At 41.3% G+C, this 41125-nt stretch carries 32 protein-coding genes (1 of these 32 cut by a window edge); 23 read left to right on the forward strand and 9 right to left on the reverse strand.

Annotated elements, in window-relative coordinates:
• A protein-coding gene (locus tag DBZ36_RS01105; RefSeq protein ID WP_120353077.1) for a type I restriction endonuclease subunit R crosses the window boundary here: on the forward strand, positions 1-2319 show its 3' portion. 936 nt of this gene lie to the left of the window's left edge; 2319 of the gene's 3255 nt are visible here — the last part of the coding sequence; its start codon lies off the left edge, out of view; its stop codon occupies positions 2317-2319.
• Positions 2320-2529: 210 nt separating this feature from the next.
• Here the strand turns inward: DBZ36_RS01105 and DBZ36_RS20450 are convergent, their stop codons facing one another.
• Entirely contained in the window at positions 2530-2811 is a 282-nt protein-coding gene (locus DBZ36_RS20450) for a hypothetical protein (protein ID WP_147394976.1), read from the reverse strand.
• Positions 2812-2833: 22 nt separating this feature from the next.
• Positions 2834-3601 carry a hypothetical protein gene (locus DBZ36_RS01110; protein ID WP_120353078.1) on the reverse strand — a complete coding sequence of 256 codons (768 nt, stop codon included), beginning with the start codon at positions 3599-3601 and terminating at the stop codon, positions 2834-2836.
• A gap of 619 nt (positions 3602-4220) precedes the next feature.
• Between DBZ36_RS01110 and DBZ36_RS01115 the strand changes: the two genes are divergently transcribed.
• Positions 4221-4652, forward strand: coding sequence for a hypothetical protein (locus tag DBZ36_RS01115; RefSeq protein WP_120353079.1), 432 nt, complete (start codon positions 4221-4223; stop codon positions 4650-4652).
• A 177-nt stretch (positions 4653-4829) separates the two neighbouring features.
• Here DBZ36_RS01115 and DBZ36_RS01120 read toward each other — a convergent pair whose 3' ends face one another.
• From DBZ36_RS01120 to DBZ36_RS01130, 4 genes are all read right to left on the reverse strand, one after another.
• Complete coding sequence (locus DBZ36_RS01120) at positions 4830-5012, reverse strand: MbcA/ParS/Xre antitoxin family protein (RefSeq protein ID WP_120353080.1); 183 nt, start codon at positions 5010-5012, stop codon at positions 4830-4832.
• A 207-nt stretch (positions 5013-5219) separates the two neighbouring features.
• Positions 5220-6269: a hypothetical protein gene (locus DBZ36_RS01125; protein ID WP_147394977.1), complete on the reverse strand. Its 1050-nt coding sequence runs from the start codon at positions 6267-6269 to the stop codon at positions 5220-5222.
• A gap of 141 nt (positions 6270-6410) precedes the next feature.
• Positions 6411-6575, reverse strand: coding sequence for a hypothetical protein (locus DBZ36_RS20565; protein ID WP_199711744.1), 165 nt, complete (start codon positions 6573-6575; stop codon positions 6411-6413).
• A gap of 156 nt (positions 6576-6731) precedes the next feature.
• The gene (locus tag DBZ36_RS01130) at positions 6732-7508 is read right to left on the reverse strand and encodes a sigma factor-like helix-turn-helix DNA-binding protein (RefSeq protein WP_120353082.1); all 777 of its coding nucleotides are present in this window, start codon (positions 7506-7508) and stop codon (positions 6732-6734) included.
• A gap of 243 nt (positions 7509-7751) precedes the next feature.
• Between DBZ36_RS01130 and DBZ36_RS01135 the strand changes: the two genes are divergently transcribed.
• The 9 genes from DBZ36_RS01135 (at position 7752) to DBZ36_RS01175 (ending at position 20771) form a co-directional block, all read left to right on the forward strand.
• On the forward strand, positions 7752-8405 hold the full coding sequence (locus tag DBZ36_RS01135; protein WP_147394978.1) for a TnsA endonuclease N-terminal domain-containing protein: 654 nt from the start codon (positions 7752-7754) through the stop codon (positions 8403-8405).
• Positions 8393-10330 (forward strand): DDE-type integrase/transposase/recombinase, encoded by a 1938-nt coding sequence (locus tag DBZ36_RS01140; RefSeq protein WP_120353084.1) that lies wholly within the window; start codon positions 8393-8395, stop codon positions 10328-10330. The genes DBZ36_RS01135 and DBZ36_RS01140 overlap by 13 nt, the downstream gene beginning before the upstream one ends.
• Positions 10317-11288, forward strand: coding sequence for a TniB family NTP-binding protein (locus DBZ36_RS01145; RefSeq protein ID WP_158589004.1), 972 nt, complete (start codon positions 10317-10319; stop codon positions 11286-11288). The genes DBZ36_RS01140 and DBZ36_RS01145 overlap by 14 nt, the downstream gene beginning before the upstream one ends.
• 19 nt (positions 11289-11307) lie before the next feature.
• Entirely contained in the window at positions 11308-12939 is a 1632-nt protein-coding gene (locus tag DBZ36_RS01150; RefSeq protein ID WP_158589005.1) for a TniQ family protein, read from the forward strand.
• 87 nt (positions 12940-13026) lie between these two features.
• Positions 13027-13608, forward strand: coding sequence for a hypothetical protein (locus DBZ36_RS20570; RefSeq protein ID WP_199711745.1), 582 nt, complete (start codon positions 13027-13029; stop codon positions 13606-13608).
• A 181-nt stretch (positions 13609-13789) separates the two neighbouring features.
• Positions 13790-15670 carry a hypothetical protein gene (locus DBZ36_RS01160; RefSeq protein ID WP_147394980.1) on the forward strand — a complete coding sequence of 627 codons (1881 nt, stop codon included), beginning with the start codon at positions 13790-13792 and terminating at the stop codon, positions 15668-15670.
• Positions 15671-15683: 13 nt separating this feature from the next.
• Positions 15684-16532: an OmpA/MotB family protein gene (locus tag DBZ36_RS01165; RefSeq protein ID WP_120353088.1), complete on the forward strand. Its 849-nt coding sequence runs from the start codon at positions 15684-15686 to the stop codon at positions 16530-16532.
• Positions 16532-17932: an EH signature domain-containing protein gene (locus DBZ36_RS01170; RefSeq protein WP_120353089.1), complete on the forward strand. Its 1401-nt coding sequence runs from the start codon at positions 16532-16534 to the stop codon at positions 17930-17932. The genes DBZ36_RS01165 and DBZ36_RS01170 overlap by 1 nt, the downstream gene beginning before the upstream one ends.
• Positions 17925-20771 (forward strand): DEAD/DEAH box helicase, encoded by a 2847-nt coding sequence (locus DBZ36_RS01175; protein ID WP_120353090.1) that lies wholly within the window; start codon positions 17925-17927, stop codon positions 20769-20771. Before DBZ36_RS01170 ends, DBZ36_RS01175 begins: the two co-directional genes overlap by 8 nt.
• Before the next feature lie 417 nt (positions 20772-21188).
• Here the strand turns inward: DBZ36_RS01175 and DBZ36_RS01180 are convergent, their stop codons facing one another.
• Positions 21189-21971: a hypothetical protein gene (locus DBZ36_RS01180; protein ID WP_120353091.1), complete on the reverse strand. Its 783-nt coding sequence runs from the start codon at positions 21969-21971 to the stop codon at positions 21189-21191.
• 178 nt (positions 21972-22149) lie between these two features.
• Here DBZ36_RS01180 and DBZ36_RS01185 point away from each other — a divergent pair, with 178 nt between their 5' ends.
• Entirely contained in the window at positions 22150-23352 is a 1203-nt protein-coding gene (locus DBZ36_RS01185) for a hypothetical protein (protein ID WP_120353092.1), read from the forward strand.
• A gap of 649 nt (positions 23353-24001) precedes the next feature.
• On the opposite strand, the gene DBZ36_RS01190 is transcribed toward DBZ36_RS01185, so the two are convergent.
• Positions 24002-24841, reverse strand: coding sequence for an LEM-3-like GIY-YIG domain-containing protein (locus tag DBZ36_RS01190; RefSeq protein ID WP_120353093.1), 840 nt, complete (start codon positions 24839-24841; stop codon positions 24002-24004).
• An 878-nt stretch (positions 24842-25719) separates the two neighbouring features.
• Here DBZ36_RS01190 and DBZ36_RS01195 point away from each other — a divergent pair.
• Both DBZ36_RS01195 and DBZ36_RS01200 read left to right on the forward strand, forming a co-directional pair.
• A complete protein-coding gene (locus tag DBZ36_RS01195; protein WP_120353094.1) occupies positions 25720-26028 on the forward strand; it encodes a hypothetical protein in 309 nt (102 codons plus the stop codon).
• A 40-nt stretch (positions 26029-26068) separates the two neighbouring features.
• Positions 26069-26761: an SIR2 family NAD-dependent protein deacylase gene (locus DBZ36_RS01200; RefSeq protein WP_120353095.1), complete on the forward strand. Its 693-nt coding sequence runs from the start codon at positions 26069-26071 to the stop codon at positions 26759-26761.
• Positions 26762-27443: 682 nt separating this feature from the next.
• Here DBZ36_RS01200 and DBZ36_RS01205 read toward each other — a convergent pair.
• Positions 27444-28904 carry a DUF3360 family protein gene (locus DBZ36_RS01205; RefSeq protein ID WP_120353096.1) on the reverse strand — a complete coding sequence of 487 codons (1461 nt, stop codon included), beginning with the start codon at positions 28902-28904 and terminating at the stop codon, positions 27444-27446.
• A gap of 375 nt (positions 28905-29279) precedes the next feature.
• Between DBZ36_RS01205 and DBZ36_RS01210 the strand changes: the two genes are divergently transcribed.
• The 9 genes from DBZ36_RS01210 (at position 29280) to hemG (ending at position 40922) form a co-directional block, all read left to right on the forward strand.
• Positions 29280-31832, forward strand: coding sequence for a DUF294 nucleotidyltransferase-like domain-containing protein (locus DBZ36_RS01210; RefSeq protein WP_120353097.1), 2553 nt, complete (start codon positions 29280-29282; stop codon positions 31830-31832).
• 267 nt (positions 31833-32099) lie between these two features.
• Positions 32100-33770: a methyl-accepting chemotaxis protein gene (locus DBZ36_RS01215; protein WP_120353098.1), complete on the forward strand. Its 1671-nt coding sequence runs from the start codon at positions 32100-32102 to the stop codon at positions 33768-33770.
• Between the two features lie 572 nt (positions 33771-34342).
• Positions 34343-34774 carry an ester cyclase gene (locus DBZ36_RS01220; protein ID WP_120353099.1) on the forward strand — a complete coding sequence of 144 codons (432 nt, stop codon included), beginning with the start codon at positions 34343-34345 and terminating at the stop codon, positions 34772-34774.
• A gap of 38 nt (positions 34775-34812) precedes the next feature.
• Positions 34813-35247, forward strand: coding sequence for a GNAT family N-acetyltransferase (locus DBZ36_RS01225; protein ID WP_120353115.1), 435 nt, complete (start codon positions 34813-34815; stop codon positions 35245-35247).
• 158 nt (positions 35248-35405) lie between these two features.
• Positions 35406-36611, forward strand: coding sequence for a M48 family metalloprotease (locus DBZ36_RS01230; RefSeq protein WP_120353100.1), 1206 nt, complete (start codon positions 35406-35408; stop codon positions 36609-36611).
• A gap of 289 nt (positions 36612-36900) precedes the next feature.
• Positions 36901-38229, forward strand: a complete 1329-nt coding sequence (gene pepQ, locus DBZ36_RS01235) for a Xaa-Pro dipeptidase (RefSeq protein ID WP_120353101.1) — start codon at positions 36901-36903, stop codon at positions 38227-38229.
• 50 nt (positions 38230-38279) lie between these two features.
• Entirely contained in the window at positions 38280-38840 is a 561-nt protein-coding gene (locus tag DBZ36_RS01240; protein WP_233558071.1) for a YigZ family protein, read from the forward strand.
• 73 nt (positions 38841-38913) lie between these two features.
• Entirely contained in the window at positions 38914-40371 is a 1458-nt protein-coding gene (locus DBZ36_RS01245) for a TrkH family potassium uptake protein (protein ID WP_120353103.1), read from the forward strand.
• Positions 40372-40379: 8 nt separating this feature from the next.
• Positions 40380-40922, forward strand: coding sequence for a menaquinone-dependent protoporphyrinogen IX dehydrogenase (hemG, locus tag DBZ36_RS01250; protein ID WP_233558067.1), 543 nt, complete (start codon positions 40380-40382; stop codon positions 40920-40922).
• Positions 40923-41125: the final 203 nt, after the last annotated feature.

Here is a 41125-nt window from a genome sequence, read left to right on the forward strand (position 1 = left end):
AAAATCCAAGCCGGCTCAGGTAAAGCGGGAGTTGTTTGGCATACCCAAGGCAGTGGTAAAAGCATTTCGATGGTTTGCTATGCCAGCAAGCTCTTGCAGCAGTCTGTCATGAATAATCCGACCATTGTTGTGGTAACAGATAGAAATGACTTGGATGGCCAGTTATACAACACTTTTGGCATGGCCCAAGAAACCCTAAAGCAGATCCCTCAACAAGCCGATGACCGGGATTCGTTGCGCGAATTACTTTTCAATCGTCAATCGGGTGGAATTATTTTTACCACCATCCAAAAGTTTACGTTATTCGATAGCGAAACGGTGCATCCGATCCTATCCGAACGCAGCAACATTGTTGTAGTTTCAGATGAAGCACATCGAAGCCAGTACGGTAACAAGTCTAAACTGGTAGAAACAAAAGATAAGAACGGCGTAGCGACTGGCCAAAAATATGTGTTTGGTTACTCAAAGTATTTGCGTGACGCACTGCCGAATGCATCATTTATCGGTTTCACCGGTACACCAATTGCCATGGATGATAAAGATACCCGTGGTGTATTTGGTGAGTATGTCTCAATCTACGATATTCAAGATGCTGTTGATGATGGGGCTACGGTGCCTATTTACTACGAATCGCGTCTTGCCAAGCTTGATATTAACCAAGAAGAGATTGAGCAACTCAATGACCAAGTAGAAGATGAGATCGGTGAAGACGATGAAACAGCTGATCGAGAGAAAGTAAAATCGCAATGGGCGACGTTAGAGAAGCTTGTGGGTGCCGAACCTAGAATTGAACAAGTTGCTAAAGACCTAGTGGAGCACTTTACGATTCGCGGCGAAACTTTCCCTGGCAAAGCGATGATTGTATCAATGAGTCGAGAAATCTGTGTCGACCTTTACAACGCAATTGTGGCGATTAAACCCGAGTGGCATCATTCAGATACAGATAAGGGTGCGATTAAAGTAGTGATGACGGGGAGTGCTTCTGACAAAGAAAAAATGCAAGCTCATATTCATGATAAGAAAACTAAAAAGCTTTTTGAGAAACGGTATAAAGATACGGATGACGAGCTTAAGTTGGTTATTGTTCGTGATATGTGGTTAACAGGTTTTGATGCGCCTTGCTGTCATACAATGTATATCGACAAACCGATGAAAGGGCATAACCTAATGCAGGCGATAGCACGTGTAAACCGTGTCTTTAAAGATAAGCCCGGAGGTTTAGTTGTTGATTACATAGGTATTGCAAGCGAGCTTAAGAATGCCTTAAAAACCTATACCAATAGTCAGGGCAAAGGCCAACCAACAGTTGATACTGCGGAAGCGTTTGCAGTATTGATGGAAAAAATAGACATTATTAGAGGCATGTTTGCCAGCCCCGTTGACGGTAAAGTTTTCCAGTATCGACCTGAGTTTGAAACACAAGGTCTGCAGCTGCTTGTTGGCGCCGTGAACCATATTTCTGGCTTAGTCACCCCCCAACACAGCGGAAAAGAACAGCGAGACGGAAAACGTCGTTTCCTAGATGTGATGGCTGCGCTCACTAAAGCGTATTCACTATGTAATACCATGGATGAAGTCCAGGGGTACAAAAACGAAATAGCGTTCTACTCTGCGATCAAAACCGCATTTCTAAAACATTCTACAGTCGATAAAAAACGTATTGATGAGGAACGCGATTCAGCACTAAAACAGATTTTAGATAACGCGATAGTCGCAGATGGTATAGATGATATTTTCAGCATGGTTGGGCTTGATAAACCCAATATAGGGTTGCTCTCTGAAGAGTTCTTGGAAGATGTGAAGAACATGAAAGAGAAAAACCTTGCGGTAGAGTTACTTGAAAAGCTGCTACGCGATGAAGTTAAAGCTCGAATGAAAAATGATGTAGTGCAGGAGAAAAAGTACTCAGATCGCATCATGGCTACGTTGCAAAAGTACCATAACCGAAGCGTTGAAACCGCGCAGGTCATTGAAGAGCTGATTCAATGGGCCAAAGAGATGCAAGAAGATGCAGAAATGCTAGAAAGGTTAAACCTCTCGGTTGAAGAAATAGCCTTTTATCGGGCCTTAGTTGAGAACGAGTCTTCGGTTCGTGAGCTAGGAGATGACAACTTACGAAGTTTAGCCATTGAGTTGACGCGTCAATTGCGTAAATCTGCGACAGTAGATTGGCAAAAGCGAGACAGCGTACGCGCACGAATGCGCAATTTGGTGCGTCGTTTACTTCGTCGGTGGAAGTACCCACCGGATGCCGCTGAAGAAGCGATTAAGCTTGTTCTTGAGCAAGCAGAGGTATTGGCGGAAGGGTGGTATAACTAAGCAGGAATAGAGTCATCAGTTGTTGTAGCTCTTACTCGACATTAAAGACCAGATAGTGAATCACAAGCAGATCGTACAACCTGCTTACTGAAATCGTGACAAACAACTGGACATAATCGTTTCAGTGGCTTTGCTAAACTCGCAATTTATGGATAACTAGGGGGATCGAAAGTCGCTCCGCTTGGTGTCTCGTATTGATGAGTTGTGACATTACCTATATCGATGCTTTGACTTACACTGACTCCCATCAGCAATCCGACAACAAACATATGACCAGTCAGAGCTTAAGGCATTATCTGATGCAGCATAGGAACGAGCCAATGTACCACAACGCTCCAGACCTTTTGCTCGTCCAAGAAAATACTCACTTCCAGAACTTGAGAAAACGTAAACATTAAACTCACTGCTATTTATGGAACGCTTAGTTTCGTCAAAAGGCCACCAAGAATAGTAGTAAGATAAAACTAGATAAATAACTATTAGTAGCGGCACAATTCATCTCCTTTAGTTCAATTTAGGACGAGGTTTTCTTGATGTAATCATAAAGACTAGTGAGCTTACTTCGTCCCTCACTAATAGCCTCACACAGAGAATCCAAAGTGTTTTCTTCAGGAACAAGCTTGAGCTTGAAAGAAATATGAGGTGAAACCTCTCTTTCTAACAACCTTCCTGATGGTATCAGAGTGACATTTTGCTTTGTTCGGCCTTTGTATTTCCTGTCTGCATCTAAGCAATTTAATCCTGCTACTAATGACTCTTTCCACTGAGCATCAGAAATACAACTGATTTTTTCCCTCAAAATTGTTTTTTCTTCTATCGGTAGGCGCGAGGATACTTGCCATGCATCTCTGTCAAATCTCACCGCGACATCTTTCAGCGGAAAACGCTTGATAAGATCTCCCGTTTGTAATTCATTTTCAATAAACCTTGAAATTGGCCAAGTATTTGAGTAAGACATACCCTCTAAGTTAATTCCAAGCTTGATATTATTGGTAGCTGCTACAAGACCAATATTCCATTGTACTCCTTTTGCATCGTCACTAAACCCGCTAATTGGATTCGATTTTTGGCCGAATTTACGAGGTTTGACTTCGAAAACTCGTTCAAATGCTTTTTCTAACAGCTCTAAATCCAAACATTCATATTGAACTTCGTCGCATGTTTCCATTGATTCGTAATAATTTATCATCTTTTCAATTACTTGAACTGGAGTTTCAAATCCTACCGAGTGACGCTCTAGTCGTTTATAGGTTTTCTCTGGAAGTCTAATTACTTTGCTCATAATGTTTATTTCATAGTAAATGTTACATATACTGTGAAGTCTGTTTTATACTGTAAGTTTTGTCAAACAACATGAATGAGAATTTTCCACTTCCGAGACATGAATCTCTTTGTGATATTGCTTAGGAGTATAAAAATCCTTTTTTAGTGGGCATGTAAGCTTCGATCCTCAATGCCTAGCGAAGCATGCTTCACCAATGATGATGCTTGTGATTACAACCTCTGAAATTGATTCCTATAGGGAAAAATGCTTACCACTGGTGTACCCAAGGTATGAAAAAGTAGGGCAAAGCCACTCTAAGTAGAATGAGAAGTTGGATGTTGCTGGCACAGAATGGGGCAGAAGTGTATTAACTGCACAAACCCACTTTTGGACATAAACGTGTTTGGGTGGTCACTTATTCAAAAGTGTTTCGGATTAGCGGAATTATGGAACTGTTGGTGTTAACGATTTAGCTAAAAGACAGCAACTTTTTGCAGTCCAGTGGAAGCTGCGCTTTTGCACCTGGAACGAATTTAAGCATTTTGTTAGAACTGCTTTTGGAGTAGAATAAGGGTTTAAATAGTGTATAAATTGATTTCTTGAGTGCAATTAGCTCCTCGTAAATGTAAGAAAAACAATGACATTAATAAAGCTAGTTATGACTTTAAAAATAACTTTGATACCTATATTTATATCCATTGCAATTTCTGGATGTAGCAGTGCTTTTGTAGATGCATACACAGATGAGATACTAGGGAAGGACCTCATTGAGAATCCGTCGGAGGCTTTAGCCCTTGGATTTTTTACAAAAAATTTAGAACATTGTAAGAAATCATTTCATCCTGAAACCTATGCTAGATATAAGTCTGATTATAATTGGCTAGAGTCATATGTTAATACTAATGCCGAACGAGAATCATACTTAAAAGGCTATAGGACCGAAACTCAGAAACTACAACCGTGCGATGACTTTATTTATTCAGCAGCTGAATTACATCAAGAATATCTACAGCTGAGGCGACAAGAGGCTCAACGCGAGCAAAGGCAACAGTCTAGGGTATCAAAATAAAATGAGTAGGAGACGAATTAGCTGAATACTGGACTTCCTAGACTTTGCTAGACATTCTTGAGTCACTTAACAGGGAAGGAACATTGAATTCCAAATGATGACAAAAGGTATCACTTAGGTTTCGCTTTCTTCACTCTACGGATAAACTTAACTGAAGTATTTTGGGGCAGAACTAATTCAGAAATATCCATTAGCTACTCTATCTAATAACTTTCTGACTTCATTCGTATTACCTTTTTCAAGTTGCGCCATCGGGGACTCACCACCGAATTCTTTTTTCGCTTTGGTTAACCACCTTTCGGCTTTTTGCGTGGAGCCAAAAACCTCTATTGCATATGCTAAAACCTTTTCTTTTGTCACTTCATCATCTCCGAAATGTCTACTGTATGTGTAGTTTAGCGTACGTTAAGAGTTAGCTATCTGACTAGTTAGTCAATTCAATGCGTTGCTGAATGCTATTACGTGTCACCTTGGCCATTGTATAGGGAAATCTCGTCCATTGAGTGGAGCTGATATTATTCTTAAAATCATACTTGGGCTTAAATTACTCAGTATGGCAAGCTTTTGTTAACTCATCAGTTCGTCAGTAAGTACAAATTCATCATACCGTTTGAAAACTAATTTGACATAGTCTTCATAGGTTTGAAAGTACTCCACAATTACAGAACCGGAGACGCCCTTGTTAATCCACTTACGTTGTAAATAATTGAACATGTTAAGAAAGGACCAGAAAATGGCGCTGTGGCCATCTTGAAGTTTTCCATTATCAGGATAAGCCTCAAAGTGAATACGCAGATATGCTAAGTAGTGTTCGGTTGTAATAAACCCAGACCGTTCATAGCGTTGAATTTTCTTTTTGATGGTACCGTAATCGGGGTCTATCAGCTCTAGGCTCTTAGGAGATAACGTTTCTAGACCATGGAAGTTGCAGTACTCAGAGCTCGTTCTTTGTTTGATGTATATTCGTTTATAAAATTCATTTTTTGACAAGGGTTTTGGACCATCGCTAAGCTTCTTTAGAATCTCTGTAATCATTACTTTAGATGAATACACAATAGAAGTATTTCCCTTCGCTAGCTTTGGTAGGAATGGACTGAAAATGCTATCTCGTTTATTGGTCGCTATGCATATATCTAATACGCCAAGAGCCGCCCAATAAAGACATCGCTTTATTTCCCTTTCACACATGCCTAAATCAGTTTGGCACTGTTTAGGCGTTTGTATTATGAGTAGCCACTCCTTAAATGATGGCAGCGTCGATTTACTCATCAGTAGTGAGCGTTCAAGTTGGCAGTGTGCCAAAACAAAGTTGAAATAGTGTTGATGAGATGCCGACATCCCCTCTGCATCTCTATATGTTTCAAAAAAATCACGCACCAATATCCAAGCACCAATTTCACTATCGGGTACGCCATCATAGCGGGTTATTTTGTCAGCAATTTCTTGGTCATCCCAACGTTGTTGTTTCATTAGTTCGTTGAACAGCGGTTGGATTTCACCTTGCCGAAACTTACGCATGATTTGACTATCGGAGCCAATCGATTCACCTGTGGTAACTCGCAATAGGCGTTGCCAAAACAGAGCATCATTCGCATCTTTATGTAGGTTGGATTTCACCCAAGTGCTTATCAGGTTATTGAATATAATTCCCCTATTTATCAATGTAAAAACTCCTTTCTATACGCATACTACTGCGGTGTTGTATGAAGTATGCGTACAGTTATTATTGTCTTGTAGTGGCACAATAAATTTGGTCACCTATTTTTTTATGACATTTGTCGGGTAAACAGGGCTGTTGGGGTTAAGTTGATTTGAGCGATTATTCATTTGAGCAGTATATGCCGCGTTATTTGGGTTCAAAGCATTTGAGCGATTGTTGTTTGGTGTATTGCTACTAGATTTTGAGCCTTTCGAGTTAGCCATGACTAGTTTCCTTTAAGTTTGTTGTTTGGATTAATTCCTCATTTGCACAACCAAGGTTACGACACCTGAGGTTGAGAAAAAGGGACAAATCGATGAAATATATCAACATGGGTTTCTAACCCGACTTTTCCTCTAGCAGGGTTATTTTGAGTGGAGCTACGGTGTATCTCTATTCATTAGCTCTTCTTTGGAAATTTTCTGATCAGCTAGAAAGCGACGAACCCTTTGCCCAACCGCTTTTTCAGTCACTCCTACAACAGATGCGATTTCTTTATAGGTGTAATCGCCTAAATACATCTCTATCGTTGTGAAATGCTTTTTTTTGACCTCGAGCTTAGATAGAAGCTGAGTAATATGAGACTTGGGGTCACGAATAGATTCAACTTGGTCGTCACTTAAGCAAACAGATTTACATTCATTGTCGTCTAGAGTAAAAAACCGAGATTCCCTAGGAATCTTTTTCTTTGAAGATTTTGTATCTTCCACTACATGTGCGGAGGGTGTTTTAATTGTGCGACGTTTATATCGTTCGTATAGGTAGTGCCCCATGAAATCGCGTAGCCATTTAGCAAATATTGCAGCTTCTTTTTCCGCGATTTTATTTGCAATATCCTCTTCCGTGATTTGCTTTAGGTTTACGTTACCTTTGACTAAAACACCATTGCTAGAAGCTTTTATTTTGACTCTGCTCTGTGATGCAATTGCCTTAATAGCATCATTTCGGCTTATTTCCTCTAAGATGAAATCTTCGCTATCAATTTTCTCGAGAAGAGTCGTAATTCCTTTGAGGAGCGCATCTTGACCATCTCGTTCGGGGTTACCAAAACCGCCCAATTTTGTTGATGCTATCTTCTTTGACTGCGTGATCAATGTCTCATATTGAGTAGGTCGTGAAATAAATTCATCAAATTTTTTTCTAGATGTTTTTTGCAATGCAACTCCTTGATATTAAGTGTCTTATTCATATTTGCGCTCAGCGCTATTTATTATAATTATTTTAATTTTAAAAAAATTGTTACTTTTTTCTTTCCTACATCAATCAATTATTTGAGAACAAAAGTTTGACAACTTTAGGTTTATAACAAATTCGTTAATAGCGTTATCTGAGCTGTATCAAATTTGTTCTTTTCTTCAAGGTGTCTTATAGCTGAAGTGTTATTCAAATGGTGATTATTGATGAGAAATAGAAATCAAACGAAACAGAGTCCCGTTAGGCAAACCACCACCATGTACTCACCTGTGTACGGTATTACAGGAGTGATGGAGAGCGATTTGGAAGTGGATTATTTCATTCTGCGTCAGTTTGGGCCCAAGCTAGATTTCTTTCAAATGCAAGCTGAATCCATTCGATATCAAAATGCCGAAAGAAAGCAATATCGCTATACCGCGGATGCGGCGGCTATTTTCAACGGTTGCTATTACATCGATGAGGTTAAATATTTTGAAGATGCAATTAAGCCTGAGAATCAGTTGAAATTTCGACTACTGAAAGAGCATTTCGCAAAAGAATCCAAAAAATTTCGAGTCATCACGGAAAAAGACATACGTGTCGGTGAGCGGGCGAATAACTTGAAGCAGCTCTTTAGAGCTTTATTTAACACTCTTGATGTTACATCACTGAAGCGATTTTTAAGACAGCTGCCTTATACGCAAGCTTCGCTAACAGAGCTATTTGATCAAGCCCGTTGCGCAAATCTACCCTTGGATATCTTGTATACATCGATAGCACACGGCTTTTTGCGTGGTGATTTAACCCGTCCTTGGGATTTGGTTGAACTGACATGGACGAAATGCTTACGTAACGAAGGGAGTGTCGCATGTCTACTGTAGAGAACGGGACTGAAGTTCAATTTCGAGGGATGCGTGGAAAAGTTATCGCTACAAGTAAGCGTTATGTGGTTATTGATTTTGAGACTAGTATGGATAAGCCCATATCTATAGAAATCGATGATTTCTATAAGCGATTGCATAAAGACATTTTGTTGGTTGAGTCCAAGAAACCGACTTTAAATTCTACGGGTAGACTTTCTGAAATTCAAAAATTAGAAATAAACCGTAAACGAAAATATGTGGCACAGCTATTGAGTCTAGGCGCAAGTACGGGCGGTCTAAAAAAACGCCAACAAGCCATCGACCAAGTGGTATTGCAACTCAAGGATTGCTGCCCACCGTCACCAGCGACGCTAGCGCGTTGGGCCAAAGCCGAAAAACAGTGTCTAGATGGTGTTGCCCGCACCTATCTTGAGCCAGCTGCGCCATATCGGCGTACAAAACATGAGGCAGTAAAGGGGATTGCTCTTGAAGTTATCACCGATATCTATTTGCAGCTTAACCGACCTACGATGAAATCGACTTATGCTGTCTTTTGTTCCAAAGTTGAAAAATCTCTAGGAGAGGCTTATCCCACCCCAAGTCTTTCTACATTCTCAAATTGGATAAAAGATATTTGCCCAATAGACATGGCTGATAAACGAGAAGGACGCTTGTCAAAGAACACATTATCTCGTAATGCTAGGAATCAATATTCTGTAACTAGGCCATTAGAGCGGGTTGAATGTGATGGTTTGAACTTAGCCGTTGGAATTGTCGATCATGAGAAAAACTACATAGGTAAGCCCACGTTGTTCATTGTCTTAGATACTTATACCAGGGCTGTTCTAGGTTATAGCTTGGACATCGCACATCGCACCAGTGAGTCTGCGTCTGCGGTTATTCAGTCTTATAGACATGCAGTTTCACCTAAGCTGTCGGCATCTAAAGCGCCTTACAAAAACGAGTGGCCTATGCAGGGGCGTTTTGAATCCCTCTTTGCAGATGGTGGATCTGGCTACAAATCATCTGAAGCATCGGTGTTTTTGTGTGCAATAGGAAGTGCTCATACAACGGTGCAGACCCGAGAAGGATGGCGAAAACCTTTTGTCGAACGATTCAATGGTACTGTTCGAGCGCAATTCGCAAAACTGCTACCTGGTTACTGTGGCCACAATGAAAGGTCAATCGATCTCGATCCAAAATTTCATGCTCGAATGACGAAAACGGAATTTATAGAACTGTTTGAAACGTGGGTTGTAGATGATTATCACCAAACTACGCTACGAGGGCTCAATGGAAAAACACCTCATGAGAAATGGAACGACGCTCTTGCCGCGAATCTGTTTGTACCACTGGCTTTGTGCGAGCAAACCCAATTCAAGTTGAAGCAATCTTATGGAGAAATTGAAGAACGTAAGATATTAGGAGAGAGCTGTCACTTAGGGGTAGCTATTGATAATGCGCGATATAACGACAACGGGCGTCTCAAAGGCATTGGGTTGCAGATGAAGCAAAAAAACGTCACATCCAAAGTGAAATGCTTTGTAGATGAACTTGACGTATCCAAAATCTCTGTTGAAGACCCGTTCTTAGGGGACCGATTCGATGTTCCAGTCGTTGAACCTGCTATTACACCTGGGATGACACGTCATGAGTGGCGACTTCTTCGCGATCGAAATAACCTTAATTGTAAAACAACAAAAATTTCTAAAGTTGGGACGTTTCTTAATAGCGAAACAATGAAGGCGATTAAACAGAGGCCCATTAAAACGAAGTCAAGAAAGCAGGTTATCACGAGTGCCAGCAAGTTGTCGCATGCAACACAGTCGTTATTGGCAGGAAGTGAGATTACCGAAGAAAATGCATGGGAGCAAACCAACTTTAATCAAAAATTACAATCGGCTAGTGATTTTGATGAGGAAGATACGTTTGAATACAACTAATAGTTTTGTACCCGTTTTTGGCTCGGCTCAGCCGATAGACCCACGAGTCGGAAAAATACAAGAAACCATCATTAAACATACGAGATTTACAGAGGGCTTAAACCAAATTAGTGAGGCTCATCGACTACGACTCGGCATGGTTCTCGATGGTGATCCGGGGCTTGGGAAGACAACGATTATAAATACCTATCGGAGCTCTGTGCTGGCCCTGGCTCAACAAGCTGAATCGGAAGAACTGTCGCCCATGCCAATTATGGTGGTTTCTATTCCAGCTCAAGCGACGCAGCGAAGATTGTTGGCTGCTATGTTCGATCAATTTGGAACCGATGCTCAGCTATCGTCTAAGACCTATGAAATGGAAAGGCAAGTGTACGCATTGATTGAAAACTACAACGTTGAGGTGATTATCTTTGATGAGTTTCACCACCTGCTACGCCGAGAAACATTTGCGACGGATACGTTTAACTTCATTAAACTATTGATGGACCGCTCTAATTTGGCGGTGGTTCTTGCTGGGTTGCCAATCGGTAAATCCGCATTGGAAAAACATCCAGAGCTGGAAGAGCGATTAGGATTCAATTCTATGACGCTTACGCCATTTGACATCAACACCGCTGCCAATAGGCGACTCTTTCAGAAATTTATGTACGCCTTCAAAGAGAAAGTCTCCTTGAACGGTGGTAAATGTATTGATTTTTCGAATCATGAAACGTTGGTTCTAGAGCGTCTATTACTTGCGACTTATGGTAAGCCGCGATTAATCCGAAACCTGCTAGTTCATGCGCTCATTGATTCAGGTGAAAAATTCGAAATTAACATCGCCAATCTCAGTAGAGCTTATGAGAAGGTCGATGTAAATAAGCAGCTCGGAGTTAAGAACCCATTTAGAATGAAGATCGAGGGTGTGGAACAAGCGATGAATAAGAAACTTCATATTGAAAAAACAAGAGATGCCTAAGAGTAGAGGGGGTACTAATTTGAGTTGTTCTCGAAAACTTCGAGCGCGTCCATTTCTGCAGTTGGGAGAGTCTTACAAAGGATACCTGCTGCGTTTAGGAATGATGAATGGGTTCGTAAACCTAAAACAATTTCAAAACTACTTAGGAACCAATAGATCTCGACGTTTCCCCCATGCAAAGTTGGAGGTGGCTCTAGGGGGCCGCCCTAAGGACAGCATTGTAGGGGAGTACATGCGTGAGCCCTTTAAAAAGAATCCAGAGCAAGCGTTTATTCGAAAACTCGAACTCGACTTTCCTAGAATATGTGCTCAATGCTTATCAAAATCGCCTGTCATTGAACGTTATTGGTCCTTTGCCGTTGTGGGCCGCTGTCATTATCACCGAACTCCTCTCCTAGACAGCTGTCCTGACTGCGGGGAGGCGCTAACGTGGGATAGCTTTCTATTCAACGGTTGCCCAGCGTGTGCAGCTCGTTGGAAGGACTATCGGCCGAGTAAGGATATATATCATGCGCCCTACATGAAAATAGAGTCATATATAAACGAAAAGCTTATTGCGATGCTGCGAGGCGAGAAAGCAATAGGCTATTTGTACGTGTGCGTGCGGAAAGTAGCGTACGCTATCGTTCTTGCCGCACGACCGCATGATATCGGCTGGGAGCCCTTGAAAAAAATGAATTACATCAAAGGTTACAGTAAGCTCGTAGAGCAAGCATTAATCCTTTGTGCATCCGAGTCTCAAAAAGAATCTTGGTGTCGTCAGCGTTCAGTTTACTGGAAGCAATATAATATTCCCTTTGATGCCAATTCTTCTTTGAATGATATTTGCCTTTGTATGGAGGAGTTTGAATATGACGCTCATGAGTTACGGGATATACCTGCGCTAAGGTTAGTCCAATATGAACAAGGCTTGAATAAACCAAGGCACATCATGATGTTGAAAACGAATACCCCAGAGGAGCTCCATGCACCGTTGCAAACCTTTGCGAATATTTTGGGTGTTCAGCTTCAAGTTATTCAACACTTCGTCCAAGAGTCGTTTCTAGAAGCCCTTAACCCTGATGCTGACGTGAATGACCAATTGGTTGATATATTGCAGTGTTTTGAAAGACTTCGTCCCTTAATGGATCGCGCGGCATTACACTGTGACTGCATTCATTTTGAATCGACCAGTGAATTGCCGGACAAGGGGATGGCAAGTATTTCCGAGCTGTTTTTGGATGTGTTTGAGGGGAGCCTTGAAGGCTATGTTGCATACGTAGAACAAGCGCAAATCCGCAGATTGATGTTAAAAGTACCCGTTGAAGACTACTGTGTTTGGATCCGAAAAAAGATAAAAGAGAAATGCCTAAAACCGATCCCTTTTGAGGCGTTAAAATCGATTGGTGAATATAGCTCTCCCGAAACCCTTATCTCATATGGGTTTAGATTGGCAATGTCTAAAAACACCGAGATTTTGTTTGACGAGAAAATCGTGGAGAACTGGTTACTCACTCAAGACGATAACTACTTCCTGCATGAGATCAAACCGGCGAACTATAGTTGCGTCAATGAAGATAGAATATTCTCTGTACTTTTGCCGATGGAGGATCAAAGAGAACTTCATCAGCTAAGTAAAAAGCGCCACCCTGAGGTTAAACATTCGCAATAAATGAGCTTAAGTCGAGTTCACCGAAGCTTTGTTAATTAGAGTTAGTTGGAAACAGCTTTTACACATCCTAGAATATTAGAGTTGGCTATGAGCAAGAAAAAGTTAAGCAAAGATGATTTGGTTAAGGGGCCGGCTCCGTATATGTCGTGCGCTGATGAAATTGCCCCACCAACAGACAAAGTTCGGGTTAGTGTTGACCAAAATCAAATCATAGATGAGGACTTTCTTGTTCATAGTGAGCGTATTCTAGAACCCTCATGCTTTGAATTTAAAGACTACAAGAAAGTCAAATCTGCATTAGTTCCAAAACAGCAGAATTTGTCTGTAGCGGGCTTCAAAGCGGCGAATCGAATCTTGTTGTCATGGGGAAGTTCACCTCAACAAATTCAATCCATTTTGAAGGTATCCTCGGTTATATATGATCAATACAACTCGAATCCTGAATCCGTAAAATTAGACGAAGAACAATTGATACGTATTAGTTATCTACTTAACATCCATCAGGCTATAAGGCTGACATTTGAAAACCAAGAAAATGTGACTGGGTTTATGCGAATGGAGAATGGTAATACATTTTTTGAGGGTCGTAAGCCCATAGATATCATTAGTTCAGGGAATATCGATGACTTGTATGAAGTCGCGTGCCGAGTCGAAGCCATTACACTGTAGTTTTGCAACTGGTAACCCAACACACATAACCCCAAAAATTTAGTGATTCTTTAACTGTAGTTGCTCTATAGGCTTGGAACGGCTTTATATTAAGCTTTACTCGGGTCTAAGCACACTAATCATGCTTTTGAATATTCACTCTAGTTATTATTAAGCATTAGTGCTTTTATATGTAGCAGGTGTGTATAGTATTGATTGCAATGCTAATAATTTGGTAAGCAAAATAAAATCCAAGGGTGCAGGTGTGATAGAAATTAGTACATATGATCTTATGAGCATGGTAACAACATCTGCATTTGTCACGTTATACTGTTCGGTAATTTTAGCCATCGCCGTTATATACGGTTTAGTATTTTGGTTCAAATATTCTCCTGTTAACCGTTCTATATCAGCTGCTCTGTTTGCGATACGAGCTACCCCAAAAGACAAGTTAGAATTCCCCCCATATTACTATGAGCTTCAAGGTTGGATGAATGATAACAAGCATCTAAAGGATTCTTGGCGCGAGTTTGAGGAGACACTACTGCTCCCAGGTGAGGACTTCGATAATGGAAGAGAAGTAATCATGAATACACACCTTCCATCGCGATATTTTAATCAGAGCAACCTGTTATTTCCTAACGTTAACATGCGTTTCTATAATGCATTACCTAACATCTTAACGGGGTTAGGGATCATTGGTACCTTCATAGGCTTAACCGTAGGTATTTATCTTGCTGCACCAGGACTAAATTCTCAGCATATTGATGATGCGAAAAATGCTTTAAACATACTCCTCAATGGTGCTTCGCTTGCTTTTATTACTTCCATCGTTGGTCTATTCACTTCATTATTTTTTTCAGCATATGAAAAGAGATACGTACACCGTTTTAACCGCGCGTGTCAGCGGCTTAATTCAGAGTTGGATGCTCGAGTTGAGTACTTTTCAGCTGAGAGGTTGGCGAGTAAAAACTTGGCCGAATCCCAGAAACAATCTATCGCGCTACAAGCGTTTGCCAACGATTTTGCTGTGTCCTTGGGACAAATCATTGAAGAAAAAGTATCGGCTCCAATTGTGGAAGCTATGGATGAGCTTAGGAAAGACCAAAAATCTGCAAATGACGAGACAATCACAAAAGTGATGGGAGAGTTTGCAGATAAAATTGCGGGAGCTGCCGGTGATGAAATGCAAGCCTTAGCTTCTACAATTAAAATTATGAGTGATAGCTTGGAATCTCAGGTTAATGCGTTAACAAAAGGTCAGAAGGATATGCAAGATACGGCTCAAAGTGCTGTGACCGAAATGTCTAACGCTATGTCAGATGGTAGCCAAAGAATAAATGACGGGATAGAGCAAGCGGTAAACTCTCTATTAAGCTCAGTCCAAGAGTCTGTCGACAATGTCACCAACCAATTGGATGTAGCTTCTAAGAAACTATCTACACATTTGGAAGATAGCTTAAATGGATTTCATAGTGTTGTCCTGAAATTACAGGAAACAGCGACTCACTATCAATCTATGACCGACAGGAATGAAACTCTATTCCGAGATATTTCACAGACGATTGATGATATCGCTGATGTTACTGATAAGGTGAGTCTAGCAAATACTAGTTTCAAAGAGACGGAAACGACTTTCCTCACCTATCTGACAACGTTACACGAGCTTTCATCTAAGCTTGGCGATTCTACAGATAATATTGACTCAACATTGCAACATCTTAAAGATGTTCAGAATGAAATGGCATTAGTCTGGGGAAGCTATGAGAAGCGATTTGATGGGCTAGATAGCACTCTAACAACTGTTTTTGAAAATATCGGAAGTGGACTTGAACGTTATGCGACTCAAACCGACGAGTATGTATTGGGATTAGACAAACACGCTTCTGATGTTGTCCAAAGCCTTGCTGCGGCAACGCAAGAAATATCAGACGCTATTGAAAATCTTGGAGATTCCTTAGAACGCAGAACTGAAGTTTTTGAAACTTCCGTCACTTCAATTTCTCTTAATGCAGAAAATAATCTAAAGCAATTTAGAGACAAACTGGGCACAGCTTCACAAACTAATACTAGACCTGAGTAATTGGAGGATACAAATGAGCGATCATCATGAACTCCTTGAAGATGATGGTGCTGGCTATCTCATTTCAGTCTCAGATATGATGTCGGGTTTGCTACTAATTTTTATAATTACGCTGGTAGCTTTCATAATTAATTTTCAAGATGCGATTCAAAGACAAGAGCAAATCACTGAAGAGCAAAAAGTGCTTGTTCAGGAAATGGAAGCTTCAATTGAAAATCAGAATCTTGTTACGGAAACTCAGAAAGAAGTAGTTAGAAAGCTCACCAATACTGAACAGATCAGGAATGAACTGCTTGGTAAGTTAAAGCAAGAGCTCAGAAAAGTAAGAATAGACGTCGAAATTGATACACAACATGGTGTCTTGAGGCTAACAGAAAAAGCCGTTTTATTTGAGACTGCTGCCGATACTCTCCAAGAAAAATACCAAAATAACCTTCGAATGATTGGGCTAGTTATGAGTGACATAATTCCATGTTATGCACACTCTCCAATTCCCACAACGGATTGTGATGATTACCAAAACACTAAGGGTAAGATTGATGCAATATTCGTTGAGGGGCATACCGATAATGTACCAATGCGTTCTAGTCGAATGAAAGATAACTGGGAACTGTCTGCTAGTCGTGCAATCGCAGCCTATCGCTTAGTTGTTCCAGATAGTGAGCTAATGAGGCTTCTCAATATGTCTGGGCAACCTATTTTTTCAGTCAGTGGCTACGGTGAAGGTAGACCAGTGGAAGGCCATAACCACAGCAAGCCAATGGCCGATAAAGTCAATCGTCGAATTGACCTTCGTTTTATTATGACACCGCCTGTACTTACAGAGCCTCAAAAAGAGCTTATTGCAAAAGGGGTTGAATAATGTCATTCAAAGATACAGTTCTTGATATGCCGACTTTGCAAACGCGAACATCATTAAACATCTCAGATTCACGACTTGTTGAACAGGCTTTTAAACTCCGAAACCGATATGGCTTCGTAATATCAGAACCCCCTTCTTCCATCAATATCGGGCATGTTCATGACAAATTAAAACAATACCTTCAAGCTCACTCGTCTATCTTTAATTTCAGCAGAAAAGAGTGGAGAATAGTGCCATGGGCTTTTATGTTGTCGATTAATGGTAATCCTCCTTTATATGAGAATGAGGACTATATTCAGCTCCTATTCGAACGTATTAAGTCAAAATTTGATACTACTAGCCCCTTAATACAGGTATTTTTGCAAGAGTACCCACTTGGCTCAAGATGGTTTGACTTACTTCGAAATGCGATTCATGATTTTGTTACTGACAGCCCTGACATAAAAGCTATTACAATAAAACAGTGGATTGATAACACTCAGATACTAGAGAAAAACAGCCATGAAATTTGTGCGGGAAATATTAGAAATGCGGGTTTCCAGTCAACCTTCTCTAGCTTTAAGTTAACTAGAGGGCTGGAGCATAGTGCATTTGCTTCGGAATCAATATCTTACTTATTGGCAGATTTGAAATCTACACTAAGTACCCTTGATATACATGCGCAGTCTCAACTTGTATCTAGCTGTCTTAGCTTCTTTATTACTGCTGAAGATTCTCTTAAGTATCCAGCTTTACGAGTCAATATCGCTGATGGTTTGTTGTCTTCATTTGCTGATAATCACATCATTCCTCACATCAAAAAGCTCCTGACAGACTTCTTCCTTAATCATTACAACGATCCAAGAACGTCTGCTGTAATGTGGATAGGCGTCACACCAACAGCTCTGAGCGTTATTAAAAGTTGGCTGGTTGAAAATACAATGCATGACTTCTTTAACTTACTTAGTCATATCGCCAAAACCGATCCTATGGCGGATAAACATTGGAAATCTAGAAAGCGTTTTTGGAATGCGTATCTGAAGAAGGGTTATATTCAAGAAGCATGGGTGGCGTTGGGTAGCAGTGCATATAGTGAGGCCCGCAATTTTCTACAAGGTGGACGAAGCACCTACGCGAGTCTTTCAGGCGGTCAACCTCGACACAGTGCTCTAATAATGGTCATTAACGGTGTTTTGATTACGGAATGGAGTCACTCGGGAAGTTTTAGGATATGGGACACCAGCTTACAACGGCCAAAATTATATTTGAGCTCATATCGGCGAGGCAACCTAGTAAATGGGTCAGACCATACTGGTAGCCACTCTGGCAGTGAAAGAGGCCTCTGGCAACAACGATTATCGAGTCTTATTCATGATTTAACAGGGGTGTCGATCCCACGTAGGGAGTATATGAATGACTAGTTCAGCGAATCTAACTTGGCACAAAACTAAGTTTGGATTTTGGTTTCAAGTGGAGCTTGATAGTGGGATTATCCCTCCAAATCAATGGTCAAAATTCAACTTGATTTCTGGCGATATGCCAGTTGTTGTTGACCCTCTATTCAGAACAATAGATAGCACAGCAAAACCAGTGATCTCGAGTTCTGGGATTGAATGTACGGAGGGTTTTATTGCTACATTGACTGAACTAGAAATTCAAAAACTAGCACTGCCTCAAGTTTCACATGCCAGACTTAAGATCGTAGCGAATGGGCTGATTAGCCAAGCTGACTTCTCGCTGTCCTATCGTTTAATGACTGCCGATGCTAGGCCCATAATGGGAGCTAAAGTATCCGGCATACAGTTGTCATCGCGACGACACACTGAACTAATTCTTGATCCACTTTATTCAATTATCAGTAAAATAGAGCAGTTTAATAACACCTTTGTATCAGACCGAGATGAGCGATTTATTTGCTGGGGCCAGATCAAAGAACTGTTACCCGAAGAGTCCATTGTCGATGGCCAGCTACAGAGTATTACTATTTGTCGAGCAGATCGAGTTACGTTGGACGTTAAGGAGCACGGAGTCTTTGCGCCATTACTTATTAAACCGAATTCCAGTAAAGATTGGGATGTGCAAAGCCAATCAGATATTGAGTACGCAGTTCCTAAAGCTCGTCAATCACAATTCGAAGATCAGTTTAAAAGCTGGAGTACCACACGCTCCAATTATGCAATCGGTAATGGGACTTATGTGGTGCTTCCTAAGCGTGTGCAGAAGGTTCTTAGTGTAATAAAAGCTTACCAAGCTAAGGGTAGTCAGGAGCGTTTGGCTTTTGTATCAAACCCACATAAGGTGATAAACGAACGCTTGCTGCAAGATGAACATTCAGAAGATCTCGATGCCATTTTTATCGAAACACCTGACTTTATTAGCCAACGAATTGATACAATCGGTGTCTGGTCACGCAAACTTTGTGCGTATACAGCAAAGCGAGATGGTGATTGGGTGCCCGACGACAATGAGCGATTGTTTTTTCCTATCGACGACCTTCTCGTGAATTTCACAATTGACGAAATGAAAAGGCTTTTAGTGCACATCAATGAATCACTGGATGAAGACGTATCTGAGATATCTTTTCAAAAGCAGCGAGTCCCCGTATCACTCGAAACCAAAAATTTGCTTATTAGGATGCTTAAACCCTTCGAAGAGACAGAAGGTAATCATGTTGCCCCTGTTGAAGTTGTCGCTCCGATTCTTAAGGATAACATTGAGGATGTAGAGTTTTCTGTGATTAAACATAAACTTAGGCCAAGGATCTCTAGGCTTCCAGATACGTTGAAAACTAAGACTTTGTATCCACATCAAACAGCTGGTGTTAATTGGCTAGCTGAGCACTGGGAAACTGGCTCTATCGGTGCGCTACTCGCTGACGATATGGGATTAGGGAAAACTATTCAAGCGCTAGCCTTCTTAGCATCTGTTAAAGTTCTGATGAACAACAACGAGTATCCGACTAAACCTTTTCTCGTTGTTGCGCCGTCAGGCCTTCTTAAAAACTGGATAGATGAAGCAAAACGCCATGTTGATAGAAGCGCACTTGGTGACATATTCGAAGCCTATGGTCCGCAAATTAGAGTATTCAAAGACTACAGTGTAATCGAACGCAATTCTGTCCTTTCCGGTAGTGGGTGGGTTCTAACGACTTACGAGACCCTAAGAGACAAAATCAAGTATTTTCTGTCTATCGACTGGGGGATTACTATATTCGATGAAGCGCAAAAAATTAAAAACCCTGTGTCACGTATGACGGAAATGGCCAAGTCATTATCCTCCGATTTTACTCTAATGTTGACGGGGACCCCAGTAGAGAACGAACTCAAAGATCTGTGGTGTATTGTTGATACAGCGCAACCTGGATTTTTTGGTTCACTTAGCCAATTCCACAATGATTTTGTCAAACCTGCTGAGAGTGACCCAGCTGAAGCAAGGCGACTCAAGTCATTACTTGTTGAGAAAAGTTCCCCTGCTTTAATGCTCAGGAGACTAAAGGTTGATCAATTAGATGGCTTACCAAATAAGTACATTCACCTCGTCACTAGGACGATGCCAGAGTTACAAGCTGCAGAATATGAGAATATCATTAGAGATGCTCAGCAAGAAAAAAAACTTGAAGTTGGAGTATTAGCAATCATACAGAGAATCCGCCGAGCATCCTTAATTGCTGAGGACTTTGATGGTTATGGAATAACTGATGGAGTAGTAAAGCGATCTGCTCGTCTCTCAGCCACAATTGAAATTCTAGATACTATTCATAAATCTGGCGAAAAAGCCTTGGTTTTTTGTGAAGCAATTGATGTTCAAGAATATCTTTCAGGATACTTACAGCATCGTTATCAACTTCCTTCTAGACCTCTTCGAATTAATGGCTCTATTGCTGGGAGCATGCGAAAGCAGTTAGTCGATGAGTTTCAAAGTGGCGCTGACGGCGAGTTTAATGTCATGCTGTTGTCACCTAAAGCTGGAGGTGTTGGCCTTACAATAACAGCTGCTAACCATGTAATTCATCTTACTCGTTGGTGGAACCCCGCTGTTGAAGACCAAAGTACTGACAGAGTTTTTAGAATAGGGCAGCAAAAAAATGTACATGTTTATTTGCCTATTGCTTTACACCCTAAATACGGTGATGGCTCATTCGATGCGAATCTAAACCGCCTCCTCACGAAAAAGAGACATTTGAGTTACAACGCACTAATGCCAGGTACGATTAGTAAAACCGAAATGGGTAGCTTTATATCTCAAGACATCATCGATTGAATTAACCATTCTGATTGGAATATCGTTTTTATATGGAATTTCGCTATTGTATTTATACTCTAATGTGTGTGCTACTTTGAGTGACTAGATAACTAACCAGACGCTTTGTTTTAACTCGATTTACGAGAGTTATAAACAAGGTTGTATACAGATTCGGGGATAAGTGCCTGAAACGTAGCCGTGGGGCGAATCGCAGACGAAAAAAAACACCGACTTGTCGGTGTTTTCTTCGCGAACATTCTCCAAACCATATAAAGAAGAACTTCACTTGCGAGGGGTGCAGCAACACCTGACCCGCCGTTTAAGTTTCATCCTAAAAAGCGGATACGCTCTACAGCGTGACTACTAAGACCATGCAACCAAGCATGACATAAGGGACTCTGTGAAATCCCCTATAGCTTGCTTAAAGCTAAGCTATCACGAATTAACCGATTTCTTCAAGTGCATGACCTTCGTAACAAGTGTTTCTTTAGCGATATCAAGTGTAATTGGGTTGGTTTTAACACTTAGTTCATCTATTGATTTCTCTCCAAGAAAGTATTTGATTCGCTCGGCATTTGCTCCACTTGGATGGGGAAGCCCCGTTAAAACGCAAGATTCATCGATAATTCCCTTACTGGCTAAATCTAAGACTAAGTCGGCAACCCCCTGGCCAAGCGGTAGTATTATTGCCCCTTTAAGAGCCAGAAGCTCATTAGTTAATAGATCATCCACCATACCGGCCAAAATTGGCTGATTTATATAGCCCTTAGCTGAGCTGATTGGTTTCCCATTTTTAAGTACTGGGTAGCGAAATGCCGAAGTGTAGTGGACAAGTTGATTCGCCTCTTCGGTAAATAGAGCTGAAGAGCTCGCCAAATTTAAAACGTTGTGGATCCCAATAGAGTCTAAGAGTTTGATTAAATTACTTCGTAAAGGTCCTCTAAAGCTTGCCACTTCCTTCGCGATTTTTTCGGCTTTGATATGTGAGACGCCTTGATTCACTAGTGAGGAATAAACGGAATTGGCACTGGAAGCCTGCGTTTTTCCAGGACTGATGCCGATAATTACTAAACGGGACTTATGATTAACAAAGTCAAAAGGTGCATAAAATGCTTTTATGTCCTTATGTTCAACCAACAGCATTTTATTTGAAAATGGTTGTTGGTTTGGATTGTTTATCAGTATTTTTTGTTTGTCCTGAATGCTGTAAAAGTTCATTTTCTTACGTCCTTGTAATTGGCTTGGAATAACTTTAAAGCACAAAAATAAACCTGTCAAACATTTTGGCTGTTTTTTTTGGGCAATAATAATGCGAAAAATAAATGGCCAAAATAATTGTGGAAAAATTATTTAATGGTATATTCTAAAAATAAAATCAAACCTAGGGATAAATCGTATGCACATGGATCAAGTTTCAAAAATGGAAGAAGAAATTGAAGCTTTCTGTCTTGATATCGCTGAAAAAATCGGACCACTAGGCCTTGTCGATGATGAAAGCGATGTCTACAAGAAGACAAGCATCGCTGTAAATTTGCGTATTTGTTACGAATTAAGGGCTACTGGTCGTTTGGACTCTAGCTTACACATACAAGAGTTGTTTCACTTCACCCAGACATTAGTTGAAGTCTTTGGCTCGGAAATAGCAGATAACAGAGAACTTGATGATTTATGGGAAGCCGTGTTTACCGCTCTAGGATATACCTACGTCTATATAAAAGAAGATACTTGGGGATGGACTTATTACGTTCGTGCTTTGGCGTCCGTTGCTCGAATGAAGTACTCGAGTTTTCGAACCGCTTTATCCGCTGCGGGAGTTCCAGATGATGAAGATGCCGTAATCCAATTTGCAAAATTGAGGCGAGGCTTTGTCAAAATGTCTTATTTTAGTCCAACGGCTGAAATTGATAATTTCAGATTCGGAGAGTTTAGACCGAATATTGACGATAAAGATATTCTGGCGTCAATGTTGTTAGAACGAGCGCAATTTCGAGGCATATCTGAAAACCACCTTTGTCAGGTTTTACAGTGCGAATTAATAGACTTAAATAAGTCCGTTACAGCACCACAAAACCTTACTTCTGTAGCCGCAATTTTGTCACTAGAAACGAGGTCCTTCATTCAGTTGGTTCAAAACATTGAAATTTACGACGCCCAAAAAAGTATCAGAGAAAACTACAAGGGGGCTTTAGACCGACCCCCTAGAATTACTATAAATGACATCAAAGAAGGCTCTGAGAGAATTACTCCTAAAGAGTTCACTAATCTACTTAAAGATGTTGCAGTAGTTCATCCTGCTTATCGTGCAAACAAAAAGCTAAAAGGATACCTCCTGAATAATGGGATTGAAATTGGTATTGAAATTTCTACCTCAAAAACAGTGAATATTTGGATCCCAAAAGATGTAATGAGTGCACCGCTGCAGGGTTTTCTCAAAGCAGAATACGAAGAATATGACAATTCCTCACCAGTTTATGGCCGACATAGTGCTTTGAGGGTATACCCTCAACTGGCAACTTCCGCGGTGGTTAAGCTGGTCGTTAGCAATGTTAATGGCGCTAATACATTTATAGAGTGCCTTCGAGAATGGCAGAAAGCATAGTGATTTATTTCAGTTCAATAATTTTTTCTATACATATAAACACATACCCTGTTACAGCCCTATATTGTGGTGGTGACTCGTACATGTATAGACCTAATATTTGGTCAAATGTCTAGTGAAAGCTGGGAAGTCCAGTGAGATCCTTTTAGAAAGAGACTTATGACTAACAGTGGGCTATTACTAACGTTCTTGTTGTTTGCAGAGACAGTGATTAGTGTTTAATGATTTTAAATAAGACTGCAAAACTCATCAGTTAGTTTGGTCTGATGAGTTTTGACCAATTGAGGAACATACGTACCTGAACGATCACATGGTGAGTCGGCTTCAAATAAGCCGACAAAGGATTTGTTTGCTTGAACCCACCTTAAGGTTTGGCTTTTCACCATTTTCAAAATATTGTTCAGGCTCTACTTTGTTACAGCTTCGGTGTTCTGCTTCATCGGAGGTGTTAAAAACCACCTTTACCAGTCAAATATTGGCCTTATTTTTGAGCCTTAATGACTTATTCTAAACCGAAATTTTTGGTCATATGTCATTTTCAGTTTTTTCATTCTACTGAAAGAACACAAGTTCCTGAACACTACCGCTTGCGCATTACTCTGTGCTTAAAATGGAAAAGCTTTGCCCCTTTGAAAGGGGCTATCACCTATTAATCCGGTATATCGATATAGGTGAAGCCATTCTGATTGGCTTTAATTAATTGACCGTTTCTGCCGATGAGTTTTTTATATAACAAGTCAGTTTGTTCCGAGGGTTTACCAATAAACTCAAACTTATCTTTTTTATTTGACAAACTTTCTAATTTAGCATCATCATTTTCCTTACGATTAAGCTCAAAGAATTCCTCTCTCTTACGCCACCTCGTTGAAAATGTTTCACCCGCCTCGAACCAATTAACGATGTCATAGGCTGCAACAATCACACCGTCTGCCACGGCCAGAGCCAAAGGGTATACAAGTTCATCATCTTCATACTGCTTAGTTACCTTATCCCAACTCACCCCCCAAAACTGTCTAGTAGCATCATACAGTTCCGCTTCTTCTATTTTAGGATGGTAACTTTGGTTGAGGAAAAAGATAATGGCATTAGTGTTAAGGTCATCTACGGATATTTCTTCAGCACCATACACTCGAGAAAGTCTATCCCCGCTTTGATATCCACGCTCTTTATGATGACCAGATACCAGATTGGTTAGATTACTTTGACCGAGTGCATCAATCACCGCAGCTTCCACTTCGAAAGCAGTTTGTTCATCAGCCAATCCGTGTCGTATAATATCCACTCGAGGCTCTTTACCGCTACTTCTTATCTCTTCGATAATGTCATTTTTGCTTCCTCTTTTGCCTTTTTCGTCTTTCATCTTAAGATGATGGAAAGGTCGAGCGTTAAAACCAGCTTTGCCAACGTAAAAAATACTATCATTCCTTGGGTCCACAAGAGCGTAAACATAGTGGCCAAGCTGCTTTTGCACTTCTTTAGAAAAGCCCATTAAATTCCTCTACAAGTATCAATTATTGTCTAGTTGGCAGGTTACTAAATTACTTGGCAGTCGACTGTGATTGAGCTAGATAATTGCTAACAAACCACCGTGTTTCATTTAAGTCAATTCACAAGCAAACTCGGTCTTTACGAACTTGATAGCAATTACTTAAGCCGCTTATATTTTTTTTTGGTCACAAAATAACGCTCTGAAGAAAGGCTTCCATGTCGAAGTAAATGAATAGCCTCCACAGTATCAAACGTCTCTCCTACAGCGACTATCTACTGGCTAATTTAAAGTGTCCAATTGGAGTTGACCAGTACAGTTGAGTCGAATCGCTATAACTTAAATGTATTCGTTTAATGGACCAATAACATAGGGTTTTATGGTTGCTAAAAGTAGTACTATTACCGCTTTTTTGTCTAGATGGTTCCAATGCGCCATGTTTTTGTTTTTTACCATTAAATACAGTAGCTTAGACCACTTGAATTGTCGCGCAAAGGTAACGAAAATTTAGTGGAATTTCGCACCTTTTTTTTGTATATTAGGGCCGCTTTAAAAAATATCGCAAAACACTCTTAATAATACACCATTCGTAAAAAACTAAACTAAAGCCCTCACCAAAGTGCCCTAGTGGATTTCTCTGCTAAGGTCTATTTGCGTGCACGTTTTTTTCTGACCAAAATTTAAGGAACAATGAAAACACAGATCATAAAGTAAACTAGCTAGAAATTAGATTTCTGCTTTAAAGAACACCTTAAAACACACCTTTAGTAACGAACTCAAACCAAAACTAAAACCGTCACCAAAATCACCTAAGTGGATATTTCTACTTGGGCTTTTTTGCGTGCCTGTTTTTTTGTTGCCTAAAAATATAAGGAACAATTATGCGACACATCAAAAGAAAACTTACCCAAACTGTAAGCGATGTCATTACACATGAATTCCATTTACGAATCGACATGGCCATCTATATCGAATTGCCTATAGATATCTCCTGTGATGAAGCAGAGCGGATCGGGAATATTGTCAGGGGCTTCACTTATGCAGAAGATTCATGCATTGATGATTTGGAAACCTATGAAATTCCTATTCGCGAATGGTTTAAAACCAAACTTGAGGTCCCTATAAATCTTAATGAAAACGAGGCAAGAAGGTTTGCCCATTTTCTAGACGCTATTCCTTTCGGTTTTTAATTTCTGGTGAATCCTATCCGCAATAATTGAGAAATCATTTATGAATGAACTAATAAATCCCAACAAGGTTGTCGTCTTTACTGGTCCTGAGTTAACACAGGACTGTGGTACGCCCAATCATAGAACACACACTCCAAACGGAAAGCATCGTCTTGCCAATTACCCTTATTCACCATATGCATGGCAGCAATCTCCAGCTCAAGTCATCGCGACTTACAATGAATTAAAACAATACATTTTGGCGGTCGAACCCAATGAATCTTACCTAGCAATTGCTCAACTGGAACATCAATACGATGTGACAGTCATTACTCAAAATATCGATGATTTACATGAGCGTTCAGGGTCGACCGACGTTAGGCATTTGCATGGTGATATCACCCAGGCAATGTCGCCTACGGATCAGAAGTTACTCATTGATATTGGATACAACTATTTGAGCTTTAACTCCAACTCAACAGAGCAATTAAGACCCAATATTGTGAGCTATGGGGAGCGAACGTATTGGCAAGCTGAGGCTAGGAGTTTAATCTCTAGTGCATCGATAGTGTTGGCTATCGGAGTTTCATTTGATTTGTTACCAACCATACACTTGTTAAGAAATGCTTCTATCTATTCAGAGCGCTATTTGCTCAGCACTAAAGGATACTCGAGGTTGCTACAGGGTTATCAAAAAATCAGAGAACCATTTTCAGAATCAGTCCCTCGTATAATTGTCGGCCTTACGCGATAGCAGGAAATCAATCGTAAATCATGTCTCTAACGTATGTATTTGCGGTTGCTCTTTTTCTTAAAAGCGCAAATCGACATTTTAATGCTTTATTTCTATACATAGTGAATTTGAAGCTCTGTGTTCTCAAGTTCTTGTGCTGTAGTAATAGCCCAAGGGGCGAGGTTGGTGGTCGTTTTTTGAACGTTAATGGATATGGGTCTCATGAGATTCAAAATTTTGCAGTTTGATCTCACGAGATTCGACTTTCCAAAACGAGATCTTTTTGCGAAATACCCCGCAACTCCTTGATTTTATTTTTCCGAAGATCTCGCCCAAAACTACGATTAACATTTTTGTCTATTTCAGTTTGAGAAGAGAATAATCTCATTCTAAATGGTAGTTTTTGTGAAATAAAAACAATCAGTTAAAGCTAATGTTGAAATCTAAGGCCTTAGTTTATCGCAAAAAAAAGAGATCGATCGCGTGGTGAAAATCACGTAATTACATATCAATCTGAGGCTAATGAATTGGTGAAGCTCACACTAAAATATAGTTTAATTGATACATTCAGGGGTTAATTTTTAGCTCAGCTGTTGCTGCAGGGAAGATAATTACAGGTATATAAGTTGTAGTAGTGTCCAGCAGTAGGCACAAAAAAAGCACCGTCCTAAAACGATGCTTTCAAGGCGTTTCACCGGCAGTTTTAGTTGCCTATCAACGCGGGTATACCGGGTAATTGACCAACAAGCGCAAGCGATCCAACACAAATTACAAAAGCTATCCCTGGAATCAAATACTTGTCTTGAGCAGATAATGACTTGGCACGCTCATGGTCACCAATTAAGCCCATGTTATCGAGTAACATTGTGGTAGCCCAACCAAATACCGGATTGACAAAGGCACAAGCGAAGATACAAATCCCTGCACTTAAGGAGTCTTTGTGCTTGTGGATCATTTGCATACCCGCTTCTAGCAGCGGTAAGAACACACCAACAATCAACGCAACACGAAGTACCGGTTCCCACATTGCCAGATCCATAGGGTAGCCCAGCACAGAGGCCAAGATACACATTATCCCAGTGAGCAAGGCTCCACCCGGAATTGGACGTTTAGCAATAGCTGCTGGGATCATATATGTGCCCCATGAAGATGCTAAGTTACCACCACCAAGAAGTGAGCCAACACCTTGACGAATAGAGGCGGTCATCATCGTGTCGTCAACATCCATTAAGACGCCTTTTGCTTCTTTGGGATAGTTAAGCTCTTGGAATACACGGTGTCCAAGGTAATCTGGAGACCACATTGCAACCGCGAGTAAGGCAAAAGGAACAACCGCAATAAAGTGTTCCAAATTAGGCCAACCAAGTTTCCAACCCGTGTCTTCACCCCACCAATAGAACGGACTGAAGTGTGGCAAGCCTGGCTCGGTAGTAAATGAGAAGTCAGCGCCTAATACATATGCCACTATCCCGGCTAAGGCTGAACACAAAGGTATAGCAAGCCACCGCTTGTTAATTTTGGCTAGGTAAGCGTAAATCATTACTGTAATACCGATAACGGCGAACGATATATAGCCTTGGTCAGTACTATTTGCCCAAACCTCGGTTTTATTTATCTGACCAATAAGTCCGACGGCCCCGAGATAAATGAGTAATCCTCCCCGAACACCGACTCCGGTTAAGGTCATAAGTTTTGAGCCGCCTTTGGTATAGGCAAGTATTAGTCCAAATACGCACACCATTATGCCGAGCGCTAGTGGGTGGCCACCAGCAGCTGCAATCAAAGGAATGAGTGGGATCATTGGGCCATGAGTACCCGCCAAATTAGCATTTGGATTTAGAATGGCTGAGAACAAAATTACAAACAAAGCACCGGCGATAAGTAATTCGTAACGTACGTTTTCAGCAACAAACTCCGCAGATAAACCAAATTGTGTGGCGAATACAGAAACCATAGCGGTCACCATGACTACTTTACCAATTGTGGCAGCAAGGGCTGGCACCCAGTCTTCAATTTCAACACTGTAATCACGCGAAGGTAAATGTATTCCCCAGCGTTTAAAGTTCATGATTTTCAGGTCATGATTTAGAAATTCTTCGCGACTATCGAAATCTTGCGCTTTTTTACGCAGATCTCTATAAAATTTCTTTCCAGATTTAGACATGTAACATTTCCTTATTACGTTTCAATGCTTAGCACCTCACGCCACTTCTCACTTACGCTTGGCATACCAACCTTCAGTTGGTACGAGACGACATCCCAGACGCTACCTTGCTTCTTTATTTATGCAGTCACAGAAATAAAGAGGAGTAGTGAGTTTTTGCTAGCTTGAAAAAAAGATGGTCAATCGATTCTGACCACGATAGTGCGTAACTCGCACCCGCGTTAGTTTAGATAAACATTATGAACAGAAATTGACGTAGATTATTTTTAGCAATGATGGACGCGTGTATTGTATGATTATTGGGCTAAGTTGCTACTTGGCGCACACTTTGGATGGGTTTCTTCACCAACGGACAAAATGGGTCATTAATACGATATGCAAATATCTGAGCATGCTGAACGCACTGAAGCTTTATTTGGCGTCCGAGCTGAGGACATCCACAAATGGATCGATGGCTTTTTTGATGATAATGGACAAGACCATGCCCAGCACATGTCAAAGCATCTTGATTACGACCCTTACGATCATAGGCGTTTTAGGCATTGTAAAGAAGCGCTTGCGGAAGCATACCGCGAGTTTGGCGGCCGCTATACTCACCAGCAGATTAAAGACGTTTTTGAAACCCACGTCAAAGACGACTATGACGGATATTTGCCACTAAGAGCTGATTTCGAGAATGGTACCTTTACCGCAAAATATCATGACCGAACTCACCAAGAAACACTTGGCGAAGTGCTCGACGAACGAGAGCTCGCTGATTATTTTGACGGCTTACACAATCAGGAACCGTCGTCAGGCCATGCTCTAAAACAGTTTAGTTATCGCATTGTATTGCCAACCATTGCAGCAATTATCTTGTTTATCACCTCTATAGTGTTCGTGATTGTCCCTTTAGTTGAAGATTCAATGGTGGATCAAAAACGTCAAATGCTCAGAGAATTAACCTCTGCCGCAGTCAGTATTGTCGACAGTTACGTGGAACTTGAGCAACAGGGGGTGTTAAGCCTTAGCCAAGCTCAAGCCAAAGCCGCTATTGAGATAAAAACGATGCGCTATGGACCTGAAAACAAAGATTATTTCTTTATTACTGACATGCACCCCAATATGGTAATGCACCCCAACCTCAGTGATTTAACCGGGCACGATCTTACTCAATACACCAACAATGAACAGCAAACTGGCCCATCGGTATTCGTAAGAATTGTCCAGTTAGTCAATGCCAATCAACAAGGTTTTTTAGAATACCAATGGCAATGGAAAAACGACCCTACATTAACCGCCCCCAAAATGACCTACGTCGAGGGTATTGAAGAGTGGGGATGGATCATTGGTACGGGTGTATACATAGAAGACGTAGAGCAAGGTATTGCCAAACTTGAAAACACCTTATCGCGGATTTTTGTGGCGATAACCCTAGGTCTTATTGTGTTAATGAGCTACGTCATTACGCAAACACGTAAAAGTGAAATCAAGAAAAAACGCGCTGAACTTGCACTTCTCGAAGCCAAAGATCGTTATCGAGCTCTAGTTGAATCTTCTAGCGAAGGCTACATATTGGAAGCCGATGGCCAAGTGATTTTCTCTAATAACCGCCTGCGTCTATTAATGGGTTACCAGCAACAAGAACTCAGTTCTAAAACCGTTTGGCAGACGATATTCACTGATGCCCCGCACAACGCTAAAGTGATTGAGCATTTATTTAATCTATTCAACCAGCAAGCCGAACCTGGAGAGTTTGAAGCCCAACTGAAAACCAAACAGGGTCAATCCATCGACATTATTCTAAGCACATCAAAAATATTTCTCGCAGAAAAGCTCGGGCATGTGGTCAGCTTTCGCCCGATAGTTCGTAAAATCTACGGAACAAGCTTCACGAGTTCCTCACTAATGACCGCTGATGCTAAGCAAACAATTGTGAAGCAAATTCAACAGGCTGACAGCCAAAGCGCCGTTGTGGAGTCGCTTAACCAACTTGCGGACCAAATACGCTACAAAATTGATATAGGCACCAGAGCTGAGTATTTACGCATATTGATTGGTTCGACCTACGATGCTGCTATTTGCCGATTTATAGAACTAACCATTGCTGACATAGGCGAGCCGCCCGTTCCATTCTCATTTATCAGTTTTGGTAGTAATGCGCGCCACGACATGACGCTGTTTTCAGATCAAGACAACGCAATAGTGTTTGAAACCCCAGACGATGCCGATCTTAAATCGATTCGACGCTACTTTTTACATCTAGCTGAAAAAGTATGTGCTTTGCTTAATCAAGCCGGCTATAGCTATTGCGACGGCCTGATTATGGCGTCCAATCATCAATGGTGCTTAAGCCAGCAAGAATGGAAACACAACTTCAGCAGCTGGATTGAAAGCGCATCGCCCGATACTATTCTAGAGCTCAATGTGTTTTTTGATATTCGCTCCACATATGGGCACGCCACATTAGTGGATGGTATTCAATCGCATATTCAATCGGTACTTGTAACCCAGTCAAAATTCTTAAGTATTTATGCGCTTAATTGCCTTTCCTATTCTGTCCCTTTAGACAGCAATGGTGGACTGCTTACCGAGAAATTTGATGGTAAAACCTCAATAAATCTCAAAGAGTGCCTCAGACCCATGGAAATATTTTGTAGACTCTATGCTCTCAAGTATGACATTAGAGAGGTGAGCACCATTGAGCGTCTTCGTCAGCTATACCACCATGATGTATTTGACACCCAAACGCTTCGAGAAATGATGTATTTATTTGACCATATTTGGAACTTAAGATTCATGAATCAGCTGGTGGAGTACACCGATCTACGTAAAGTGAATGATGTATTAGCCATTGACGATCTCACCACTATAGAACAGCAAAATTTGTGCAACGTTTTAAGTCGAATGCAGGCATTGCAAGCGATGGTCAAGCGCGACTTTAGCTAGCAAAAACCTAAGGTTTTAGGCTTAACTCAACATCACCGTTTGAGAACAGACCGTTAATCTGGCTTATTAAGCCTTAACCTTGTGCTCTAATTGCTAGTTAAGACTTCAACCACAGAGGCATCAACGCGCTACTCGTTTAGTTTTATTGACTCCTTTCGGTTTTAATCGATTAAAGGTCAACCCTCGCCCGCCGATAACATTTTACTAAATAAAAGAAAACCTCCTATAGTTAATTCAATAAATCAAACGTTTACTGGAGTTGTACCTATGTTCAGTTCGCTAAAAACACAGTTTTATCTATTAGCTATCATTCCGTTCTTGGCAATCGCACTATTTGGATTGCAATCTCAAATGCGGACCGTCAGCGACATACGAAGTGAAGTTTCGACCATCACTGAAGAAGCTATTATTTCGCTTGAAAAAAATCGACTAAAATCAGTGATGGATTCGGCTCTTTCGTTGGTTTCAAGACAAATGGCTTTACCCGAAAAAACTGGAATGGAAGATGCGATGAGCATTCTTACCGATTTACGTTTTGACGATGGAGCCGGATATCTATTTGGCTACGACTCAAAAGGTGTCCGTGTTTTACACGGTTCAGGAAAAGGAATTGGAACCAACTTCTCGGACTTACAGGACATCAATGGCCAATATTTGATTCGTGATTTTTTGGACGCGGCTAAAAATGGTGATGGTTACTACACCTACTATTTTACCAAACCAGGCGAAGAAGAGCCCTCTCCAAAATATGGTTTCGCGATTTGGATTCCGAAATGGGATATCTATATTGGCACTGGATTTTATCTAGATAGTATTGACCCGATATTAGCGAATATTGATGAATCACTAGGCGAGACTAGCAGTAGCATACTAAATAAGAGCCTTATAGCTATCGTTTTAGGTGCCATTGTACTGTTGGTGATTCTACCGTTTGTAATTCGCGCCATATATAGTTCCCTTGAGCGCTTGCAGCTTGCGGTATCAAGCTTGGCTGAGGGTGAGGGAGATCTTACTCAAAAACTCCCTCCAAGTAAGCTTAGACTGTTAAATCTAATAACAGAGAACTTCAATTCATACTTGGAAGCGCTCGTCAGCGACATTAAAAAGCTGAAACTATCCAGCGTGCAGCTCAATGATATTGCAACGCTTTCTAATCAACAAATTGGAGAGTTGAAAAGTGTTGCACAAGAGCAAATGCGCGAAACGACTCAAGTTGCCACGGCTATCGATCAGATGGCGGCTTCAACCACTGAGATCGCCAACAATGCTGAGAATACTCGAGAGTCTGCCGAGAAAGCGGAATCGGAAATTGTCTCAGTACTATCTCAAGTAACGACCAGCAGTAATGAGTTGAATGGTCTTACAACACTTATGACCAATGTGGATTCATCGGTTGGAGAGTTGAATCAAAATGTCGATTCAATTCAAACATCGCTTGCAGTCATTCAAAGTATTTCAGAACAAACCAACTTACTTGCCTTAAACGCGGCTATTGAAGCTGCGAGAGCTGGAGAGCAAGGCCGAGGATTTGCGGTCGTGGCAGACGAAGTAAGAACGCTGGCACAACGCAGCCAAGAAAGTACCAAAGAGATTCAACACATACTCGATCAGCTGACCAACAGCATGTCTAATACACGGCGTGATCTTGAAGAAACTACCGCTAAGAGAGAATCAGTTACAGAAGCGATGTCTACTATCCAAGCAATTGTGGATGAAAGTGTCAGTACCATTCGCCAACTAGCGGAGGAGAACATTCAAGTGTCGACAGCTGCAAATGAGCAAGCCACGGTTGCCGCGGAAGTAGCACAAAGTGTCAATGGTATTGCAAGTCTAGCCGCTAAGGTTGATCAAGTATCAGATGATACGCAAGAACAGATATCTCGTTTAGACGACCAATCGAAAGTAATTCTAGATATATCGAATAAATTTACAGTTTAGAAAAAGGGGCGACTGGTTCCCTTTAAAACAGTACTTCGTTTAGGCGAAATAACTATCAATATTGACAAGGTGACGTGTCTGGAAGACTAGGCGTCACCACCAATGTTTTATTATCCGATAAAGTGGCACTCACATACATGTGGAGCCCCACTTGCAAAGCTTAAGCAAGGCGATTTTTGGAGCAGCAAACTGTATGGTTATTGCTGGGAAGTCCAGTGTTACCAAATGGGAAATATAGCTAGTAGCGGCAGTATAATAAGGTTTTCAAATATAGTTTGTACTTAGGGAGTATATAGGATTATTTTGAGGCTAGTGTAAGGGCCCTTTATAGCTACTATGCCCGCAAACTATATGCAGCTCCTACATGAATAAGTTGAATATTCTCTCCTAATCGATTGGACAGTGTTTATTGTCCAAGATTAAACCTCAAGAGGTGAACAATTATTCCATTATGTAACAGGTATGGGGTAGTTGTTCTTATTTCTGAAGTGTAAACTACTGAAATATAGGCTTAAAAATCAATCGTCTTCGATGTGAAAGTCTAAGGTTGCGCAATGAATGAGGAGAAATGTATGCATCAATCTGCCAGTGAAGTCGTTCGACTATTTATCCAAGAAGTACGCTCAGGCAAATACCCGGAGCATGCACAAAAGTATATGGCTCCAATGGTAATGGCGCATCAGGTGTATTCAGGCCAAGCGCAAGTTATCGAACGTACTCCCCAAAACTATACGCAGCACATACATGAGTTTCTCGAGTGTTTTGGGCAGTATCAATTTGAGATTGAAGAGTTCATAAATCAGGGTGCAAAAGTGTATGTTCGTTGGCGTCAAATAGGCCACCATCGCGCAACCATTCTGGGATATGAGGCAACAGGTTTACCTATAGATACCGTTGGTAGCGCAGTATATCGCGTGGAAGATGGGAAAATTATCGAGTACTGGATCCAACAAGAAAATGAAGGATTGTTAGCTCAACTTGAAACCAATGCAAACAGATGTTAGATGAATAATTGAGTGGCATTCTACTAGTAGAGGCAAACGTGATAACTATTCGAGAAATGGCTATTGAAGACTACGCAGAAGTGATGCTCTTGTGGAGCGAAGCTGAAGGCCTCAGTCTTAAAGACGCAGACAGCCCAGAAAACATTGCTCATTATTTAAAGCGCAATCCTGGTTTAAGCTTCGTTGCGCTCAATGAATCAGAGGTAATTGCTGCTGTTCTAGTTGGAACCGATGGGCGTCGCGCTTATTTGCAACATTTAGCGGTCTCTAAGGAATATCGTCGGCGTAACATAGCTAGCGAACTGCTCAGACATACTATTCAGGCACTTGCTCAAATTGGTATCTCAAAAACGCATTTATTCGTTCATGTTGATAACGTTAAAGCACAGCATTTCTATGAGAAGTTAGGCTGGTTTGCACGTGATGAAGTGCGCATGTACTCCTTTAACAGCACTTCAAATCCTCAGGTATAATTTGTTGCCAACCACAATAGAGCCCCAACGATATCTATAGCGTGTTTGAATCTAGCTGATTCCAGGTATTTGGAAGGTCATTTGTAGCAAATTGGAATTTGGGCGTGGTGAGTGACGGTTGTGTCTGCCCAGCTTATTGTTAATTAAAGGAATAATTAATGGACTTAGTCTATAAGCACGAAAAACCGCTGTTTATTGTATCTCTTATCATTTCGATAGTGTTCTGGATTGTCTTAACCCTTAGTACCTTAGGAACAGTATTCATCTATTTTTTAGTGGCTTATCTATTCTTTTTGTTCGCTCATTCAGCCTTTATCGCTCAACTCAAAGGCTCAGCGGTTCGAATTAGTGAGCAACAATTCCCTGACCTACACCAGATGATCGAGCAAGCTTGCGAAAAAGTAGGGATGGAAGAAATTCCCGAAGCGTACATGTTTAGAAGTGGTTCGTTTAATGCGCTCGCAACTCGTTTTTTAGGCCGCAATTACCTGGTCCTCTACACAGATGTTCTAGATGCACTGCATGAGCAAACAAGTGCTCTGGATTTCTATATTGGACACGAGCTAGGTCATATTCATCGAAAACACCTGAAATGGAACGCCTTTCTATTACCGTCATCGGTGTTACCAATCATTGGCAGTGGTTTACGTAGAGCGCAAGAGTATAGCTGCGACCGTTATGGGGCTAATTGTTGCCAGTCGCAAGGCGATATACAAGCTGCTATCGCTGCAATGGCAGCCGGAGACACGCGATGGCGCAATATGGACTTGGATGCCTATACGGCGCAAATTGAATCCAGTAGTGGCTTCTGGATGTCGTTTCATGAACTCAATAATGACTACCCGTGGCTTAGTAAGCGAATGGCCAGCGCTATGGCGTTTAGCAATGGTGAAAATATTAGGCATCCGGCGCGGCATAAACTAGCTTGCCTGATATCGTGCTTTGTACCTCGATTTGCAAGCAATGGCATACTTTCAATAATGGTCACAGTGATGTTGATTGGCGTTTTGGTTGCCGTGGCTCTGCCAGCCTATCAAGAATACTCAAAAAGAACCCAATATAGCGCTGCCTATACCGTGGCTTTACGGGTGACAGAGCAAGTAGATGAGTACATTCAATCCAGCGAGTACTGGCCAGAAACTATGCTAGATCTAGGGTATGGTTCGGAGGAATTAAGCGATATTGCTGGCAATTATACGATTGGTGTTTTTGAAGACGGTATAATTGGTGCGCAAGTTGGTGTAGATAATGATGGCGAAGAGAGGTACATAGTGCTCGAGCCTGAATGGGATGATGGGCATGTGACATGGGAATGCTACGGTCAAAACGTGCTTAGTAAGTATCTGCCGCAGGAGTGCCGTTAAATCAAATCAGGGCAATGTAGGTTTGTGTTGGGTTCTGGTATTGCTTATGTCCTCTAGCGCTAAATGGGTAAATGGCGGATGTTGACTTTAAGGACTCGTTAATAGTGCTAGAGTTGATTAAGGTGTCCGATAAATGCATGGCATTTTTTCAAGTCTTTGAATTAATTTGCTTCTGCTTCGAAAAAGCAGACTAAAAAGTTTATTAGACTGGAAAATCACTGCTTAGATCTACTTTCCAAATTACGAATTGGGCTATAACTAATACTAAGAAGCAAATGGGAGTTTTCGCATGCCGGATCTAAACCAAATTTTTGCTCAACATATTCAAGTGCTTCAGTCTCGCACTCAAGATGTGTTGGCTCACAATAATCTAGAAGCGTTGATTATTCATTCAGGTTTTGCCCCAAAGATATTCTTAGATGATCAAGACTATCCATTTAAATGCAACCCACACTTTAAGCATTGGTTACCGCTAACCCAGCATGCCCACTGTTGGCTTGTGGTAAATGGCGTAGATAAGCCGAAGTTGATCTACCACTTGGCACAAGATTACTGGCATGCCAAACAAGACTTGCCCGATGTGGCTTGGCTGGAACAGTTTGAAGTTAGTATTCTGGCTAATCCACAAGACATTGAGCCTTTGCTACCTGATAACCGGCAACAATGCGCTTATATTGGTGACCATCCTGAACTTGCTGAAGCCTTAGCAATTGGTGAGCGTAACCCGGAATCTGTTCTTAACTATCTCCACTTTTATCGAGCCGAGAAAACCGATTACGAGCTTGATTGCATTGTGAAGGCCAACAAAAGTGCAGTAAAAGGTCACTTAGCAGCAAAAGAAGCTTTTTTTGCTGGTGGTTCAGAATTTGAAATTCACTTAGCTTACCTACAAGCAGTCGGTTGTGTTGATCAAGATCTGCCTTATTCCAATATAATCGCTTTAAATGAACATGCTGCGACTTTGCACTACACACAATTGCAAAAGCAAGGCATTCCAGACAAACAGCGCTACTCTATGTTAATTGATGCCGGTGCTCAGTATCACGGCTATGCTGCGGATATTTCGCGTACTTACGCTTTTCGTAAGAGCTTGTTTTCGGATCTAATTTTGGCTATGGAACAATTGCAAGCTACCTTGATCGAATCGATTAAGATTGGACAATGCTTTATCGACTTACATGCCAAGGCACATCATTTACTTGCCCATATATTGGTCGATTTTGATCTGGTTAACTGCAGCGTTCCTTGTTGCGTTGAAAAGGGTATTAGTAGAGTATTCTTTCCGCATGGATTAGGTCACTTTCTTGGTTTACAAGTGCATGATGTGGGGGGCTTTATGCGCAGTCATGACGGAGAAGTTAAAGCGGCGCCTGATTCTGACCCCGCGCTGCGTTTCACTCGAATGGTAGGTGCAAAACAAGTACTAACAATTGAGCCTGGTTTGTACTTTATCGCTAGTTTATTGGATGAGCTTGCCAACAGTGATGCTAGCAGTTTAGTCAATTGGGAAAAAATAGACTTGCTACGTCGCTTCGGTGGTATTCGAATTGAAGACAACATTTATATAGGTGAAAGTAGTGTGACCAATATAAGTCGAGAAATTAACTGGAGCAGCTGATTCAAAGCGCATATTTAATACCCAAAGCGACGATTAGTAACGAAGAACTGATTAAGAAAAGTCGCTTTATTTCAATCGTTGTAAATGCACCTAACCTGGAAATGGCAAAGCGCTTGTTACAACAAACGAAAGCCGAGCATAGTTCTGCACGTCATCATTGTTGGGCCATGATTGCCGGTCACCCTAAAGATAGTCAATGTCTTGGCTTTAGCGATGATGGTGAGCCAACGGGTACAGCTGGAAAGCCAATGCTGGCGCAATTACAAGGCAGTGGACTCGGGCAAGTCATGGCAATCGTGGTTCGTTACTCTGGTGGCGTGAAACTTGGAACCGGTGGCTTAGTCCGAGCTTATGGTCAAGGTGTTCAGCAGGCTCTGGCATTATTAGAAACCCAGCCGTTTATGCCAAGTTGCCGCTTAAAGCTATTGGGCAGCTATGATGATAGTGGAAAGATAGAACACTTTTTAGAAAGCCAGCATATAGTGGTACTTGCGCGAAACTTTACTCAACAGTTAAGTTGGGACATTGAACTTGCGATCGAGCAGCGCAGCAAAATTGAAAATCAGTTGAATCACCTTTGCTCTGGCAATATTGCAATACAGCGCTTGTGATAGCGCTCTGATTCAGACAAACTTCTGTGCAAATCAAAAAAAGAGACAATGACGTGCCACTGAGCGAGATGGAATGCAGATCCGGGCAATAATAAGAATTGTTGGCCTGTTAGTGATGGTCTTTAGTTCAACAATGATTATTCCAGCAATGGTTGCTGCTATTTATCAAGATGGAGCGGGGCGGGCCTTTTTCGGTGCTTTCGCCATTTGCTTGGTTGCTGGCTTTTTACTTTGGTTCCCGCAACGAGATCAACGCAAAGAACTGAAGTCTAAAGAAGGCTTTCTAATTGTTGTTTTGTTTTGGACAGTACTGGGCAGTGTAGGTGCGCTACCATTTATACTTAGCGGCACCCCAGATTTATCCATTGCAGAGTCGTTCTTTGAGTCTTTTTCGGGCTTAACGACAACCGGTGCCACAGTTATTGTTGGTATTGAAAACCTACCTAAAGCAATTCTATTCTACCGACAAATGCTGCAGTGGCTGGGTGGTATGGGAATCATTGTGTTAGCTGTGGCCATATTGCCTATCCTCGGGGTCGGCGGAATGCAGCTTTATCGAGCTGAGATCCCAGGACCAGTTAAAGATAAGAAGATGACGCCACGAATAGCAGAGACCGCAAAAGTACTCTGGTATATTTACTTATTCTTAACCGTGGCTTGTGCTTTAGCTTTTTGGCTTGCCGGTATGAGTCTGTTTGACGCAATCGCACACTCGTTTTCAACCATTGCTATTGGTGGATTTTCGACTTACGACGGCAGCTTAGGTCATTTTCAAAGCCCCTTAATTAACACTATTGCAGCCGTTTTCTTAATTATATCGGGTGTTAATTTCTCGCTGCACTTCACCGCTTTTAGTGGGCGGGAGCTTAGCTTTAAACACTATTTTCAAGACCCAGAACTTCGCGTGTTTCTTGGTATACAACTAGTCCTAACACTAATATGTGCCATGGTGCTGGTGGGGCAAAACATCTACGACAGTGTTGGCGTGGCATTTGACCAAGCCTTCTTTCAAGCCGTTTCTATTTCTACAACCGCTGGATTTACCACAGATAGTTTCTCGCAATGGCCATTGTTTTTACCGGTGCTTCTAATTTTCTCTAGTTTTATTGGTGGTTGTGCGGGTTCAACGGGGGGGGGCTTAAAGGTCATTCGAGTGCTGCTATTGTCGTTGCAAGGGGTGCGAGAGTTAAAACGGCTTGTTCATCCTCGCGCTGTTTACCAAATTAAGATTGGCAACCAAGCACTACCCGATCGGGTACTAGAAGCCGTGTGGGGATTTTTCTCCGCGTATGCTCTGGTTTTTGTGGTTTGTATGTTAGCTCTGATTGCGCTTGGTATGGATGAGTTATCGGCATTTTCTGCTGTCGTAGCTTGTTTGAACAACTTAGGCCCAGGGCTTGGGGAAGTTGCTCTGCATTATGGGGAGATAAGCGACGGGTCTAAATGGGTATTAGCGCTAGCTATGCTATTTGGTCGTCTAGAAGTATTTACATTACTGGTATTATTCACCCCGACATTTTGGAAAAGCTAAGGAATACCGTGAAACTATTGGTTATATATTCAAGCATTGAAGGTCAAACATTAAAGATAGCAAAACATCTTGTCTCGCAACTAGGTGTTGAGCAACAAGCGGATTTTATTGCTTTAGATGATTTAGCCGCGCAACACAACATTCATGACTATGATTCAGTGCTAATCGGCGCATCCGTTCGATACGGTAAATTCCGACCAAACTTATATAAGTTCTTGGCCAAACATCAACAAGTCCTTGAATCTATGCCAGTGGCTTTCTTTGGTGTCTGCCTCACGGCGAGAAAACCCGAAAAATCGACGCCTACAACAAGTGTCTATATGAAAAAGCTAAATTTAAACGCTGTTTGGATGCCAGAGCTACAGGCGGTATTTGCGGGTGCGCTTCTTTATAGTAAGTACAATTTTTGGCAAACCAAGATTATTCAACTGATTATGCGTATTACCGGCGGTAGTACGGATACCAGTAAAGATATAGAGCTAACTGATTGGTCTAAAGTTGATAAGTTTGCGATTGAGTATACGGAACTGCTGCAAAAACACTCCAATTGAGTCTATTTTTGGCACTTTGAGTCTGTTTTTTAATCAGAGTGCAAAAAACTATAAAAAAATGCCAATTAAGGCTTGCGCCGCGCCGCGCGTTCCCTATAATGCACCCCACTGAAACGCGGCAGCCACTCCTTGTTCCATAAGGGATAGAGAGGGATGCAACGGCTCAGGACGGTATTAGAAGCTCGCTTCAAACCACCGGGATG

It is taken from the genome of Alginatibacterium sediminis (assembly GCF_003610775.1).
Taxonomy (GTDB): Bacteria; Pseudomonadota; Gammaproteobacteria; order Enterobacterales; family Celerinatantimonadaceae; genus Alginatibacterium; species Alginatibacterium sediminis.

Bases quoted from the DNA above. Each gene is read 5' to 3' on its own strand.
- DBZ36_RS01185 (WP_120353092.1), top strand. From the start codon at position 22,150: ATGCACATGGATCAAGTTTCAAAAATGGAAGAAGAAATTGAAGCTTTC.
- pepQ (WP_120353101.1), top strand. From the start codon at position 36,901: ATGCCGGATCTAAACCAAATTTTTGCTCAACATATTCAAGTGCTTCAG.
- DBZ36_RS01215 (WP_120353098.1), top strand. From the start codon at position 32,100: ATGTTCAGTTCGCTAAAAACACAGTTTTATCTATTAGCTATCATTCCG.
- DBZ36_RS01190 (WP_120353093.1), bottom strand. From the start codon at position 24,841: ATGGGCTTTTCTAAAGAAGTGCAAAAGCAGCTTGGCCACTATGTTTAC.
- DBZ36_RS01245 (WP_120353103.1), top strand. From the start codon at position 38,914: ATGCAGATCCGGGCAATAATAAGAATTGTTGGCCTGTTAGTGATGGTC.
- DBZ36_RS01165 (WP_120353088.1), top strand. From the start codon at position 15,684: ATGAGCGATCATCATGAACTCCTTGAAGATGATGGTGCTGGCTATCTC.
- DBZ36_RS01170 (WP_120353089.1), top strand. From the start codon at position 16,532: ATGTCATTCAAAGATACAGTTCTTGATATGCCGACTTTGCAAACGCGA.
- DBZ36_RS01195 (WP_120353094.1), top strand. From the start codon at position 25,720: ATGCGACACATCAAAAGAAAACTTACCCAAACTGTAAGCGATGTCATT.
- DBZ36_RS01180 (WP_120353091.1), bottom strand. From the start codon at position 21,971: ATGAACTTTTACAGCATTCAGGACAAACAAAAAATACTGATAAACAAT.
- DBZ36_RS01140 (WP_120353084.1), top strand. From the start codon at position 8,393: ATGTCTACTGTAGAGAACGGGACTGAAGTTCAATTTCGAGGGATGCGT.
- DBZ36_RS20570 (WP_199711745.1), top strand. From the start codon at position 13,027: ATGAGCAAGAAAAAGTTAAGCAAAGATGATTTGGTTAAGGGGCCGGCT.
- DBZ36_RS01200 (WP_120353095.1), top strand. From the start codon at position 26,069: ATGAATGAACTAATAAATCCCAACAAGGTTGTCGTCTTTACTGGTCCT.
- DBZ36_RS01110 (WP_120353078.1), bottom strand. From the start codon at position 3,601: ATGAGCAAAGTAATTAGACTTCCAGAGAAAACCTATAAACGACTAGAG.
- DBZ36_RS20565 (WP_199711744.1), bottom strand. From the start codon at position 6,575: ATGGCTAACTCGAAAGGCTCAAAATCTAGTAGCAATACACCAAACAAC.
- DBZ36_RS01135 (WP_147394978.1), top strand. From the start codon at position 7,752: ATGAGAAATAGAAATCAAACGAAACAGAGTCCCGTTAGGCAAACCACC.
- DBZ36_RS01220 (WP_120353099.1), top strand. From the start codon at position 34,343: ATGCATCAATCTGCCAGTGAAGTCGTTCGACTATTTATCCAAGAAGTA.
- DBZ36_RS01210 (WP_120353097.1), top strand. From the start codon at position 29,280: ATGCAAATATCTGAGCATGCTGAACGCACTGAAGCTTTATTTGGCGTC.
- DBZ36_RS01205 (WP_120353096.1), bottom strand. From the start codon at position 28,904: ATGTCTAAATCTGGAAAGAAATTTTATAGAGATCTGCGTAAAAAAGCG.
- DBZ36_RS01230 (WP_120353100.1), top strand. From the start codon at position 35,406: ATGGACTTAGTCTATAAGCACGAAAAACCGCTGTTTATTGTATCTCTT.
- DBZ36_RS01175 (WP_120353090.1), top strand. From the start codon at position 17,925: ATGACTAGTTCAGCGAATCTAACTTGGCACAAAACTAAGTTTGGATTT.
- DBZ36_RS01115 (WP_120353079.1), top strand. From the start codon at position 4,221: ATGACATTAATAAAGCTAGTTATGACTTTAAAAATAACTTTGATACCT.